Source organism: Streptomyces sp. NPDC031064 (genome assembly GCF_055570965.1).
Genome location: NZ_JBVIGF010000006.1, coordinates 434,861 through 491,560 on the forward strand (window position 1 = coordinate 434,861; position 56,700 = coordinate 491,560).

A 56,700-nucleotide genomic window follows, 5' to 3' on the forward strand; every position below is an offset into this window, starting at 1 on the left:
ATGGACCAGTACGACTTGGGCGCGAAGAACGGCGAACCGCCCTGCACCATGACGCGGCTGTCGGGGGTCAGGACCCGGCCCAGCAGGTGGTAGAACTCCACGCTGTAGAGCTTGGCCAGAGCGGCGGTGTCGGGGTCCGGGAAGTCGATGAGGACCGTGTCGTAGCGCTGGGTGGCGTCCCGCAGCCAGGTGAAGGCGTCGGCGTGGACGACGGTGACCCGGGGGTCGGACAGCGCGTGGTCGTTGAGGTCGAGCAGCGGGGCGAAGGTGCGGGCCAGCCGGGTCATCGCCGGGTCGAGGTCGACCAGGGTCACCTTGTCGACGTCGTCGTAGCGCAGCACCTCCCGGAGGGCCAGCGCGTCGCCGCCGCCCAGGACCAGCACGGAGGAGCGCTTCCCCGACAGGGCGGGGTGAACGAGCGCCTCGTGGTAGCGGTACTCGTCGACGGAGGAGAACTGGAGGTCGCCGTTGAGGAACAGCCGGGTGTCGGGCTGCCCGGTGAAGGCGGTGGAGCGGGTGACGACGATGTCCTGGTACGGGGTGGTCTCGGCGTGGACGATCGGGTCGCGGTAGAGCTGCTGACGGGCCGTGACCTCGATGTCGTCGGCCAGGACGTACACCGTTGCCAGTACGGCGAGGGCGGCGGCCGCGCCGGCCAGCAGCGCGTTCCGCACGACCGGGCGGGTCTCGCGGCGGAAGATCCACAGGATGACGACGACACCGGCCACGGCGTTGACCGCGCCCACCACCAGGGCGCCCTTGAGCTGGCCGAAGGCGGGCAGGAGCAGCAGCGGGAAGCACAGGCCGCCGACCAGCGCGCCGACGTAGTCCGCGGCGAACATGTCGGCCACGGCGCTGCCGGCCTCCTGCCGCCGGATCCGCTGAAGCAGGGTCATCAGCAGCGGGATCTCGGCTCCGACGAGGAGGCCGACGACGAACGAGACCACCACCATCGCCGGCATGTAGAGGCGCAGCCAGGCGAAGGCTACGTACAGGATGAGCACCGACAGGCCGCCGACGAGCGCGAGCAGGATCTCGACGAGGGCGAAGGAACCGACCGCGCGCCGTTGCAGGGGCTTGGCGGCCAGGGAACCGATGCCCATGGCGAAGACCATGACGGAGATGACCACGGAGGTCTGCATCACGGAGTTGCCGATGAGGTAACTGCCCAGCGCCGTCAGCGCCAGTTCGTAGACCAGGCCGCAGGCCGCGCAGACGAACACCGCGAGCAGCAGCAGGAAGCGTGTTCCGCGTGCGTACGTCCTCGGCGGCCGGGTCGCGGCGGCCACGGCGGTGCGGTCCTGGAGGGTGGTGCTCATGGTGGGTGGTTCAGGAGACCGCGGCGCCGACCATGAAGGCCGTGCCGAGGTACATGGCCGCCTGGACCCAGGCGGCGGGGTGGGGGCTGGTGCCGTTGTCGTCGAGCACGGCGTGGCCCAGGCGGCCCGGGGTCAGCAGGCCGACGATGACGGAGATCAGCGTCATCACGGCGACGCCGGCGAGACCGTACAGCAGAGTGCTGAAGAGGCCCTGGGAGAGGCCCTGCTCGGATTCGCTGGCCCGGATGGACTGCTCGATGACCAGGCCGATGGCGATGGTCTGGCCGGCGAGGAGGACGGCGGCGCCCCGGTTGCGCTCGGTCCACACCACGTGGACGAGCTTGCCGGGGGTGACGAGGTCGAGCGCGATGAAGCCGACCGCCATCACGACGAAGCCGACGAGGCCGTAGAGCAGGGCGATGCCTGCCGACTCGAAGATCTCTGCCACGGTGTGCCTTTCGGGGACGTCGTCGAGGAGTTCGGGAGGTTCGGGAGGGTTCGGAAGGAGGGGAACGAGGGGGCGGTCAGGGGGTGCGGGCCGGGTGGGTCACTTCCCGGAACCGGGGCCGCCGCCGCGGAAGGAGGCGCTGTCCGGGTCCGGCCACACCGAGCCGATGTGGGTACGCCAGCGGTGGTAGCCGCTGCGGTAGTCCGCGATCTCGATCAGGCTGCCGCGGCCGCTGCTGTGCGGGCTGATCGCGACGATGTCGTCGCGGTAGCGGAGGAACTCCTTGTCGCCGTCGACGAGGCGGTCGACGGCCGAGGTGTTGCCGTCGATCTCCTCGGCGACCTTCGACGCCGGGTCGGTCCGGTCGACGTAGCCCACGCCGCTGGAGGAGTACTCGCCGCGGATCCAGGCGGACGGGACGTCGTTGCCGTCGTCGTCCGGCTCGCTGGAACAGGCGGCGAGCGCCACCGTGGCGAGGAGCATCGCGCTGATGCGTCGAGCGGTCTTCATCGGGCCTCCAGCCGGGTGTGCGTCGCCACGATCTGGCGGCTCTGCGGGTAGGTGTGCCAGGTGCGCCAGCTCAGCCCGGCGCTCTCCCGTTCGACGGTCAGCGCGGTGACCGCCTCCGGGGAGCCGGGGAAGACCCCGTACAGCGCCCGGGGGTGGTCCTCGGACCGGTCGCGTATCCGCGCCACCCGTGCGCTGAACTCCTGGGCGTCGAAGCGCTCGACGTGGGCGCCGAAACGGTAGTGCCAGCCGTCGAAGTCCTGGGCCGCCGTGTCCGGCAGGCCGCCCTCGACGCCCGGCAGACAGGCGACGGTCTCCCGGACCGGACCGGCGAAGACCTGGTGGGAGGCGCCCAGGAGCCTGAGCTGCACATCGAGCCCGCCGACCGTCAGATCGCGGACGGCGAGCGCGTCGCGGGCGGGGCGTCCGAGCACGAACGACAGTTGGTCCGCGTCGGTGTCCAGGTACGGGGTCGTCAGCGCTATGCCGTTCATCCGGCGGCGCCCGGGCCTGTGACCGGCGACATGCCGAGCACGGCAAGCTCGAATCTCAACGATGATCCCCCGACTGCGAAAGTGCTTGGAGCGCGGCTGAGTATGGCACAAGCCGAAATCGCGCCACGTCCGGGGTGTCAGCCGTCCTGGGCCGGCCCGTGCCGCTCCCCGTCCCGGTCGGAACCGGGCCATACGTAGGGCAGGTCCGCCGGGACGTCGGTGAAGCGGTCCGCGTAGAAGCCCGGGTCCTTGCGCAGCAGGGCCGACCGGTGGCTGCGGTGGAAGTCGGCGTCGCCCAGCCAGGGCGGCAGCTCGCCGTCCTCGGCCAGTTCCTCCTGCCGGCGCACGGGCGCTGAGGGCCGTACGGCATGGAACCCGGCGAGCAGGGAGGCGGCGCAGGTGTCGCGGTGCCCTTTCGCGGTCCACACCCCGCAGACCTCCAGCCCGTAGCGGACCAGCGCCTCCTCGTACCCGGTCCACATCCGTACGGCCGGATGCCGCCGCCACGCGTAGCCCGGCACGGTCAGCCCACGCAGCACCTGGAGCGCCTCGACCCGCTGTTTGCCCAGGCGGCGCGGGTCGAGCGCCTCGGCGCTCTCCGCGAACCACGGGAACGGCAGGAACGTCTGCACGCGCACTTGTCTACCGTCTCCGGTGCGGCCCCGCACGTCCTGGGTTCCCGGGGTCCCGGGGTCCTGGGGTTCACCCCGCGCGGGAGACGATCGCGGCCATGGCGCGTTCGGCGAGGGCGGCGATGGTGAGGGAGGGGTTCGCGCCGCCGGCGTTGCCGGGGATCAGTGATCCGTCCAGGACGTAGAGACCCCTGACACCGTGGACCCGGCCTTCGAGGTCGGTGGTGCGGCCGATGACGCAGCCGCCCAGCGGGTGCCCGGTGAAGGGGTACGTGTTGACGGTGACGGGGAGCATGCCGGGGTTGGCCTCGATCACGCGGTCGCTGAGCTCCAGTGCCGACCTCGCCGCCGCCGCGGACTTCCCGGGCGACCAGTCGGCCAGCGGCACCCGGCGGCTGCGCGGGTCGTAGCGGAAGGTTCCGCGGTTGTCGGTGTCGACGGTCACGCTGAAGGTGACGGTGGCCGGGAGCGCGTGGTAGGCGGGCAGGACCCAGCTCTCCGCCAGCAGCGGCAGGTCGAACCCGTCGGGGAAGAAGGCGCCGGACGCGCTGGGTGAGCCCTGGGAGCCGCCGTGGAAGCGCGGCGGCTGGGAGCGTGCGGTGGCCTGGTCGCCGTTGTCGCCGAAGCCGGTGCCCAGTGACTCGGGCAGGTCGGCGAGGTCGCCGCGGTCGCGCGCCGCCACCAGGAGCCGGTTGGTGTTCAGCGTGCCGGCGGCGACGAACAGCAGGTCGCACGTGAACTCGGTGGTGCCGAGCACGGCCCCGCCCGTCGTGAGCCGCCGGACCTCCACCGAGAACCGCCCGTCGGGCCGCCGGCCGATGGACCGCACCTCGTGCAGGGCCCGGAGCTGTACGTTGCCGGTGGCGAGGGCGGCGGGGAGGTAGCTGCGGGTCAGCGACTTCTTGGCGCCGTTGCCGCAGCCGAAATCGGACTCGCCGACGGTCGCGGAGAGCGGGGCGGCGTGCGCCAGTTCCCGCCGGATCACGTCCCAGTCGAACGTCGAGCCCAGGGGGAAGGTCCGGGCACCCGCGTTGGCCAGGTGCTCGTCCCACAGCCGGGAGTGGGTGAACGGCATGGACCGGTAGACGTCCCCCGGCATCGCCGAAGCGCCCAGCGCGCGGCGGACCTTGGGGAACCAGGTGCGGGCGAACTCCTCGTAGCGCAGCCCGGACGGGTAGAGCCGTTCGAAGTACCGGCGCGGCGGGGCCACCGTGACGCCGGTGTAGACGATGGAGCCGCCGCCGACGCCCGCCCCGCAGGCGATGTCGAGGTCCCGCTCCTCGGACACCTCCATGACCCCGGGGGCGGGCCGGACCGGTGTGGGCAGCAGTGCCGGCCAGCGCGTCGTGCGGCGGAACCAGAACATCGTGTCGGTGACGCCGTTCATCGACCCGAAGACGTGCCGTCGTGGAGCAACGGGCCACTCGCGGCCGCGCTCCACCACCAGGGTGTCCACCCCGGCCCGCCCCAGCCGCAGCGCGGCGACCGAGCCGCCGAACCCCGAGCCGATCACCAGCGCCCGGAAGTGCGTGCGCGATGCGGCGGCGGCGAAGGCGCGGCTTCCGGCGCCGCCCAGCACGGCCGCCCCCAGGCCGGCCAGCGTCCCCCGGCCCGCGAGCCCCAGAACTTCCCGGCGGTGGATGGGCATGGACCACTCCCCCTGTGTGGGCGGGTATCTCGTCCCGGCCGCGGCCGCGACTTTCACTGCCGCAACGACCACCCGCCACCGCAGGACACGCCGCCGGTGCCGCTCCCGGTGAGGTGGGCGACGTGAGCGGGTACGCGGGCGGCGGGCGGCCGGGGCAGGGGTGCCCGTGCGGCGGTTACGTGTCGCAGCCGGTGAACTGTTCGGCGGTCCGGGCCGCGTAGACGCTGGCGCCGCCGTTGTCGTCGTTCTTCAGCGGCACGGTGATGGTGTCCTGGGCGGTCCAGGCGAAGCCCTGCGCGTCGAACGTCCAGGTGCCGGTGACCTTCGTGGCCAGTTCCGACAACGCCACCCAGCCGTAGTGCGCGGGAGGAACGGTCACCGTCAGGCTGTTGCCCAGGTCCTGGCCGAGGTTGAGGGTGACCGAGCCGGTCACCGTACTGCCGACCTGCGCCTGGAGGGCGGGCGCGGTGCCTGCCGACAGGGAGGAGGACAGGGTGAAGCCGATCGTGGAGGACCAACCGGTCCGGGTGGTGAGGGAGAACGTCCACGGCACGGGCGCGGAGGTGCCGTTGTACCAGACGGGTGACACGCACACCTTCGGCAGCGGCGCGGCGGGGGCCTGGACGCCCTTGGTCCAGAAGCAGGTGGCAACGTCCTTGGCGCAGCGGGCCGCGGCGTGGTCGACGGCCATGTTCCAGGCCGCCTCACGTGCCGCCGACGGCACGCTCCACTGCTGGGCCTTGGTGCCGTTGCAGCGGTAGGTCTGCGTCCACGCGTCGTTGTACTGGGCGTTCTGGACGACGTCGAGGCAGGTGTTGGTGGCCTTGTGGCGGATCATGAAGGTGCCGGTGCCGGTGACGGGCTGGAAGTACCAGTTCTCACTGGCCCGGCCGTCGCAGGGCTGCTGCCGGAGGGGCAGACCGGCGTCGATGCACTTGCCCGTCGTGTTGTTGACGATGGTGAAGGACGCGTCCGCGCCCGTGGCGGCGATGCGCCACGACTGGTGGTGGCCGGGTGCGGAGTTGGTGACGATGAAGACGCCGTTGCCCGTGTTGCCGTTCTGCACGTCCAGGTTGCGGCCGTTGCCCGCGGCGGTGAGCGTGATGTCGCCCAGCTCGGGCGGAGCGACGGCGGCTTGCGCGGGTGCGGACGCGGGGGCGGACCCGGGGGCGGGCGCGGACTCGGGTTGGGGTGCGGTGTGTTGCGCGGGTACGGCCCTGGCAGATGGCGCCATGCTGCCGAGGGCCATGCATAACGCCGCCACCAGGGCGGCGATCACCGTGGTCGAGACCGTGGTGTGTCTCGAAGGCGTGAGTGACATGTCTTCCTTTCCCGATCCGGGTGTGTTTTGCCGAGAGCGAGCATGGCACCCGCCCGGTGGGCACGGCTCTACACCCATGAGCCAATCCCGGCGCCTTTCCTGCCACCTCGGACATGGGGCCGCGTGCGCGTACGGGATAATGCCCGCATGCGGATCTCAGCCAGGGCGGACTATGCGGTGCGGGCCGCCCTGCTGCTCGCCGCCGGTGAACGGGGCGGGCCGCTGAAGGCCGAGGCCATCGCGGAGGCGCAGGAGATTCCGCACAAGTTCCTCGAAAGCATCCTGAACGACATGCGGCGGGCCGGTCTGGTCATCAGCCAGCGGGGCGCCAACGGCGGTTACCGGCTGGCCCGGCCGGCCGGTGAGATCAGCGTCGCCGACATCGTCCGCGCGGTGGACGGCCCCCTGGTCTCCGTACGGGGTGTGCGGCCGCCCGAGCTGTCCTACAACGGGCCCGCCGAGTCCCTGCTCCCGCTGTGGATCGCCCTGCGGGCGAACGTCCGGCGCATCCTCGAAGGCGTGTCGCTGGCGGACGTGGCGTCCGGCCGCCTCCCCGAAGGGGTGCACTCGCTGGTGGAGGACCCCGCCGCCTGGTCCAACCCCTGAGCGCGTCTCACCTTACGAGGCGATTCTGTCCGATTCCTGAACAGCCCCTTGCCGACGGGGCTTTCGGCACGCCACTATCCCTACTAAACCGATAGGGAAACTAGGGATCGATCTGCGAGGTGGCCGTGAAGACGTTAATCGTGTTGGCACTTGCCGGGCTCGGCGCCCAACTCGTGGACGGCAGCCTGGGCATGGCCTACGGCGTGACCTCCACCACCCTGATGCTGGCGGCCGGTCCGAACCCCGCCGCCGCCTCCGCCACGGTGCACCTCGCCGAGATCGGCACGACCCTCGCCTCGGGCGCCGCGCACTGGCGGTTCGGCAACGTGGACTGGCGCGTCGTCGCGAAGATCGGCATTCCGGGCGCGGCCGGGGCGTTCGCCGGGGCGACGGTCCTCTCCAGCCTCTCCACCGACGTCGCCAAGCCGGTCATGGCCCTGATCCTGCTGGGCCTCGGCCTCTACGTACTCGGCCGCTTCACCTTCCTCAGCCTGCCCACCGGCAACCTGGGCAAGCCGCTGCGCAAGCGGTTCCTCTCCCCGCTCGGCGTCGTCGCCGGATTCCTCGACGCCACCGGCGGCGGCGGCTGGGGCCCGGTCGGCACCCCCGCGATCCTGGCCGGTGGGCGCCTGGAGCCGCGTAAGGTCATCGGTTCCATCGACACCAGCGAGTTCCTGGTCGCCGTCGCCGCGAGCATCGGCTTCCTCGTCGGCCTCGGATCGCAGGGCATCGACTACTCCTGGGCCGTCGCCCTGCTGATCGGCGGCCTGATCGCCGCGCCCATCGCCGCTTGGCTGGTACGTCATGTGCCGCCGCGCGTCCTCGGGTCGGCGGTCGGCGGCGTGATCGTCCTCACCAACGTCCGCACGCTGCTGCGCGGCGAGTGGCTCGGCGCCGGCGACGCCGCCCAGTGGACGGTCCACGGCCTCGTCTGCCTGCTCTGGGCGGCGGCCCTGGCGTACTCCGTCAAGGAACACCGCCGCCGGTCGGCACAGCCCTCCCCGGCCGTGGCCGGCGTCCCCGCCCTGGCCAAGTGACGTCCGCCGCACCCGGGACGGTGACCGCTCCCGCCCAGGAATCCGGCACGCCGCTGCGCATCGCGCGGGACGTCGCGGAGGACCTCGCCGCGGACGCGATCGCCCGGGACCGCGCCGGCGGGCCGCCCGTCGACGAGGTGGCGCGGCTGCGCGAGGCCGGGCTCCTGGCGGCCCTCGTGCCGCCGGGCCGTACGCACGGTGTCGACTGGCGCACCGGCTGCGCCGTCGTGCACCAGATCGCCACGGCGGACAGCTCCGTGGGCGAGTTGCTCGCCCGCCACTACGTGCACACCTGGAGCGGCCGCTTCTACGCCACGGCCCACCGCGCCGCCGCACTCGAACGGGACACCGCGCGCGACCAGTTGCTCTGGGCCGGCGGCGTGCACACCGGCGCCCCGGACGGCGGCGGGGCGGACCTCACCCTGACCCCGCTCGACTCCGGGTACCTGCTCAACGGCCACCGGGCCGTGGACACGGCCGTGACCGTCGCCGACCGGTTCGTCGTGGACGCCCTGTGCCCCGTGACGGGTGACGTCCTGGTCGTACGGGTGCCGTCCGGCCGTCCCGGCGTGTCCGTCGATCCCGCCCGGGACCGGCTCGGCCAGCGGATCGCAGGTGCGGGTGGCGTGGCCTTCGACCGGGTGGCCGTCGCGCCCGCGCAGGTCATCGGTGCCCGGCCGTACGACGAGGAGTCGACCGCGCCCTTCACCGCGCTCGCCGCCCCCGCGCTGCGGCTCGCCCTGTGCCACGTCGGCCTGGGCATCGCCGAAGGCGCCCTCTCCGAGGCGCGCGACGCCTGCCCCGGTGGCCGGCTGCCCGCCACCGACCCGGACGTCCTCCTCGCGTTCGGGGAACTGGCGTCGGCGGCCCGGACCGCCGCCGCGGTGGTCGAACGGGCGACGGCGGCGATGGCCGGGGCCCTGGAGGCGGGGGCGCGCATCGACGCGGACGAGCCCGCCGACATCGCCGCCCTCGTCGCCACGGCCGAGACGGTCACGGCCGAGGCCGCCCTGCACATCACGACGCGGGTGCCGGCACTCGCCGACGCCCCCGGCCTCGACCGGTTCTGGCGCAACGCCCGCGTCCTGACGGCCGGCCGCTCCACGGCCCACCGGCTCCGCGACATCGGCGAGCACTACCTCAACGGCGCGTACCGGCCGGGCTGAGCACGCAGTCGCCGCAGTAACCGGCTCCGGGCACGCGGTAGTAGAGGCAGCAGCTACGGCGCCGGTACGTCAGGGGCACGGCGGTGAAGGCCCCGGCGCTCGCGAGCGGCTCGCGTGCCAGCAGGGCGGTGACCAGCGGGAGCGGTGGGCAGGGGGCGTCGGGGACGTGGGCGGTGAGCACCCGGACGGCGCCGATGAGCGCGGAGGCGGCGTTGCCCCGCAGCACGTGCGGGGACAGCGCGGAGTGCTCCCGCAGCGCGTCACCCAGCGGCAGCAGGTTGCGCACGACGACGGTCTCGTGCAGGGCCAGGGGCACGTCGTCGCCCGCCACCCCGGACACCTCCGGCAGCCACAGGTCGATCGGGCCGGACTCGGCCGGGCGCCACCACAGGCGGTCGGGCGCGAGGTCGGGCACGCGCCCGGTGAGCGCGGCGGTGGCCAGGGCGACCGACCACAGCCGGGCGGCCGTCCCGATGTGCAGGGTCGAGGCGGCGACCCGCCGCTGCCCGGCCCCGGACCGCCGCCCGGTGCCGAGCCGCCGGCCGACCGCCGCCACGTACGCGTCCAGCGCGCCGTCCCGGTCCGTGTACAGGTCGGTGAGCGGCCGGAAGCACGCGGCGTCGGGGCGCGGCCCACAAGCCACGGCGAAGTAGGGGCCGATGGCGCGGACGCGTGCGAGGACGTCAGGGGTGGGAGTGCCGTCCGGCGACGATCCGTCACACACGCGCGGGCACACGGGTGCCACCGTCCTCTCGGTCGTGAGGTCGAAGGCAGGATCGCAGAGGCACCGCACCGCACGCCAGGTCCGCCCGGTGGCACCGGCCACGTAGTATCGCCTGGTCATCACCGCGACGGGAGACAGGAAGCCGGTGCGATTCCGGCACGGTCCCGCCACTGTGACCGGGGAGTGGAACCCTTCGAGAAGGCCACTGCGCACCACGCGCGGGAAGGCCGGGGGAACGTCGATCCGGGAGTCAGGACACTGGCCTGTCGCGGGCCCGTTCCGAGGAGCGCGGACTCCCCAGGAGGCTTTACGTGTACGACGGCACGCCCCGTCCTCATTGGTTCCCCCGTCCCCTTTTGTTCCCCCGTCCCCGGTTGTCCCCCGCCGCCCGCCCGCGCCCCCGCGCCCGGCGCGCCGTGGTGCTGGCCGTCGCCCTGTCGGCGGCCCTGCTGGCCGGCTGCGGCGGCCCCGGACGGGCGGCCGACGACCGGAAGGCCACCGCGCCGTCCGGGCCGGGCTTCCCGGTCACCATCGACAATTGCGGCACCCGCACGACGTACGACAGGCCGCCCTCCCGGGTGGTCACCATCCACCAGCACCCGGCCGAACTGATGCTGGCGCTGGGGCTGAAGGACCGGATGGTCGGCACCGCCTTCCCCGACTCGGCCGTTCTGCCCAGGCTGCGGAAGGACTTCGAGGCCGTCCCGGAGCTGGCGGAGAGGGAACCGTCCTTCGAGAAGGTCCTGGAGGCCGAGCCGGACTTCGTCTACGGCGGCTACGGCAGCGCGTTCGCCGAGAACGAGGGCCGCTCCCGCAAGGCGTTCGCCGACGCGGGCATCGACACCTACCTCAACCGCGAGTACTGCGGGAAGAAGCGGGTGTCCATGCAGGACACCTACGACGAGATCCGCACCATCGGCTCGATCTTCGGCGTGCGGGACCGCGCCGACCGGCTCGTCGCCGACCTCCGGGGACGTATCGCCAGGACCACCGAGGCGGTGAAGGGCGCGCCCGCCGTGCCCGTGTTCGTGTACGACAGCGGCGACAAGTCGGCGTTCACGGCGGGCGGCAAGAGCCTGGGCACCGAGATCATCCGGCTGGCCGGCGGCCGGAACGTCTTCGACGACCTCGACCAGGTCTTCGGGGACGCCTCCTGGGAGCAGGTCGTGGCCCGCAAGCCCGAGGTGATCGCCATCTACGACTACGCGGGTGCCGGGAACGTGGAGCGGAAGAAGAAGTTCCTGCTCTCGCAGCCGGCCCTCGCGGACGTCCCGGCCGTGAAGAACAAGCGGTTCGTGGTGCTGCCGCTGACCGCGACCCTGGTCGGCGTACGGCCGCCGTACGCGGTCGAGGACCTGGCGCGCGCGCTGCACCCGGAGAGGTTCCGGTGACGGGCCCGGCGAAGGCCACGGCCGCTCCCGAGCCCACCGGCCGCCCGCGGCGGCGGAGCGCACCCGCTTTCGCCGTGACCCTGGCCGTCCTCGGCGTCCTGCTCCTGGCGTCGGTCACGGCAGGCATGGCCATCGGTTCGGTTCACGTACCGCCCGGCGAGGTGTGGGGCATCGTGACGCACGCGCTGGGCGCCGACCGGCCGGAGCCGGTGTGGTCCCGGGCGCGCGAGACGATCGTCCTGGACGTGCGGGCGCCACGGGTGCTCCTCGGGGCGGTGACGGGCGCCGGGCTCGCGGTGGTGGGCACCGCCATGCAGGCCCTGGTGCGCAACCCGCTCGCGGAGCCGTACCTGCTGGGTGTGTCGTCGGGCGCGTCGCTGGGCGCCGTCATGGTGATCGTCTTCGGGGTGAGCCTGTTCGGGCCGGTGTCGCTGTCGGTGGCCGCGTTCGCCGGGGCGCTGCTCACGCTGGTGCTCGTGTACAGCACGGCGCGGGCGGGCGGCCGTATCACCTCGGTGCGGCTGGTGTTGTCGGGCGTGGCCGTCGCGGCGGTGCTCACGGCCGTGATGGACCTGCTGCTGCTCACCTCCGACCGGGGCAACGAGGCGCGTGCCGTGCTCGCCTGGACGCTCGGCGGCCTGGGCGGCGTCCAGTGGGGCACGCTGTGGCTGCCGGCCGCCGCCCTGCTGGCCGGCATCAGCGCCCTGCTGGTACGGGCGCGCTCGCTGAACCTGCTGCTGGCGGGCGAGGAGGCGGCCACGACGATGGGGCTGGACGTGGCGCGGTTCCGGGCCCGGATGTTCGTCCTGCTGTCGCTGGTCACCGGCGTGCTGGTGGCGGCGGCCGGGCCGATCGGCTTCGTCGGCCTGATGCTGCCGCACATCGTGCGGCTGTTCGTCGGCGGGGACCACCGCCGGGTGCTGCCGACGGCCGCGCTGGCCGGGGCGGTGTTCCTCGTCTGGGCCGACATCGCCGCCCGTACGGTCGCCGCGCCGATGGAGATCCCCGTCGGCGTCCTGACGGCGCTGTGCGGCGGGCCGTTCTTCCTGTGGCTGATGCGCCGGGACGCCCGGCGGGACACCGGCGGAGGTGTGGGATGACCGCGACCGAGCTGACCGTCGAGGGGGTCACGCTCACCGCCGGAGCGCGCCGTCTCGTGCGGGACGTGTCCCTGACCGCCCGGCCCGGCGAGGTGATCGGCCTGGTGGGTCCCAACGGCAGCGGCAAGTCCAGCCTGCTGCGCGCCGTTTACCGCGTGCTGCGCCCCGATTCCGGGTGCGTACGGGTGGACGGGGCCGACGCCTGGTCGCTGCCGGTGCGGCGGCTGGCGCGCACGCTGGCCGCGGTGGTGCAGGAGACGGGCGCGGACTTCGACCTGACCGTGCGGGAGGTCGTCGCCATGGGCCGTACGCCGCACAAGCGGCTGCTCGACGGCGACACCGCCGAGGACGCCCGGCTCATCGCGACGGCGCTCGCCTCGGTGGACGCGGCCGGCCTCGCCGACCGGTCCTTCGGCCGCCTGTCGGGGGGCGAACGCCAGCGGGTGCTCATCGCCCGCGCCCTGGCCCAGCAGCCCGCGCTGCTGGTGCTCGACGAGCCGACCAACCACCTGGACGTCCGGCACCAGTTGGAGGTGCTCGGCCTTCTGCGGCGGCTTCCGGCGACGGTCCTGGTGGCGCTCCACGACCTGAACCTCGCCGCCTACTACTGCGACCGCCTCTACGTCCTGTGCGACGGAGAGGTCCACGCGTCCGGCCCGCCCGCCGAGGTGCTCACCGCGCGGCTGCTGGCCGAGGTGTACGGCGTGCGGGGCGAGGTGGCCGTCCACCCGCGCACCGGTGCGCCCCAGGTGACGTTCCTCCCCGAGGAGCGGGCCGAACGGGCCGGGACGGCGGTGGACCAGCCGGCTCCGTGACGGTGCGGTGCGGTGGTTGGCCCGGGCCGGGCTCCCCGGCGTCCCCCGGGGGCCCGGCCCGGCGTTGTCTCCGGTGACCCGAGCCGTGGCGTCACCGGCCGCAGCGGGGCGGAACGCGCCCCCTTCATGCGCCCGGCGCACTTCCACGTACCCCCGACGGGGCATCGCGGGCCGGTCCCGGCAGGGGCAAGATCACGAGCGGTGATCTTGCCCAGCAGCCGGCCTGGCCGGCTCGCCGCCATGCCCGGAGCCGGGTGGGTCACCCCCCACTGTTGAACGACGAACGGAGTTTCACCGTGGCATTGACGACCGAGACCGTCGCCGCCGAGCTGGACGCCGCGAGCAAGGTCGGGGACCCGGCCGCCGACGCGCTGGTGTCGGACCTCATCGACAACCGGGAGGTCGACGGGGTCAACGGCCTGTTCCGTACCATCAACACCCTCAAGCCCGGTCAGGACCGCTCACATCTGCCCGAGCGGCTGGCCGAGTTCCTGCACGAGGCGGAGGCGGAGCCGCCGGGCTGGAGCGAGGCGGACGTCAAGGCCGCGGAGGGGTTCTTCGGCCACCACCACGGCGAGGTCTCCATGCTCCAGGGCACCGTCGGCCTGATCGGCACCTACCTCTCCCCCACCGGGGCGTTCACCCTCCGGTCCACCGGCCGCCTGGGAGGCGTCGAGGGCCCGGGCCGGCGGCTGTCGCAGTCCTCGCGGCTGTTCATCGACATGGGCAAGCAGGGCGTCATGCGGGACGGGACGCTCGCCGCGACCGTCACCAAAGTGCGCCTGGTGCACGCCTCGGTGCGGCAACTGCACAAGAAGAGCGGGGAGTGGGACTACGCCAAGTGGGGGGAGCCGGTCTCGCAGAAGTACACCACCGGCGCGGCCTGCGTCTTCAGCAGCCAGATCCTCCAGGCCATGAAGAACCTGGGCATCGACGTGTCCAAGGACGACGCCCATGGCTTCATGTGCGCCTGGCACTACGTCAACCACTACCTCGGCACCCCCGACAAGTGGCTGCTGCCCAAGGACGCCAACCTGGTGGAGCAGTTGTGGAACAAGGAACGGGAGCGGGAGTGGAAGAAGACCGACGACGGCGTGTTCATGACCGAGCAGGCCATCAAGTTCTACCGGGAGCTCCTGCCGCCCGCGGTCAGTGACGCGTTCATCGCCGTGATCCGCGTCGGGCTCGGCGACAAGTACGCCGACATGGCGGGCGTCCCCAGGAGCCCGCTCGACCTGGCCGGCAAGCCCCTCGCCGAAGGCCACAGGATCGTCAGCGGTATCGGCGGCGGGCTCCTCGGCGGCGCCGCCAAGAAGACCGTCGGCGTGAACCCGTACAAGGAGGTCCTCGGCACCGCCTCCGAGTACTTCAACGAGATCGAGAAGTTCGCCCTGACCCACGACAAGGACGACCAGCCCCAGATGCACCAGGAACTCGGCGACAACCGCTGACCCACCCCGTCGGCCTCCCGGCCGGACGCCCCGGGCGACTCCCCCACGTCGCCCGGGGCGTCCGGCGGCCGGCGCCTAGCTCATGGCCATGGCCTTGCCGCCCGACAGCACCGGGACGGGGCCGTAGTTCCCGTCCCCGCCGCCGCACGACGGACCGGAGTCCGCGGTGCCGGACACGTTCGTCCCCGCCGCGAACCGCCCGTCCTGGCCGGGCACCACGGTCGAGAAGTGGTCGGTGGCCGAGGCCGAGTAGTACACGCACTGGTGCACGTTCAGGTAGCGGCCTGTGGTCAGGTCCAGCGCCCGGACGCCCGACAGCACCGGGACGAGACCGTAGTTCCCGTCCCCGCCGCCGCACGACGGACCGGAGTCCGCCGTGTTGGACACATTCGTCCCCGCCGCGAACCGCCCGTCCTGGCCGGGCACCACGGTCGAGAAGTGGTCGGTGGCCGAGGCCGAGTAGTACACGCACTGGTGCACGTTCAGGTAACGCCCCCCTTGGAGGTTGTGGGCCCTGACGCCCGACAGCACGGGGACGAGGCTGTAGTTCCCGTCCCCGGCGCCACAGGAGACGGTCGTGTCCTGGGACCCGGAGACGTTGGTGCCGGTGCCGAACCGCCCGTCGTGGCTCGACACCACCGTCGTCAGATGGTTACCGGCCGAGCCGGAGTAGTACACGCACTGGTGCACGTTCACATACCCGGTGGCCAACGGCCGGCCGGCCTGGGCGTGAACCGGCCCCGGCCCGAGCATCAACGCGGCCGCGCCCACGGCGGCGGCGACCCACGTGCTGGTGTATCCCTTGCGGCGCGCAAGACGCACGATCGCCCTCCCCTTCTCCGGCGGCTCCTTCGGGAAGCCGGGGCCAGGAGAGCACAACGCGGTGTCATGGAGAGGGAGTTGCCGGGTCCAATCCACCCCAAGGTGGGCAATCGGCGGGGAGACAGCGCCGGCGTCGCCGGCTCCGTACCGAGCCGCTCAGCCACGGCCCCCGCTCGCGTGGTGTGCGAGCGCGTGGTGCGGGTCGGGGGCGCCGGCGGCCGGCGCCGGGTCGGCGTGCACCAGTACGGCGGTCAGCTTCGGTACGGCGTGCAGGAGGGTGTGCTCGGCCGCCACGGTGACGTCATGTGCCTGACGTACCGTCAGGTCGCCGTCCACGACGACCGCCACCTCGCCGCGCAGGCGGTGCCCGATCCACCGCAGCCGCAGCTCGCCGACGCCCCGTACGCCATCGACGCCGCGCAGCGCACGCTCGGCGCGGTCGATCAGCGCCGGGTCGACCGCGTCCATGACCCGGCGGAAGACCTCCCGGGCCGCGTCGCGCAGCACCAGCAGGATCGCCAGCGTGATCAGCAGACCCACGACGGGGTCGGCCGGTCGCCACCCCAGGGCCGCGCCCCCGGCGCTCAGCAGCACCGCGAGGGAGGTGAACCCGTCGGTGCGCGCGTGCAGGCCGTCGGCGACGAGCGCGGCGGAGCCGATCGCGCGGCCGACGCGCATGCGGTAGCGCGCCACCCACTCGTTGCCGATGAACCCGATGACGGCCGCGAGGGCGACCGCGGGAATGTGGCTCATGTCGCGCGGATGGAGCAGCCGGTCGACCGCGCTCCACGCCGCGAAGCCCGCCGAGGCGGCGATGGTCAGGACGATGACGATCCCGGCGAGGTCCTCCGCCCGCCCGTACCCGTAGGTGAAGCGGCGCGTCGCCGCCCGGCGGCCCAGGACGAAGGCGACACCGAGCGGCACGGCGGTCAAGGCGTCGGCGGCGTTGTGCACGGTGTCGCCCAGCAGGGCGACAGAGCCGGACAGTACGACGACCACGGCCTGCGCGAGGGCGGTCGCCCCCAGAACGGCGAGCGAGACCCAGAGCGCCCGCATGCCGCGTACGGAGGACTCCAGCGCCGTGTCGACCTTGTCGGCGGACTCGTGCGAATGCGGTGCGAGCAGGTGCCCGAGCCGGTGGCGCCAGTGGCCGTGACCGTGCCCGTGCCCGTGCCCGTGCGCGTGCGCATGGCCGTGATCATGGTGGTGGTCGCTCACGCTCGATCCCCTTCCGGCTGGAGGTGGACACCGCACGGCCCACGGAACCATTATGTGCGTATGAGCGCACGCATGCACCTATCACCTGCGCACGATGCGCACCCGCGAGACCCTGGCGAGGAACACTTCACCCTTGCCGCCGAGGTCCTGGCCCTGCTCGGCGACCGCACACGCCTCACGCTGCTGCACGCCCTGTCCGGCGGCGAGGCGGACGTGAGCACCCTGACCGAGACATGCGGCGCCGCGCGCCCCGCCGTCAGCCAGCACCTGGCCCGGCTGCGACTCGCCGGACTGGTCACCACACGCAAGGACGGCCGCCGGGTGATCTACGCCCTGCCCGACGGCCACCTGCGCCGCCTCGTCGCCGAAGCGCTCAACCTCGCCGATCACCGCCTGAGCGACCGCCCGGTGCACGAATGAGGCCCTCACGCACCCGTCGCGGCACGTCAGAGGGAGAAGACCGCCACGTCGTAGCGTTCGAGGACCGGCAGCGGGGGGCTCGGCTCGGTCCGGGCCGCGGCGGCCAGGCGTTGGAGGCCCTCGTCGAACTCGGCGGTGGTGAGGTGGGTGAACTTGGACTGCGGGCGGGCGGTGAGCCGGGTGTGGAAGTCGTGCAGGCTCATGGTCACCGGCTGGGCGAGGGAGGTGACCCCCTCCAGGGTGAAGCCGGCGGTCAGGAAGTCGTCGACGACCTCCTGCCGGCCCGGGAAGCGCCGCTCGTCGATGCCGCGCAACCGCGGCCAGTAGTCGTAGACCAGGGCGTCGAGCCGTTCCCTGAAGGTGGTCCGGACGATCACCTTCCCGCCCACGCGGAGCACGCGGGCCAGTTCGCGTGCTGCCGCGGTCCGGTCGGGGAGGTGGTGGATCACCCGGGAGAGCAGGGCCAGGTCGAAGGCGTCCGCGGGGGCGGGCAGGGCGTCCGCGGTACCGGAGACGTACCGCACCGAGGGGTGCGGATGGTGGCGACGGGCTTCGGCCAGCATCGCTTCGGAGGCGTCCACGGCGAGGACGTCGGCCCCTTCGATCCAGCGCGCCATCGCGGCGGAGAACATGCCCGTACCAGCTCCGACTTCGAGGATCGAGGGTGACGGGCGGCGCACGTGGGAGGCGAACAACTCCACCCAGGCCCGCAGTGACGGCTCGGGCATCTCGTTGCCGTGCTCGTAGGCACCGGCCAGGCGTTCGTCGTCGTAGACACGGCTCATGCGGACCGATCCTGGGGCACGGGCGGCGTTCCCACAACCTCGCGATCGGCTCGTCGCTCCAGAGGCCGGCCTCCAAGTCACCGTCCTGCCCTCGACCAGTGCCTCCGCGGGGCGCGGGCCGCCTACAGGCCGTACGTCCTGCCGATGATGTCCCGCTGGATCTCGCTCGTCCCGCCGTACACCGTGGACACGACGGTCGAGCGCAGCAGGGCCTCCATGCCGTACTCCGTGGCGTACCCGTAGCCGCCCATCATCTGCATGCCCTCCAGGGTCACGTGCTTGGCGAGCTCGGTGCACTTGAGCTTGGCCATGGACGCCTCGCGGGCGAACACCCGGTCGGGCTCGGCGTCGATGGCGGCCGCGACGTCGTCCAGCAGCAGCCGGGCGCACTCCAGTTCGGTGGCCATGTCCGCGATGCGGTGCTTGAGCGCCTGGAAGGAGCCGATCGGCCGGCCGAACTGCTCCCGCTGCCGTACGTGGGCGAGGGTGTTGTCGAACGCGCGCCGGGCGACGCCCAGCATCAGCGCGGCGAGGATCATCCGCTCCAGGTTCAGCCCGGCCATCAACTGCGTCCACGCCTGCCCGGGCGTGCCGACGACGGCCGCGTCCGGCACGAAACAGTCGGTGAAGTACAGGTCGTTGACCTCCCGGCCGCCCATCGTGTCGATGCCCCTGATCTCCAGCCCCGCGGCGTCGGTGGGCACCATGAACTGGGTGAGGCCCCGGTGCTTCGACTCCTCCCGCGACGTACGGGCGATGAGCAGGACGTGGTCGGCGAAGTGCGCGTTGGAGCACCAGGTCTTCTGGCCGTTGATCACATAGCCGCCGTCGGCGCGCTCCGCGCGGCAGGTCAGCGCCCCGACGTCCGACCCGGCACCGGGCTCGGACATCGAGATGGCCTCGACCCGGCCCTTGACCACGCCTTCGAGTACGACGCGCTTCTGCTCCTCGGTGCCGAACCTCTCGTACGCCGCCGCAGCGATGACCGTGGTCCCGAACCCGCTGATCGGCGCGAGGCCGTAGGAGGTCTCCTCCAGGAACAGGCACAGGTCCGTCATGCCCTGGCCCGCGCCGCCGTACTGCTCGGGGAGCGCGATGCCGAGCCAGCCCAGGCCGGCCATCTTCTCGTAGAGCCTCTGGTTGTGCGGCTCCTGACCCCTCGCGGTGAGCTTGTCCCGCTGCTCCTTGGTGCCGCACTCGCGGCGGCAGAAGTCGGCTATCGCCCTGACCAGGTCGCGGCGTTCGTCGTTGAGGACTCGGGGCATGGGGTGCGTTCCTCCTTGAAGCGGTGTCGGCAACGCCCGTCACCGGTCGTCCCGTACGGCGGGGAAGACCGTGTTGACGAGGTGGAGCACGGTGCGCGTCAGCATCACGTGCAGGTCGCCGCGGCTGAGCGTCCCGCGCACCAGCCACTCCCGGGAGGCCGCCTTGAGCATGCCGCCGTGGGCGCGGATCATCGCCCGCAGCTTCTCCCGCCCCTCGGTGACGTCGTCCATCATCGCGGCCTCGAGGACGCGGTCGGTCGCGATCTCGTCGGCCTCCAGCATGATCCGGTCGATCTCCGGGCCGTTGCCGAGGGCTTCCAGGCCGATCGCGGACAGCCACATCTCCCGGTTGCGTTCGACGACTTCGAGCCACCGGTCGACGCAGATGGACAGCCGCTCCTCGGGCGTGGTCGGGGGCAGCCGCTCGGACACGGAGGCGGGCACGACCATCATCTGCCGCACCACCTCCAGGTAGAGCTGCCGCTTGCCGCCGAAGTAGTGGTTGATCAGTGCCCGTGCGGCACCGGCCTCGGCCGCGATGTCCGACGTGGACACCGTGGAGTAGCCGTGTGCCCCGAAGAGTCTGCGGGCGGCGCTGAGGATCTCGGCGCGCCGGGCGTCCGGTTCCATCCGGCGTCGCTGGGCCGCCCGGCGCTGACCGCTCATGCCGTCATTCCTCTCGTCGTTCCGGTGCCGATGACGGGCCCGGGGGTGCGTCCAGGGGTGCGTCCGGGTGTGCGCCTTCGGCGTGCACCTGCGGGTACATCGACTCGATCGTCGCGGCGTGCAGCTTCTCGACGGCCTTGCGCCGCAGGCTCAGTTTCGGTGTCAGCTCCCCGGACTCGGCGGTCCAGGGACCGGCGAGGACGCGGTACTTCTTCACCTGTTCGGCGCGGGAGAGCACCGCGTTCGCCTCCGCGACCGCCTTGTCGAGCGCGGCGAGCACCTCGGGGTGGCGCGACAGCGCGCCGGGGTCGGTGGTGGCGATCCCGTTGGCCTTCGCCCACATCGGGGCGGTCTCCTCGTCCAGCACCAGCAGCGCGGTGACGTACCGGCGGCGGTCGCCGATCGCGACGGCGTGGGCGATGAGCGGGTGTGCCCGGAGCAGGGACTCGATCCTCGTCGGGGCGATGTTCTTGCCCCCGTCGGTGATGATGATGTCCTTCTTGCGGTCCGTGATGGTGACGATGCCCCGCTGGTCGATGGTGCCGATGTCGCCGGTGGGCAGCCAGCCGTCCGGGTCGGTCGCGGGCTCGATGCCGCCGTCGGCCCGGAGGTAGCCGGGGAAGACGACGGGGCCGCGTACGAACAGCTCGCCGTCGGCGGCGGCCCTGACCTCGACGCCGGGGCCCGGGCGTCCGACCGCGCCCAGGGCGAACACCTCGGGGGTGCTGACCGTGGCCGCCCCGGTGGTCTCGCTCAGGCCCCACACCTCGTACACGGGCAGTGCCAGGCTCGCCAGGAACTCCAGGACCGCGGTGGGGATCGGCGCCGCTCCGCTGAAGGCCCGGTGGCAGTCGTCGAGCCCGACGGCGGCCCGGATGGGCCGCAGTACCTGTTCGTCGAGCCGCTCCAGCGGTGCGGCGAGGTCCTTCGGTACGTCCTTGCCGGCGGAGCGCAGGCGGAACACTTCGAGCGCGATGCCGCGGGCCTGCGCCACCGCCGCGGCCTGCTCCCCGGGGAAGGTGCCGAGCTTCGCCCGCAGCCCGGCGGCGAGCTTCTCCCACACCCGGGGGACGCCGAAGAACCCGTGCGGTCGCACCGCGAGGAGCGTGGGCAGGAGCCGCGCGGGGTCCGGGCAGATGGTGACGTGCCCGGCGTTGCAGATGGGCATGTAGATGCCGAGCACCCGCTCGGCGATGTGGGCCATCGGCAGGTACGCCACCGAGCGCGGGTGCTCCGGGACGGCGACGAGGTGATCCTGCATCAGGGCCTCGTGGATGACGTTGCGGTGGGAGAGCACCACGCCCTTGGGGTCGCCGGTGGTGCCCGAGGTGTACACCACGGTCAGCGGCTGGTCGGGGGTGGCCGCGTCGGTGAGCGCCTCGAACGCGGTGTCGTCGGGCGGTACCGCGCCGCACAGGGCGGCGTAGCCGACGAAGCGCGGGTCCCCGGCCGGGGCGGCGTCCGGGTCGAGGACGACGACGGCGCGGAGGTGCGGCAGTTCGTCCAGGACGGGCTGCCAGCGGCGCATCTGCTCCTCGCCCTCCAGGACGAGGACGGTGGCCGCGCTGTGCCGGGCGACGAAGCCGATCTGCTCGGTGCTCAGTGTGTCGTACGTGCTGCACGGCAGCGCGCCGAGGTGGATCGCGGCCAGGTCGGCGACCCAGTGCTCGGCGCGCTTGGACATCGCGATGAGCATCCGGTCGCCCCGGCCGAGCCCGAGTGCGGCGAGGCCGCGGGCGAGGGCGGCGACGTCGGCGCGCAGCCGCGACCAGGACAGTGTCCGCGCGTCCGGCCCGATGCCGGTGGTGAGCGCGGGACGGTCGGCGAACTGCTGGGCGTTGCGGCGCAGCAGCCCGGTGATGGTCAGCCCCTCGGCCGGCTGGTACGGCTGCTCTGCTCTGGCCACGGCGGGCTCCCTCCCTCGCGAACCGCTTTCGCGAACCGTTCGGCGGACCGGACTCGTCGAGCGGTCCCCACCGTGGACCGTTGTTGTCGGGGTGTCAATGGGTCGCGTTCAAGGGGCCCGCCCAGATGCCGATGCGGGGTTATCTCCCTTGCCAGGCAAGGGTGATGGCGAGGCGTCCACACTATTGACAGACCGCCAATAGCCGCCGCGGCCGGGAGGGGAGGCGCGCCGGCGGTGACGTCGGCTTCATGAGCGGGGCGCGGCCGGAGGACACCGCCGCGCTGAGCGAGGTGTGCACGGTCCTGACGTCCCGGATACGCCGGCTGGAGACGCCGGGCAGGCCGGTGGTCGCCGCGATGAACGGCACGGCGCTCGGCGGCGGGTACGAGATCGCGCCGGCCGGCCGGTACGGGGAGCGGTGCGAGCCGCCCGTTTCGCTGGTGGCCAGGGCCCGGAAGGGCGACGGCTACGCGTGACCGGGGGGCGGCGGCCCGAGCATCGGGACGAGGAACCGCCGGGCCACCGCGCGCATCCGCTCCTCGTCGTCGACGTCGATGACCTGGCTGGGGATGACCAGGAAGGACGCGGAGACCCGGACCATCATCTCGGCCACGACGTCCACGTCCACGTCGGCGGAGACCGTGCCCGCGTGCTGCTCCCGGCGGAGCCTGCCCGCGACGAACTGCCGTACGGCGGCCAGCGTCCGGCCCCCGTCGCCGGTCATGGACAGCACGACGGCGTCCGGTTCGACGGCCATCAGCCCACCGATGAGGGGGTTGTGCCGGATGGCCCTGAGCGAGCTCACGAATCCCAGGACGACCCGGTCGGCGACGGTCTCGGCGTCCTGGACGTCGAGGATGAACCGGTCGAAGTACCGCCGGAACTCGCGCCGTACGACGTGCTCGACCAGCACGTCCTTGGAGGCGAACCGGCGGTAGACGGTGATCCGGGAAACACCCGCGAGCCGCGCCACATCCGCCATGGTGGACCGCTTGATGCCCATGCGGCAGAACTGCTCGTACGCGGCGTCGAGCAGGCGCGTGGTCGTCCCGTCGTCCGGTTCCTCGTCGTCCTGGCCGGTGCCGCCGGCGGCCTCGTTGAAGGCGAGTTCCAGCAACGACGGGGAGTTCGCGGCGCCCATGAGCGACGGCAGCGCAGGTTCCACGTTCGCCTCCCTGTTCCTGTGCAGCCTATGGCGTTCACGCCCCGGCTGTGCTCCTCTGGACGGAGATACACAGATACCTACTTTGTTTCACCGTACCAAGCGGAGTCGACAGGACGACAAAACTCCAGAAGGCAGGAGGAGTTCGCAGCGATGGACGAACTCAGCAGGCGCAAGGTGCTGGTCACGGGCGGAGCGCTGGGAGCCCTCGGGGCGCTGAGCGCGGCGGCCCCGGCCCGGGCACGGTCGCTGTGGAGCTGGTCGCCGAGCGGATCGGTGGCCGGCTCGGGAGCGGGGAGGGACCCGGAGTGGGTGTGGGACGAGGAGGCCGACCCGCTCCTCGCCGCCGTCATCGACCGGGGTGACGTACCGAAGGTCAACCAACTGCTGCGGACCTGGACCCGCAACGACCAACCGCTGCCGGACGGGCTGCCGCACGACCTGCGGGACTTCATGGAGAGGGCGCGCCGGCTGCCGCCCTGGGCGGACCGCCGCAAGCTCGACATCGCGGCCGATTTCAACGAGACGAGGGGCATCTACCTCAATCTCCTCAACGGCGTGGGCGGCGGCATGCTCAGCACCGCCATCCCCCGGGAGGCACGCGCCGTCTACTACTCCAAGGGCGGCGCCGACATGGAGGACCGGGTCGCCAAGACGAGCAGGCTGGGGTTCGCCATCGGGGACCTGAACGCGTACCGGCCCGACGGGAAGGTGGTCGTGGAGGCCGTCAAGACGCGGCTGGTGCACGCGGCCGTGCGGCACCTGCTGCCGAAGTCACCCGGCTGGTCCCGGACCAGCGGCGGCCAGACGATCCCGATCAGCCAGGCCGACATGCTGGTCACCTGGCACAGCCTGCCCACCTACACCATGCGGCGACTGATCGAGTGGAAGGTCCCGGTCACCCCCGCCGAGTCGGCGGCCTATCTGCACCTGTGGCAGGTGACGGCGCACATGCTGGGCATCGTGGACGAGTACATCCCCGCCTCCTGGGACGAGGCCAACGCCCAGTCGAAGCAGATCCTGGACCCGGTCCTGGGCCCCACCCCCGAGGGCGTCGAACTGACCGACATCCTGCTGGGCCAGCTCGCCGAGCAGACCAGCCCCGGCGGCATCGACCGCCCTCTCGTCAACGCGCTCGCCCGGTACCTGGTCGGCGACCAGGTCGCCGACTGGGACGGCATCCCCCGCGAGCCGTTCTGGGAGAAGGCCATCGCGACCGCCTGGCCGAAACTGGTGGCCTTCCGCGAGCGACTGATCCCGCTGCCGGTGGTGCCGCCGCTCGCCTGGACGATCGACGAGGCGGCCCGCCAGTACATCATGTTCTACCTCACCAAGGGCCGCGGCACGCAGATCGAGATCCCCGACACCAACCGTCCCTCTTGAAGCGAACGCCACCGGAGGAGTTCACACCATGGACGAACTCAGCAGGCGCAAGATGCTGATCACGGGCGGAGCGCTGGGAGCGCTCGGCGCTCTGGGCATGGCGGCGCCGGCCCGGGCACGGTCACTGTGGACCTGGTCGCCGAGCGGATCGGTGGCCGGCTCGGGAGCGGGGAGGGACCCGGAGTGGGTGTGGGACGAGGAGGCCGACCCGCTCCTCGCCGCCGTCATCGACCGGGGCGACGTACCGAAGGTCAACCAACTGCTGCGGACCTGGACCCGCAACGACCAACCGCTGCCGAGCGGTCTGCCGGGGGATCTGCGGGACTTCATGGAAGGGGCGCGCCGGCTGCCCTCCTGGGCGGACCAGCGCAAGCTCGACGCCGCGGCGCGGTTCACCAAGAAGAAGGGCATCTACACCGGTGCCCTGTACGGGCTGGGCAGCGGCCTGATGAGTACCGCCATCCCCAGGGAGGCGCGCGCCGTCTACTACTCCAAGGGCGGCGCCGACATGAAGGACCGGGTCGCCAAGACGGCCAAGCTCGGGTACGACGTCGGTGACCTGGACGCCTACCGGCCCCGGGGCTCGATGATCGTGACCGCGGTGAAGACCCGGCTGGTGCACGCGGCCGTGCGGCACCTGCTGCCGAAGTCTCCGGGCTGGTCGCAGACCGGCGGCGGGCAGACGATCCCGATCAGCCAGGCGGACATGATGGTCACCTGGCACAGCCTGCCGACGTTCGTCATGCGCAAGCTCGTCGACTGGAAGGTCCCGGTCTCCCGCACCGAGTCGGACGGCTTCCTGCACGTGTGGCAGGTGACCGCGCACATGCTCGGCGTCCTGGACGAGTACATCCCCGCCTCCTGGGACGAGGCCAACGCCCAGTCCGAACAGGTTCTGGACCCCGCACTGGGCCACACCGCCGAGGGCGCCGAGCTGGCCGACGTACTCCTCGACATCGTCGCCGAGCTCGACGCGGGGCTCACCCGGCCCCTGATCAACGCGTTCTCCAGGTACACGGTGGGTGACCGGATCGGTGACCTGATCGGGCTGGACCGGGAGCCGTTCTGGCAGCCGCTGATCGGCGCCGCCTGGCCGCTGCTGGTGGCGTTCCGCGAGGGCCTGATCCCCCTGCCGCTGGTCCCGGAGGCCGCCTGGACCGTGGAGGAGGCCATCCGCAGGTTCGTCCTGCTCTTCCTGTCGGAGGGACGGCCCATCGACCTGGAGATCCCCGACGCCAACCGCCCGTTCTGAACGATGCCGGGGCTCCGGGCGATTGAACCCTCGCCGTCCTGGTGAGGTTCCTGGCACGCGTACGCCCCGGATCGAACTGCCGAGAGGGAAGAATGACCGGTTCTGCATATCCGCCTCAGCCGGAGTCCGGTCGGCCCGAGCCCGGTCGGACCGAGCCCGGTCGGACCGGCTCCGGTAGGCGCCCCCTGGCGAGGCGGCGGTTCCTCGGGTACGTGCTGGCGGCTCCGACCCTGGTGACGGCCGCCGAGCTGGGGCCGGCCCCGAAGGCCGGGGCCGCCATCCCCTCCCCGGAGATCACGGAACTGGTCGACCTCAACGACGTGATGACCGCGGCGGCCCTGCCGACCTCGCACCTGATCACGGTCGAGGTCAACAGGGACGGCACCGTGTCGTTCGCGCTGCCGCGGGCCGAGGTCGGCCAGGGCATCACCACGTCCACGGCCATGCTCATCGCCGAGGAGATGGACCTGCCGTTGCGACAGGTGCGGGTCACGCTGGCCGACGCACGACCGGAGCTGGTGTTCAACCAGCTCACCGGCGGATCGAACACCACCATCTCCACCTACACCCCGATCAGGGTCGCCGCCGCCGTCGCCCGGGGCCGGCTGCTCCGGGCCGCGGCGACCGAACTCGGTACGGCCGTCACCGAGCTCACCTTGAAGGCCGGAGTAGTCACCGGCCCCACGGGCCGGAGCATCGGCATCGGCGCACTGTCCGAGAAGGCCGCGAGCATACGGACCCGACAGGTGTCCGTGGAGCTCAAACCGCGCGAGACGTTCACCGTCATCGGCCGCCCGCACAACCGCGTCGACGCGCTCGCCGCCGTCACCGGACGCAAGAAGTTCACCATGGACTACGACGTCCCCGGCGCCAAACCGACCATGGTGTGCCGTCCGCCGACCATCAACGGCAAGGCCGGGCCGGTGGCCAACCTCGACGAGGTCCGCGCCATGCCCGGCGTCACCGATGTCGCGGTGATCTCCACCGGGGTGGCGGTCCGGGCGGAGACGTTCGGCCAGTGCATCGACGCCGTACGCTCCCTCAGGGTGTCGTGGAAGCCCGGGACCGCCGAAGGCAAGTCCGACGAGTCCGTGCTCAGGGAGCTGCGGGCCGCCGAACCGCCCCTCGGGCCACCGCCGCTGACGCCGAGCGTGGAAGCCGGGTTCACCTTCCACTTCCGCAGCAACAGCGCGCTGGAACCCAACTGCGCGATAGCCGACGTGCGGCCCGGCCACGCCGAGATCTGGTCGTCCCTGAAGTCACCGATCGTCGCCCAGCAGACCATCGCCGCCAAGCTCGGGCTGCCGCCCCACGCGGTTACCGTCCACGTCACCGAGGGCGGGGGCTCCTTCGGGCGCAAGCTCTTCTTCGACGCCGCACTGGAGGCCGCCGAGATCTCCCAGCGGATCGGCAAGCCCGTCAAACTGATGTGGCACCGCGCCGACGACTCCCGCCAGGGGCGTACGCATCCCATGGCCACCTCGCGGGTGCGGGTGGCCTACGCCGGGGACACCGTCCTCAGCTACCAGCAGCGGCACACCAGCGTCTCCACCGACCTCGGTCACGGTCTGGGCGAGATCTTCACCGCCATGGCCGCGAAACTGCCGGTGGGCGACATCGGTTTCTCCCAGACGTTCTTCCAGCTCTCCCAGTCGATGCCGTACGACTTCGGCGTGAACAGCCGGCTCCTGAGCGAGACCGACAAGGGCTTCAACACGGGCAGCATGCGCAACGTCTACTCCCCCGACGTCACCTGCGCCCGGGAACTCATCGTCGACCGGCTGGCCGGGAGGATGGGCAAGGACCCCTTCCGGTTCCGCCGCGGGTTCCTCCGCGACGAACGCGCCAGGGCGGTGCTGGAGAAGGCCGCCGAGGCCGGGGGCTGGGGCCGGTCCATGCCGGCCGGTACGGCGCAGGGCATCGCGTTCCACTCCGAGTACCACGCCGTCAGCGCGGTGCTGGTGGAGATCGACTGCCGGCCCGGGACCGTCAACCGGCCCATCCGCGACGGCGTGGCCGGACCGCGCGTCACCAGGGCAGTCGTCGCCGTGGACGTCGGTCTCGCCGTCAACCCGCGCGGTCTTCAGGCGCAGATGATGGGCTGCCTCATGGACGGCATCGCCCTGACGCTCACCTCCAGTCTCCACCTGCGTGACGGGCACTTCCTCGAAGCGAGCTGGGACAACTACTTCTACACCCGGCAGTGGAACACACCGCCCGAGCTGGAGGTCATCGTCATGCCGGCCACCACCGGGAAACCCGGTGGCGCCGGGGAGCTGGGCGTCGCCGCGTCGATGGCCGCCGTCGCCTGCGCCTACGGCCGCGCCACGGGAACCATGCCGACCAGCTTCCCGATCAACCACGGCACGCTGTCCTTCACCCCCAAACCGACCGTTCCGCCCGTGCCCCAGTCCCCCACCGACGGCCTGGACCACGTCCGCTGAAAGCTTGGAGATCCCGTGCCGGAACACACTTTCCGCCTCAACGGCGAGCAGGTCACCGTGGACGTCGCCGACGACGTCCGGCTGTTGTGGGTGCTGCGCGACATCCTGGGCGTGACCGGACCGAAGTACGGCTGCGGCATCAACGTCTGCAAGGCGTGTACGAGCCACCTCAACGGCAGGGCCGTCAACCCCTGCGCGGTGCCGGTCAAGGACCTCCGGCCCACCGACGAGGTCACCACCATCGAAGGGCTTCCGGCCACGGTGGGCGAGGAGCTGCACCCGATGCAGCGGGCGTGGCTGGACCACGACGTGGCCCAGTGCGGCTACTGCCAGCCCGGTCAGATCATGGCCGCCGTGGCGCTGGTCCGCCGGGTCGCGGAGGAGGGCCGCGAGGTGACCGAGGACGACCTCGACGGCATCCGCAACATCTGCCGCTGCGGCACCTATCCCCGTATCCGCGAAGCGATCAAGGCGGGCGCCAAGGACATGTGAGCCCGGACGGACCCTAGCCCGCCCCCTCCGCCACCTCTCGAACGGCCGGCCGCTCGCGTCCCCAGGCGGCCAGCGGCTGGAGTGCGTCGTTGAGGCGCCTGCCGTCCTCGGTGAGCGAGTACTCGACGCGGGGCGGCACCTCGTCGTAGGAGACGCGGTGCACGACGCCGTCCGCCTCCATCTCGCGCAGGTGGGAGGCCAGCACCTTCTCGGTGATCCCCGGAAGCAGTCGGCGCAGCTCGCCGAAGCGGCGGTGGGGGTGCTCGTGGAGCGCCCAGAGGATCAGCACCTTCCACTTGCCGCCGATCACCTCCATCGCGGTGTCGATCCCGCAGACGTGTCCCTCCGGTGTGCCCGGCCGGTTCAGCGTCGTCATGCCCCCACCCTCCTGACGTGCTCGCTCACCCCGGGGTAACCACCCACTCCGAAGTGCGTACTTGATCACCTCCGGGCCTGCGACCAGCCTAATCGGCATGGCACACACCACTGTTGAGAAGACTGCCGTCACGCTGCTGGGCCTCGGCGCGATGGGCACCGCGCTGGCCCGTACCTGGCTCGCCGCGGGCCACCCGCTCACCGTCTGGAACCGCACCCCGGCCCGCGCGGCGGCGCTTACCGCCGAGGGCGCGAGGGTGGCGGACAGCGCCGCCGAGGCCGTCGCGGCGAGCACGCTGGTCGTCGTCTGCCTCCTGGACGACGCCTCGGTCGGCGAGGCGCTGGCCGGTACCGACCTCGCCGGCAAGGACGTGGTCAACCTGACCACCGGCACCCCCGCCCAGGCCCGCGCCCGCGCCACCTGGGCCCAGGAGCGCGGCGCCCGCTACCTGGACGGCGGGATCATGGCCGTCCCCCCGATGATCGGGGTCCCGGAGGCCGGCGGCTACGTCTTCTACAGCGGCTCCCGGGAGCTGTTCGAGCGGCACCGGGAGACGCTGGGCGTCCCGGCCGGTACCACCTATGTCGGCGAGGACGCGGGCTTCGCGGCCCTGCACGACGTGGCCCTGCTGAGCGCCATGTACGGGATGTTCGCCGGGGCGGCGCACGCCTTCGCCCTGATCCGCAAGGAGGACATCGACCCCGCGTCGCTGGCCCCGCTGCTCGCCGACTGGCTCGTCGCGATGGCCCCCGCGGTGCACCAGACCGCCGAGCAACTGCGCAGCGGCGACTACACCAAGGGCGTCGTATCCAACCTCGCCATGCAGGTGGCCGGCACGCCGACCTTCCTGAGCACCGCCGAACAGCAGGGCGTCAGCCCGGAACTGCTCAGCCCGTACTTCGCGCTGATGCGCCGCCGCTTGGCCGAGGGCAGCGGCGAGGAGGACCTGACGGGCGTGATCGACCTGCTGGTGCGCTGACCGGCCGTTCACCGCCCGGGAGCCCGCGGGTCGCGGCCTCCTCGTACGGCGGTGGCCGGCGCTGTCACGGCACGTCCGAGCCGGAGGGCGTCCGCCACGCGAACCAGTCGGGGAACGCGGCCACCATGCCGGGGTCCCCGTCGAGCCGGATGCGGCCGGCGCGGGTGGCGGCCCGGAGGGTGGTGGTCGCGGCGACCACCCGGTGCATCTCGGCCGGATCACCGGTGACCCACAGGTCGACGTCGTACCCCGGGTGGTGACGGCAGGCGCTGACATCCCCGCGCGCGAGCACCAACCAGGCGCGCTCCCCCGGCTCGCCATGTGGGGCGAACTCCACCACCACCCGCCGCCCGGGCAGGCTTTCCGGGCGCACGTACTGGCGCAGCCGCCACACCAGCCTGCCGATGTCGAGCTGTTCGGGCTCCGGATCGCCGAAGCACCAGCGTCGCGCCCAGTCGCCGAGCTGCCACACGAGCGGTTCGAGGTGTGCCCCGGCCTCGGTGAGCCGGTACGCGGGACGGTCGTCGTCGTCGAGCGTGCGGGTGAGGAGCCCGCGCGACTCCATGCGGCGCAGCCGCGCGGAGAGCAGGGTGCGGCTGATGCCCGGCAGGCCGCGGTGGATGTCGTTGAACCGGCATGAGCCGAGCAGCAGTTCGCGCAGGACGAGCAGCGTCCACCGGTCACCGACGGCTTCGACCCCGGCCGTCACCGGGCAGTACTCGATCCCCCGCCGCACGGCTGACCCCCAGTCCAGTTCTTGTACCGCCGAAAGCCTTTTGAGCATAGGACCTTGGTGTCGGCCAGCCGACGAGAGAGAGCGCCACCGTGTCCGAGACCTCCCTGCCCGAGACCTCCCTGCCCTCCGCACCCTCCGTACCCTCCGCGAGCTCCATGAGCTCCGCGCCCCGCACGGCCTCCACCTGGGCGGCCGGCGACTATCCCGCCATGGCGCGGCGCCTGGTTCCCGTGGCCGACCGCGTCATCGCCGCCGCCGGGGTCGCACCGGGGACGACCCTGCTGGACGTCGGCTGCGGCACCGGCAACGCCGCGCTGGCGGCGGCGCGCCTCGGCGCGGTCGCCACCGGCGCGGACCCCACGCCCGAACTCCTCGCCGTCGCGGCCCGGCGGGCCCGTGAGGAAGGGCTCCCGGTCGCCTGGCAGGAGGCGTCCGCCGACCGGCTCAGCGGCGTTCACGACCGGGTGGTGTCCGTCTTCGGCGCCATGTACGCGCCGGACCCACGCCGTGCCGCGGCCTCCCTGGTGGAACACTGCGCACCGGGCGGGCGGATCGTGTCGGCCGCCTGGACGCCGGACGGTTTCATGGCGGCGGCCAGTCGTGCCATGGGCCGGTACCTGCCCCCGCCTCCCCCGGGCGCCGAGCCTCCCACCCACTGGGGCGACGCGGACAAGGTGCGCGAGTGGTTCACCGCGCCGGGGGCCGGCGGGGTGACCGGGATCGCCACGTCCACCGATCACGTACGGCTCGAATTCGCCTCGCCCATCGAGGCGGCCGAGTTCTGGGTCCGCACGGCCGGTCACCTCCAGACCGAACGGGGCCGGCTGGAGGCATCCGGCGCGTGGCAGGCCCTGCACCACGACCTGGCAGCGCTCTTCGCCGAGTGGAACAGGACTCCGGGGTCGGGTGTGCGGGTCGAGTCGTCATACCTGCTGGCCGTGGTCACCCGCTCGGTGTGATTCCGCCGGGCCCAGTTCGAACGACAGGTGCGGGGAGAGCGAGCGGAGGAAGTCCGGCGCGTCGAAGATCTCGCCCGCTGTGGCGACCCCCGTGTCCTTGACCTGTCCGTCCAGGATCCGGGTGACCGCTTCGACGGCGAGGGGGGCGCTGATCGCGTAGATGTCCTGGCCGCGCGCCACGGCACGGCGCTGCTCGGCGCCGGAGCGGACGACGACGTCGACGAGGAAGGTCTGGGCGGAGCGCCCCCGCTCGTCGACCGGCACGGGCGGCGTGGCGTCCGGAGCCAGTACGTCCCTGACGGCCTCGACCGTCATGCAGGAGTGGATGGCCGAGGTCTTCAGGTGGCGCGGGATGGTCACACTGTCCGCGGTGGTGAACTCCCCCAGTACGGCTCGCTCGCCGACCGGTGCGGGGAAGGACCACCGGCCGGTGGGCGCCTGGTCGGTACGGAGCTCCAGGCGGCCGTCCGCGAAGACGAGGCGCCGGCTGCCGCGCCGGGCGCGGGAGACCTGGCTGGACTTCCGGGTGCCGGCCGTGGGGTGCCAACTGTTCAGCGCATAGGCGAGGAACACCTCGTCGGCGTGCGTCCAGGCGCCCATCGCGGCGGTGGCCAGCAGGTCGCCCAAACCGCCGTAGAACGCCACGGACGGGACGACGAGGAGCCCGGCTTCGCGGGCCCGCTCGTCGAAGTGGGCGAATGTGTCGGCCACCGCTTCGACCTCCGCCGCGACATCGACGTAGGGGATCCGTGCCCGCAGCGCCGCCTCCACGACCGGCGCGGTCGTCGCGGCGAAGGGACCGGCGCAGTTGATCACGGCTGCGGCGCCGGACAGCGCGCGATCGAGCGACACCGGGTCGTCCACCGACGCCATCCGCACCTCCGGGCCGGGGAACGACGCCGCGAGCGAGCGGAGTCGGCCGCTGTCACGCCCGGCGAGTACCGGGGTCAGGCCCCGCTCCAGCAACGCCGCCACCACGAAGCGCCCGGTGTGCCCATAGGCACCGAAGACCGCCACCGAACGAGTCGAGCCCATCGCCATCCCCTTGTCGTACGTGAATGATCCGCCGGGGCCATCGTTCTCGCACCGGGCACCGGCCGTGAGTGGCGGCAATGACACCGCCCGTACACTTTCGGACATGAGGACCGTCGCACTGGCCGTCACGGCCGGCGTACCGCACTTCGAACTCGCCACCGCGTGCGACGTGTTCGGTGTCGACCGCTCCGACCTCGTCGATCCCTGGTACGAGTTCACCGTCTGCGGCCCGGCCGCCGTGCCGGTCGGGGACCGGTTCCGTCTCGAACCGGACCACGGACTCGACCACCTGGTGAGCGCCGACACGGTGATCGTCCCCGCGTGCGCCGATCCCGACGGGGACCCGCCCGCCGAGCTGGTCGACGCCGTGCGCGCCGCCTACGAGGCGGGCGCCCGGGTGGCGTCCCTGTGCACGGGCGCGTTCCTGCTGGCCGCGGCCGGGCTGCTGGACGGGCAGCGCGCCACCACGCACTGGATGCACGCCGCGCGACTGGCCGCCAGGTATCCCCGGGTACAGGTCGACGCGGACGTCCTCTACGTCGACAACGGCCGCGTCCTCACTTCGGCCGGAAAGGCCGCCGCCATGGACCTGTGCCTGCACCTGGTCCGCCTGGACCACGGCTCGGCCGTCGCCAACCAGGTGGCGCGCCGCCTGGTCGTGCCGCCGCACCGGGCCGGCGGCCAGGCCCAGTTCGTCGCCACCCCGCTGCCCGAGCCCCGCGACCATTCCCTCGCCGACCTGCTGTCCTGGGCCATGCGGCGCCTGGACCAGCCGCTCACCGTGGAGCAGTTGGCCCGCCGGGCGAACATGAGCTCCCGCAACCTGGCCCGTCACTTCACCGCCGTCACCGGCACCACGCCCCTGCGCTGGCTGCTGACCCAGCGCATCCAGCGGGCCCAGGAGCTGCTGGAAACCACCGACGACACCATCGACGCGATCGCCGCCGCCACCGGCATGGGCACCGCCACGACCCTGCGCCGCCACTTCAACCGCACGGTGGGCGTCCCTCCGGACACCTACCGGCGCACATTCCGCAGCGCCCGCCCGGACGACGCCGCCGGCTGACGCACCCCACCGCGTCCGCAGACCGGCGCCCCGCCCACCACATCGCCCGAGCTTAGGTTAGGCTGACCTAACCGTAGAGTCGTTCGGGGAGGGAGACCGCCGTGGGGCACGGCTGGGAGGGCGTGGTCCTCAGGTTGATGCGGGGCAAGGACTTCACGTTCACCGTGCGGTCCACCGAGGAGGTCGCCGACCGGTACCGCAGGCTGCGCCTCGCCGACGGCGGCATGCTCGCCGCGACCGGGACGCACCCCACCATGTGGGTGCGGCTCTGGTTCGACAACGCGGGCAAGCCGCACCAGCGCGCGTACACGGTGGTGGACCCGGACCCCGCCGACGGAACGTTCAGCCTGGAGTTCGCGCTGCACGCAGGCCGCGCGAGCGACTGGGCGCGCACCGCGCGGCCGGGCGACACGATCGAGGCGACCGTCCAGGGGACGGGCTTCTCCGTGCCCGAGCCGCTGCCGTCACGTCTGCTGGTGGTGGGCGACCCGGCGTCGCTGCCCGCCATCAACTCGCTGCTGGACTCCATGCCGCTGACGCCCGCCACGGTCTGGTTCGAGCTGCCGCACCCCTCGGACACTGACCTGCCGCTGCGGTGCGACGCCGCACACCACGAGGTGCGCTTCGTCCCGCGCCAAGGCAACGGCACCCGGCTGATCGAGACGGTCCGCTCCGCCCTCCCCGGCCTCCTGGACGACGGCTCCTACCTCTGGATCGCCTGCGACACCGCCACCACCCGGGCCCTCGCCTCGTACGCGCGCAAGCAACTCGGCGTTCCCAAAGAGCGGTTGCACGCCCTGGGCTACTGGCGCGCAGCCTGATCAGAATTAGGTTAGGCTAAGCTAACTTCAACGTCCGTCTGGGGAGGAGACCACCCATGGGCTTGCCGGTCATCGGGGCCTATCCCATGCCCGACCGCTCCTCGATCCCTCCCTCCTCCGTCCCCTGGACCATCGACCCGGCACGGGCCGCGCTGTTGGTCCACGACATGCAGAACCACTTCGTCCGGGCCTTCCCGGCGGGCCGCTCGCCGGTGGTGGAGCTCGTCGACAACATCGCCGCCCTCCGTGAACTCGCGCGCACCCTCGGCATGCCGGTGGTCTTCAGCGCCGAACCCGCCGGGCAGGAGCCCGGCCGGCGCGGGCTGCTGGCCGACGTCTGGGGTCCCGGGATAGGCGACGAGCCGGACGCAGCCGCGATCGTCGAGCCCCTCACCCCACGGCCCGGTGAACATCTGCTGGCCAATGTGCGGCAGAACGCCTTTCTCCGCAGCCACCTCGGCAGACTGCTGAGGTCCGAGAACCGGGACCAGCTCATCGTCTGTGGCGTGTACGCGCACCTCGGCGTCCTGCTGACCGCCGCGGACGCCTTCATGCACGACATACAGCCTTTCGTCGTCGCCGACGCGGTGGCCGACCTCTCCGCCGAGGAACACACCATGGCACTGCGGTGGGCCGCGCGCAGCGGCGTGGTGTGCACCACCGACGGGCTGCTTCGCGACCTGCTGATCGGCAGGTCGACACACCAGGCGTGACGGCACATCGACACATCAGGCCGAGCAGGCAAGCACGAAGAGAGACGACGAACATGACGGTACGGGCCGCGGTGGCCGGAGCGAGCGGCTATGCCGGCGGGGAGATCCTCCGCCTGCTGGTGGCGCACCCCGAGGTGGAGATCGGTGCACTCGCCGCGCACAGCAGCGCGGGCCGCACGCTCGGTCAGGTGCAGCCGCACCTGACCGCCCTCGCGGACCGGGTCCTCGTGGAGACCTCGGCGGCGGCTTTGCGCGGGCACGACGTGGTGTTCCTGGCCCTGCCGCACGGGCAGTCGGCGGCGCTCGCCGAGTGGTTGGCGCCGCAGACCCTGATCGTGGACTGCGGCGCGGACTTCCGGCTGCGCGACGCGGCGGACTGGGAGCGCTTCTACGGCTCGGCCCACGCCGGGACCTGGCCCTACGGGCTTCCCGAACTGCCCGGCGCGCGTGCGGAGCTCAAGGGCGCGACCCGGGTGGCCGTACCCGGCTGCTACCCGACCGCGGTGACCCTGGCGCTGTACCCGGCCTTCGCCGCCGGGCTGGTGGAGCCGGAGGCGGTGATCGTCGCGGCGAGCGGCGCCTCGGGGGCGGGACGTGCGGCCAAGCCGCACCTGCTCGGCTCCGAGGTGATGGGCGCGATGAGCCCGTACGGAGTCGGCGGCGGCCACCGGCACACGCCGGAGGTGGCGCAGAACCTGTCGATGGTGGCGGGTGAGCGGGTGACGGTGTCCTTCACGCCCACCCTGGCGCCGATGGCCCGTGGCATCCTCGCCACCTGCTCGGCGCGTGTGCGTCCGGGAGCCACCGGTCCGCACGAGGTGCGGGCGGCGTACGAAGCGGCTTACGCCGACGAGCCGTTCGTCCGGCTGCTGCCGCCCGGCCAGTGGCCGTCGACCGCCGCCGTACTCGGCTCGAACACCGCGCAGGTGCAGGTGACGGTGGACGAGCACGCCGGCCGCCTGATCGCCGTGAGCGCGATCGACAACCTGACGAAGGGCACCGCGGGTGGCGCGGTGCAGAGCATGAACGTCGCCCTGGGCTTGCCGGAAGGGCTGGGCCTGCCCACGAATGGAGTGGCTCCGTGAGCTGGGGGAACCTCCCAGCGGTAGCTGGGGGAACACGCGCGGCCGCCGGTCCGCACATGATGACGATGCCCGCGTCTCCGAGCCGCGCGGGCAAGGAAGCGAACGGAGAAGCACGGTGAGCGTGACCGCTGCACAGGGATTCCTCGCGAGCGGTGTGGCCGCCGGGATCAAGGAGTCCGGTGACCCCGACCTCGCCCTGGTGGTGAACCGTGGCCCGTCGCGCGCGGCGGCCGGGGTGTTCACCTCCAACCGGGTCCAGGCGGCACCGGTCCGCTGGTCCCGGCGTGCGCTGGCCGACGGGCGGATCTCCGCCGTCGTCCTCAACTCGGGCGGCGCCAACGCCTGCACGGGCCAGGCGGGCGCCGTCGATGCCCGGCTGATGGCCGAGCGTACGGCGCGGGAGCTGGGAGTGGACCCGTACGAGACCGCGGTGTGCTCCACCGGGCTCATCGGTGTGCTGCTGCCGATGGACAAGGTCACGGCGGGCATCGGCGCGGCCGCGGCCCGGTTGTCGCCCGAGGGGGGCGAGGACGCGGCCGTCGCGATCAAGACGACGGACTCGGTGCACAAGACGGCGGTGGCCTCCGGCCCCGGCGGCTGGACGGTGGGCGGCATGGCGAAGGGCGCGGGCATGCTCGCGCCCGGACTGGCCACCATGCTGGTGGTGCTGACGACGGACGCGGACGTGAGCGCGCCCGCCCTCGACGCCACGCTGCGGGAGGCGGTCCGTACGACCTTCGACCGGGTGGACTCGGACGGCTGCATGTCCACGAACGACACCGTGCTGCTGCTCGCGTCGGGGGCTTCGGGGGTGGCCCCGGACGCGGCCGACTTCGCCGAGGCGGTGCACACGGTGTGCCGTGACCTGGCGCGGCAGTTGACCGCGGACGCGGAGGGCGCCTCGAAGGAGATCGAGGTGGAGGTCGTCGGTGCGGCGTCGGATGGGGACGCCGTGACGGTGGGCCGCTCCGTGGCCAGGAACAACCTGCTCAAGTGCGCGCTGCACGGGGAGGACCCGAACTGGGGCAGGGTGCTGTCGGCGATCGGTACGACGGACGCCGTGTTCGACCCCGACCGCCTGGACGTGGCCATCAACGACGTCTGGGTGTGCCGGGACGGCGCGGCGGGCGCGTCGCGCGACAAGGTGGACCTGTCGGGACGCCGGATCAGGATCACGATCGACCTGCGCTCCGGTGACGCGTCGGCGGTGATCTGGACCAATGACCTGACCGCCGAGTACGTCCACGAGAACAGCGCGTACAGCTCATGAGCGCGGAGATGTCGCGGCTGGCGGAGTTCCGGGGCCGCACGGTCGTGGTCAAGTTCGGCGGCAACGCCATGGTCGACGAGGACCTGAAGCGGGCGTTCGCGCGGGATGTGGTGGAGCTGTGGCGGGCCGGGCTGCACCCGGTCGTGGTGCACGGCGGCGGACCGCAGATCAGCGCGTTGCTCGACCGGCTGGACCTGGAGGTCCGCTTCGAGGCGGGACTGCGGGTGACCACTCCGGAGGTCATGGACGTGGTCCGGATGGTGCTGACGGGTCAGGTGCAGCGGGAGCTGGTGGGGCTCATCAACCGTCACGGGCCGTTCGCGGTGGGGATGACGGGCGAGGACGCGCACACCATGACGGCCGTGCGGCGGATGGCCTGGGTGGACGGCGAACCGGTGGACATCGGGCTGGTCGGCGACATCGTCGAGGTGAACCCGGACACCGTGCGGGCCCTGCTGGAGCAGGGGCGCATCCCGGTGGTGTCCCCCGTGGCGCGGGGCGCCGACGGGCAGGTCTACAACATCAACGCCGATCTGGCGGCGTCCGCGCTGGCGGTGGCCCTCGACGCGGAGAAGCTGGTGATGCTGACCGACGTCGAGGGGCTGTACGCGAACTGGCCGCACAGCCCCGAGGTGATCGAGCACCTGACCGCCGGTGAGCTGGAGAAGCTGCTGCCGGAACTGGCGAGCGGGATGCTCCCCAAGATGGAGGGGTGCCTGCGGGCGGTCCAGGCGGGTGTGCGCATGGCGCACGTCCTGGACGGCCGGGTGCCGCACTCCGTCGTACGGGGCGTCTTCGCCGACAAGCACTCCGGCACCGCCGTGGTGCCGGACCCCGAGGAGGACCACGCATGACCGCCGACCGCGGCGAGGGGCTCACCGACCGCTGGCGTGCCGTGATGACGGACAACTACGGCACTCCCCCGCTGGCTCTCGTCAAGGGCGAGGGCAGCACCGTGTGGGACGAGACCGGGCGCGCGTACCTCGACTTCACCGGCGGGATCGCCGTGAACACACTGGGGCACGCCCACCCGGCCGTGGTGTCGGCGGTGAGCGCACAGGTCGCCCGGCTCGGTCATGTCTCCAACCTGTACGTCGCCGAGCCTCCCGTCGCCCTGGCGGAGCGGCTGGTGCGGCTGCTGGGCAGGCGAGGGCGCGTGTTCTTCGCGAACTCGGGGGCGGAGGCGATCGAGGCCGCGTTCAAGATCGCCCGCCGGACGGGACGGCCCCGTCTGGTGGCGGCCCAGGGCGGCTTCCACGGCCGGACGATGGGGGCGCTCGCCCTGACCGGGCAGCCCGCGAAGCGTGAGCCGTTCCTGCCGCTGCCCGGCGAGGTCACCCATGTGCCCTTCGGTGACGCGGCGGCGCTGCGGGCGGCGGTCACGGAGGAGACCGCGGCCGTCTTCATCGAGCCCGTGCAGGGCGAGGCCGGTGTGATCCCGGCGCCCGAGGGGTACTTGCGGGCGGCCCGCGAGATCACCCGGTCCACCGGCACGCTGCTGGTGCTGGACGAGGTGCAGACCGGCATCGGCCGCACGGGGCGCTGGTTCGCCCACCAGGCGGTGGAGGGCGTCGACCCCGATGTGGTGACCCTCGCCAAGGGGCTGGGAGGGGGCCTGCCGATCGGCGCCACGGTGGCGTTCGGCGCGGCGGCCGACCTGCTGACGCCCGGGCAGCACGGCTCCACCTTCGGCGGCAACCCGGTCGCCTGCGCCGCCGGTATCGCCGTACTGGACACCATCGAGGCGGAGGGGCTGCTCGCCCATGTGACGCGGGTGGGTGAGCGGTTGCGGCGCGGCATCGAGGAGCTGCGGCATCCGATGGTGCGGGAGGTGCGGGGCGCCGGCCTGTTGCTCGGTGTGGTCCTCGCCGAACCGGTCGCCCCGGGCGTCCAGAAGGCGGCGCAGGACGCGGGCTTCCTCGTCAACGCCGCGGGCCCCACGACCGTACGCCTGGCGCCGGCGCTGACGGTCGGCGAGGCGGAGGTGGACGCCCTGCTGGAGGCGTTGCCGGGCATTCTCGTCACCTGAGGGGTACGTCCACGGCAAGGGGCCGGCCCGGAAGTCGTTTCCGGGCCGGCCCCTTGCCGTGACGGTGGCCGTGCCGGTTCACAGCACGCGGGCGAGTACCCACGAATTGCGGCGCGGGTCGAGGGAGTTCGCCCAGGCGGCGGGTGCGAGACGCGCGTCGGCGGGTGCGAAGCCGTGCCGCAGGAAGAGGTCGCCACTACCGGTCGTCGCGGTGAACAGCGCGTACAGCGACTGGGCGGTCGCCCTGGCCAGCGCCGCGCGCATGAGCAGTTGGCCCACGCCCCGGCCCTGCCGGTGCGGTGCGACGCAGAAGTTGTACAGGACGCCCGTGGGCCCCCGGCCGCCGGCCGCGTCGGCGCGGTGGACGCGCAGGCCCAGGCAGCCGTCGAGGGTGCCGTCGGGGCCGTCCACGACAAGGAAGTCGGACGCGTCGGCGGCGTAGAGGGAGCGGGGCCGCTCCCGCAGGGCGCCGGAGCGGACGAACGGCCGTGACAGGGCCTCCAGAGCGGCGGCGTCCCCGGCGTGCGCCGATCGTACGGAGAGCGGGGCGTGCGGGGCGGTGCGGGCCGGCAGGGTGCCGAGGCGCGGGGTGGCCGTGATCAAGGGGGTCCCTTCCTTCGGTCCCACCGCGTCGCGGGAAGGGTGCCGGCCCTCGCGGCACCTGGGACATCAGACGCCACTAAGGTTAGCCTTACCTAATGGACTTGCCAAACGCGCGCCGGCGCCCACCGTGGGCCTACGCGCAGGGCCCGCCCGGGTAGTCGTCGCTCTCGGGCACTCCCGCCGCGCGCATGCGGCGCACGATCTCGTGCAGGGTGGCCTCGTCGTCCACGTACACGGGGCAGTTGATGTCCCGGTCGAAGACAGTGGGGCCCTCGGCGGTGTTCCAGATGACCCAGCGGTACGGGAGCGACGGCGCCCGCCACAGGTCGGCGTGGTCCTCGATGGCGTCGCTCTCCACACTGATCAGGCTCATCGTGCCGACTCCTCGGTCTCCCGGCCGTCGACGAACGTCGACACCACTTCGATGTCACCGATGCGTGACGTGCCGACCCGGCGCGGGTCGTCGCCCAGCACCACCAGGTCGGCGCGCCTGCCCGGGGCGAGCGTGCCCGCGCTGTCGTCCCAGTGGCAGGCGAAGGCGCCGGCGACGGTGTACGCGCGCAGCGCCTCGTCGACGGTGACGCCCTCGTCCGGGCCGATCACCCGGCCCGACTCGGAGGCCCGCTCCACCATGAACTGGACGGCCCGCAGCGGGGAGCCGTCCGTGACGGGACGGTCGGAGCTGCCCACCAGGGTGACGCCGTGGTCCAGGAAGCCCCTCCCCCGGTACAGCCAGGGGGCCCGGTCCTCGCCCATGATCGCGGCGTAGTCGTCGCCGAAGTAGCGCAGGAAGTTGGGCTGGACCACCGCCGCCACACCGAGCCGTGCGAAGCGGGGGAGCTGGTCGGGCCGGATCAGGCCGGCGTGCTCGACACGGTGCCGGGCCCCGGGGCGCGGCCGGACGCGCTGCGCCCGCTCCAGGGCGTCCAGGGCGAGGTCGGCGGCGCGGTCGCCGATGGCGTGGACGGCGAGCTGCCAGCCGGCGAGGTGGCCGGCCACGATGGTGTCCGCGATGCGCTCCGGGTCGTCCTGGAACTGCCCGGTGTGCTCCATGCCGTGGTAGGGGCGGGTGAGCGCGGCGGTACGGGCCATCATGCCGCCGTCGGTGTAGATCTTGAGCGCGCCCATGGAGAGCCAGTCGTCGCCGAACCCGGTACGCAGGCCGAGGTCGAGCGCGCGCGGTATGCCGTCGGAGTCGTGCGCGGCGACGGGGCCCAGCGTGTCACCGGCGGCCATGAGCTGCACACGGAGGGGCAACCGGCCCTGGTCGCGGAGGAGTTGGTAGGCGCCGAGTTCGACGGGGCTGTGGCCCAGCAGGCCGCCCCCGATGCCCGCTTCGGCGCAGGCGGTGACGCCTTCCCTGAGGCATTCCCGGCCGGCCCGCTCGATGGCGTCCGCGAGTTCGGCCTGGGAGTACGGCAGCCGCAGCCGCCGGGCGGCGGTCATGGAGCTCTCGGCGAGGAAGCCGTTGTCGTGGGGGACCTCGGCGGGCAGCAGGTCCAGGACGGCGCTGTTGACCACGCAGCCGTGTCCGGAGTCGTGCATCAGGAACACCTTGTGCCCGTGGCTGACCTTGTCCAGTTCGGCGGCGGTCAGGTGGCGCCCCAGGCCCCGCTGGTCGTACCCGGCGACGTCCACCCAGGCGCCGGGCGAGCTCTTGCGGGCGACGGCCTCCTCGATGACGGCCAGCACGTCCTCCACCCGTGTGCAGGGGGCGACGCTGGGTGTGCTCGCCTTCAGGCCGGTCCAGGCCAGGTGCACATGGCTGTCGATGAACCCGGGGAGCACGGTGGCGCCCTGGAGGTCGATCACCTCGCGCGCGGGCAGGGAGGTCACCGCGTCGTCCAGGCCCACGATCCGGCCGCGCCAGATGCCCAGGTCGTGGGCGACGGGGTGGCCGGGGTCCATGGTGACGATGTTGGCGTTCGTCAGCCGTGTGCAGAGCATGGGCGGTCCGTCCCTAGGGGGTTTCCGCGAGGGCCGCGTCGCCGGCCATGGCGGGGCGCTTGCGGGCGGTGGGAACCATCAGCGGAGTGCCGGTCTCGGGGTCGTCGATGATCCGGCAGGGCAGCCCGAACACGTCCTCGACCAGTTCGGCGGTCATCACCGTCGCCGGGTCGCCCTCGGCGGCGATGACGCCGCCGGGCTTCAGCACCACCAGGTGGGTGGCGTACCGGCACGCCTGGTTGAGGTCGTGCAGGACCGCGACGATGGTGTGCCCCTTGCGCTCGTGCAGGTCGGCGCAGAGGTTCAGCACCTCGATCTGGTGCGCGATGTCGAGGTAGGTGGTCGGCTCGTCCAGCAGCAGGATGGGCGTCTCCTGGGCCAGCACCATGGCCAGCCAGACGCGTTGCCGCTGGCCGCCGGAGAGGTCGTCGACGGGCCGGTCCGCCAGTTCCAGTACGCCGGTCTGCCGCATCGCCTCGACGACGGCGGCCTCGTCCTCGGCGGACCACTGCTTCAGCATCCGCTGGTGCGGATAACGGCCGCGGGCCACCAGGTCCCCCACGGTGATGCCACCGGGCGCGGTCGACGACTGCGGGAGCAGACCGAGCCTGCGGGCGACCTCGCGGGAGCGGTACGAGGAGATGGCGGCCCCGTCGAGGTACACCTCGCCGGTCTTGGGCCGCAGCATCCGGGCCAGCGCCTTGAGCAGGGTGGACTTGCCGCAGGCGTTGGGGCCGATGATCACCGTGAAGGAGTGGTCCGGGATGACGACTCCGAGGGAGGTGGCCACGGTCCGCTGCTCGTAACAGAGTGTCAGGTCCTCGGCGCGCAGCCGGGCGGTCGGGGGGATCGTCGCTGTCATGCGCGGCTCTTTCGCGATTCCGTGACCAGCAGCCAGATGAGGTACAACCCACCGATGGTGCCGGTCGCCGTGCCCACCGGAAGGAGAGCGGGTGAGAAGGTGCGCTGCACCGCGAGGTCGCTCCCGGCCAGCAGCAGGGCGCCCATGAGGGCGGCCGGGACCAGACCGGGGCCGGACGACCTGATCAGCTTGCGGGCGAGCTGCGGGGCGGCCAGCGCGATGAACCAGATCGGGCCGGTCACCGCGGTGGCGAACGAGGCCAGTGCGACGCTGATGAAGAGCAGCGCCATCCGGGTGCGCGGCACGTTGACGCCGAGCGCCATCGCCGTGTCGTCGCCCATCTCCACCATGGCGAGCCGGCGGGCGAAGCCGAAGGCGAGCGGGAGCAGCACCGCGACGGCGACGCCGACGGCTGCGGCGTGGTCCCAGCCCCGGCTGTTCAGGCTGCCGATCAGCCACGCCTGGGCCTCCAGCGCCTCCTGCCAGCTCGCCCGGGTGATGAGGTAGGAGTTGACCGCGAGCAGCAGGGCACTCACGCCGATGCCCATGACGACGAGCCGGAACCCGTGCATTCCGGTGCCGAACACCAGCAGGTAGACCAGGGCGGCGGTGGCCAGTCCGCCGATCAGGGCCCCGATCGCGATCTGGGTCATGCTGCCGTGGAGCACGACGATGACGAGGAGCGCTCCGGTCGCCGACCCGTTGGTGAAGCCGATGATGTCGGGGCTGCCGAGCGGGTTGCGGGTCAGGCTCTGGAGGATGGCCCCGCTGACCGCCAGCGCCGCGCCGACGCACAGCGCGGTCACGAGCCGTGGCATGCGGAGGGTGTTGACGATGAAGTCCGCGCCGCCCGACCCGTTGCCGGCCAGCGCCTGGAGCACCTCCGTGACGGACAGCTCGAAGTCCCCGGTGGTCAGGGTGATGCCCATGACCGCGACGAGCGTGACCAGCAGGGCCACCGTCACGGCCAAGGCGCGGCCCTGGACCCGCAGGGACAGCCGCCCCGCCCGGGTACGGACGACGAGGCCGCTCACCACGCGGGGCTTGGGGCCGCTCGCCGCGCGGGTCTCGGTGTCGTCCACGGAATCGTTCACCTTGTCGGTCGCCTGGGTCGCGGAGGTCCTGGCCTCCCGTACGGTGCTCACAGCATCGCCAGCTTCCGGCGGCGGCACAGCGCGATGAACAGCGGTGCGCCGATGAACGCGGTGACGATGCCGACCTGGATCTCGCCGGGCGCGCCGAGCACCCGGCCGAGGGTGTCCGCGCCGACCAGCAGGATCGGCGCGATCAGCATGGAGTACGCCATCACCCAGCGCTGGTCGGGCCCCACGATGAACCGGGCCATGTGCGGCACGACGAGGCCGACGAATGTGATCGGTCCCGCGGCGGCGGTGGCGGCGCCGCACAGCAGCATCACGGAAACGGCGCCGAGCACCCGCGTCCGGCCGACGTTGACGCCCAGGGCGCGGCCCATCTGGTCACCCATGGCGAGGGCGTTCAGCGACGGGGCGAGTGCCAGGGCGATCACCAGGCCGACGACGACGAAGGGGAGGACGACGTACACGACGTCGTAGTTACGGCCGGCGAGGGCGCCCACAGTCCAGAACCGGAACTGGTCGAAGGCCCTCGGATTGAGCAGCATCACCGCGGAGTTGAAGGCGTAGAGCACGGCCGTGACCGCCGCTCCCGCGACGACCAGCCGGTCGGGGGTCGCCAGCGTCCGCCCCGAGGAGCCCAGCAGGTAGACCACGAAGGACGCGATGGCCGCGCCGAGGAAGGCGAACCACACATAGCCCAGGGCCGAGCCCACGCCGAGGAACGCCATGGCCACCACCACACCGGTCGAGGCGCCCAGGCTCACGCCGAGCAGGCCGGGATCGGCGAGGGGGTTGCGGGTCAGCGCCTGCATGAGGGCGCCCGAGAGGCCCAGCCCCAGGCCGACCAGGAGGCCCAGCAGGGTCCGGGGTATCCGGTAGTCGTGGATGATGACCGAGGCTTCCGACCCGTCGGGCTGCCACAGCACGCTCCACGTCGAGGTGAACGGGATGTCCTTGGTGCCCACCCACACGCTGAGCAACGCGATCAGGAGCAGCGCGCCAAGACCCACGAGGAGTCCCACGCCCCGCAGTGCCGCCACCGCGGTGCGGCGCGTCGGAGGCGCGGCTGGATCGTCTGCACCCCTCTCGGATGCCGTCCGGGCCTCGACCGACAACAAGAATTACCCCCCGGCGGCAGATCGCGCAGCGCGCATAAATGTTATGTACATACAAGAAAGGCTGACTTAGGCGAGCCTAACCGAACCCGCGACACAGGGTCAACGGCCGTGCGTTTTCCGCGAGTCCGGGAGCCGGCGGGAGAGCTGCTCACTGGGCGGACGGGGAGCTTGGCGTCGCCCCTGATTAGAGTAGCCTTACCTAACTATCCAACCATCTTCGCGGAGGTACCGCATGCTCGAAGGAGGACCGACGGGGGGCCACGTCCTCCGGAGGGCGATCGGGAGCCAGCGTCGCCGCATCGCCGGGGCATCGCTCCTCGGGATGACGCACCAGGTGTGCGAGGCGATGGTTCCCGTCGTCATCGGCGTCATCATCGACGAAGCGGTGGCGACCGGTTCCTCCGGCGCGCTCCTGCGCTGGCTGCTGGTGCTCGCCGCGCTCTTCTTCGTCCTGTCGAACTGCTACCGGACCTCGGCCCGGATCACCGACGGGGCCGGCGAACACGCCGCGCACCGGATGCGCCTCGAACTCGGCACCCGGGTGCTCCACCCGCGCGGCGGAGCGGACACGGGCCGGCTGCCCGGCGCGCTGACCTCCATCGCCACCGGGGACGCCAAGCGGGTCGGCGCGGTCGCGGCCGCGCTGCCGTACGCCGTGTCGGCGGTCGCCGGACTGGCGATCAGCGCGGTGACCCTCCTGCGGATCTCGGTACCGCTGGGCCTCCTCATCCTGCTCGGCGTGCCGCCCCTGCTGTGGCTCGGCCACCGGATCAGCCGGCCCCTGGAACGGCGCAGCGAGATCGAGCAGGAGCACGCCGCGCACGCCTCCGGCGTCGCCGCCGACCTCGTCGCGGGCCTGCGCGTCCTCAAGGGCATCGGCGCCGAACCGGCCGCGGTGTCCCGCTACCGGCGGACCAGCCAGGACTCGCTGGCGGCGGCGCTGCGTGCCGCCCGCAGCCGCGCCTGGCACGCCGGCGCGGTGCTCTGTCTGACCGGCATCTTCATCGCCGTCATCGGACTGGTCGGCGCGCACCTGGCGATCCGCGGCTCCATCAGCGTCGGCGACCTGGTGGCGGCCGTGGGGCTCGCGCAGTTCCTCCTCGGCCCCTTCCAGCTCCTCACCTACGTGAGCGCCGAGTTCGCCCAGGGCCGCGCCTCGGCCGGCCGGATCGCGGAGGTCCTCGCCTCGCCGCCCGCCGTGCCGGAAGGTTCCGCCACGCCGGCCCACCCCGTTGCCGGGCGGCTCGGGCTGCGCGGGGTCACGCACGGCGCGCTGCACGGCGTCGACCTCGACATCGAGCCCGGCGACTTCGTCGGCGTCGTCACCAAGGACCCGGCGGCGGCGACCGATCTGCTGCTGTGCCTGGGCCGGGAACTGGACCCCGCGGAGGGCGAGATCCAGCTCGACGGCGTATCCCTCACCTCCCTCGACCCCGACGCCGTGCGTGGCGCGATCCTGGTCGCCCACCACGACGCCGACCTGTTCGAAAGCAGCCTGCTGGACAACGTCCTGGCCGGGACGGACGGCGACACGGTGGACATCGAGCCGGCACTGGCCGCCTCCGCGGCGGACGACGTGGCGCGTGCCCTGCCCGAGGGCGTGGACACCGTGCTCGCCGAACGCGGCCGGTCCCTGTCCGGCGGACAGCGCCAGCGCGTCGCGCTGGCCCGGGCCCTCGCGGGCGATCCCCCGGTCCTGGTCGTCCACGACCCGACCACCGCCGTCGACACGGTCACCGAGTCACGGATCGCCGCCCGCCTGCGGGAGCTGCGCCGGGGCCGCACCACGATCCTGGTGACGACCAGCCCCGCCCTGCTCGCCGTGACGGACCGCGTCGTGGTCCTCGACGGCGGCACCGTGAGCGCGGACGGCCGCCATCCGGACCTCGTCGCCGCCGACGAGGCGTACCGCTCGGTGGTGCTGGCGTGACGGCCGTGACCGACGAACCAGTGAACGACAACGGCGCGAACGACGAAGGCGCGCAACGCAAGCGCGCGAACGACACAGGACGGGAACCGATGAGCGGAACCAGCACACGGGGCGCCGGCCCGGAACGCGAGCTCCTGCCGATCGCCACCGGCGCCGAGACCCTCGCCGTCGTGCGCGCGCTGCTGCGCCGCCACCGGCTCCTGGCGGTCTCCGCCGTGACCGTGCTCCTCATCGGCACCGGCATCGGCATGCTGACCGCACCGCTGCTCGGCCGCATCGTCGACCTGGTGGTCGACCGGCGCGGTCCCGGCTCGCTGACGCTGCCGATGGTCCTGCTCATCGCCGTGGCCATCGGCAGGGGCGTGGGCACCGCGATCGGCAGCTCCCTCGTCGCCCGGCTCGGCGAGAGCATCCTCGCGAGCCTCCGCGAGCGGTTCATCGAGCGGGCGCTGCGGCTGCCGCTGGAGCGCGTCGAGAAGGCCGGTTCGGGCGACCTGACCTCCCGGGTGACCGGTGATGTCACGCTGATCACCAAGGCGGTGCGGGAGGCGCTGCCCGAGTTCAGCAGCGCCCTGCTCACCATCGGCCTGACCCTGACCGGCCTCGCCGTGCTGGACTGGCGCTTCCTGGCCGCCGTCCTGCTGGCCGTGCCGGTCCACGTCCTCACCGTGAAGTGGTACATCCCGCGCTCAACGCCCGTGTACGCCGCGCACCGGGTGGCGACCGGTGCCCTCCAGCACCAGCTCCTCGACAGCGTCGGCGGCGTACGGACCGTGCGCGCGTTCCGGCTGAACGACAGGCACGCGGGACTGCTGGAGCAGCGGTCGCGGGAGGCCGTCGGGCTCGCCCTGAAGGGCATCCGGCTCTACTCGGGGTTCTTCTCGCGGCTCAACATCGCCGAGTTCGTCGGCCTGACGGCGGTCCTGGTCACCGGATTCCTGCTGGTCGACAACGGTTCGGTGAGCATCGGCACGGCGACGGCGGCGGCGCTGTACTTCCACAGCCTGTTCAACCCCGTCAACGCCGCGCTCTTCCTGATCGACGAGGCCCAGTCCGCCGGCGCGAGCCTCGCCCGCCTGGTCGGCGTCTCCCGCCTGCCGGCCGAGCGGGAGCCCGACGGGTCGGCCGCGCCGGTGGACGGTTCGGTCAAGGTGTCCGCGCTGAGCCACGCGTACGTCTCCGGGCACCAGGTGCTGAGCGACGTCGATCTGGAGGTGCGCTCCGGGGAGCGGGTGGCGCTCGTCGGCGCCAGCGGGGCCGGCAAGACGACGCTGGCGAAGCTCATCGCGGGCGTCCACCAGCCGTCCGGCGGCTCGATATCCCTGGGCGGCGTCGACAGCCGGGAGCTCGGCCCCGACGGCATCCGGCGGGCGGTGACGCTGATCAGCCAGGAAGTCCACGTGTTCGCCGGGCCGTTGGCCGAGGACCTGCGGCTGGCCCGGCCGGACGCCACCGACGAGGAGCTGCGCGCCGCGCTCGCCCGGGTCGACGCCCTCGGCTGGGCGGAGGCGCTGCCCGACGGCCTCGGCACGGTGGTCGGCGAGGGCGGGCACCGGCTCACGGTGACCCAGGCCCAGCAGTTGGCCCTGGCCCGGCTCGTCCTCGCCGACCCCCCGGTCGCGATCCTCGACGAGGCCACCGCGGACGCCGGCAGCGCGGGCGCCCGCACCCTGGAGACGGCCGCGCTGCGGGCCCTCGAGGGCCGTACGGGCCTGATGGTCGCCCACCGCCTCCCCCAGGCCGCCACCGCCGACCGCGTCGTCGTCCTCGACCAGGGCCGTGTCGTCGAGACCGGCACCCACGAGGAACTGGTGGCCGCGGGCGGGCGCTACGCCGCCCTGTGGTCCGCCTGGTCCGACAGCCGTCGCCAACCGGACGGCGCCGCGTCCTGAGACCCGTCACCAACGCGTGAGGCCCCTGGGGGATCCCCCAGGGGCCTCACGCGTTCCGCCGGTCCCGGCCGCCCGTGCGGCCCCCGCGCGGCCGGGTCACGCCCGGCCGTGGCAGCCCCCGTACCGGGACCCGCTCGCCGCCGGCGCGGCCCAGCCGGGGAGGCCCGGGCCGGGCATCGGCCACCCTCCGGGGCGGCCCACACGGCCCCCGACGGGCCGCCCCGCCGGGGCGGGGTCACGCACTACGGTGCGGTCGCGCCGTTTCCGAGGTGGGCGTTGAGCCGCCACCCCCGTGAACGCACAGCGCCGCCCCCGGTGAGCGAGGGGCTCACCGGGGGCGGCGACTGGTGCGTCGGAGTCGTCAGGCCTGCTGGGCGATCAGGCTCGCGGGGCGGAGGTCGGTCCAGTTGGCCTCCACGTAGGAGAGGCACGCCTCCCTGGTGTCCGCGCCGAACACGGTCCGCCAGCCCGCCGGGACTTCGGCGAAGGAGGGCCACAGCGAGTGCTGGTTCTCGTCGTTGGCCAGGACCAGGAAGGTGCCCTGCGGGTCTTCGAACGGGTTGGTCGTCATGCGTTGTCACTCCTCATGGACATTACGGTGAACAGCTCCGAGAGCGGCTGTTCCGGGTCGGCTGCCGCCTTGCGCAGCAGCACCTGAAGTTCGTCGGCGAGTTGGCGTGCCTTGGCCTCGCCGAGCAGGTCGGTGGCGTGGATGAGCTCGCAGTGGACGGGTCCGTCACCGCGCGGCTCGTAGAAGCTCAAGGCCAGTTCCGCCCGCGTCGATCCGGTCGGTACGGCGTGGAAGGATCCCATGCCGCCCTCCAGCTCGCTGAAGTCGGCCTGCTCATGGTGGATCACCATGACCTGCGGCCCCTCCGCGGGCAGGCCGGTCGCCCGGACGACCTCGTCGAACGGGACGTCCTGGCGGTCCAGCGCGCTGAGCGTCGTCTCCCGTACCCGGGTCAGAAGCTCGGCGAACGTCGGGTCGCCGGCGGTGTCGGTGCGCAGCACCACGGTGTTGGCGAAGCAGCCGACCAGGTCGGCCAGTTGGTCGTCACCGCGGCCCGCGACCATGGTGCCGATCGGCAGGTCGGTGCCGGCGCCATGGGCGGTGAGCAGGGCCGACAGGGCCGAGTGCAGCACCATGAACATGCTGGTACCGGTCGCCTGGGCGAGCTTGTCCACGTCGGCGTGGAGCCGCTCGTCGAGGACGAACCCGACGTAGTCACCGGCGTGGCCGGGCAGCCCGGCCCCGGTGGGACGCGGCCGGTCCGTCGGCAGCGCCAGTGCGCGCGGGATGTCCTTCAGCGTCTGCTGCCAGTACGCGAGCTGCCGCCCGCCCAGGCTGTCGGGGTCGGCGAGGTCGCCGAGGACCTCGTGCGCCCAGTGCGTGTAGTCGGCGTACGTCACCGGCAGCGGCTCCCACTCGGGCGCCCGGCCCTCCGTACGGGCCGCGTACGCCGTGGTGAGGTCGCGGAACAGGGGCACCACGGACCACTCGTCCACCGCGAGGTAGTGCATGGTCAGCAGCACCGCCTGGGTGCCGTCCGCCCCGGTGAGCAGCCGGGCCCGCAGGGGCGGCTCCTCGGACAGGTCCGGGGCCTCGGCGGCGAGTTCGGCGAGCCGGGCTTCCAGGTCGGCGCACCGCTCCACCTCCAGCGCCGGGAACCCGGCGTCCTGCCGGCACACCCGGCCGTCCCGCTCGGTGAAGACCGTGCGCAGCGGCTCGTGCCGTGCCACCACGTCACCCAGCGCGGCCGACAGCGCGTCGGCGTCGAGCCCGCCGGGCGCGCGCAGCACGAGCGCGTGGTCGAAGGCCGCGTGCCGGCGGTAGGAGGACCACTGCCAGCGCTGTACGGGGGCGACCGGCGGCGCGGCGCCGTCCTGGCGGTGCTCGACCGGGCGCAGCGCGGGCCGGGCGGCCGCCGCTCCGTCCAGCTTGGCCGCGATACCGGCGACCGTCTGGGCGTCGAAGACGTCCCGGATGGTCAGCTCGGCACCGAACTCGGAGCGGATGCGGCCGAGGAGCCGCATCGAGGCCATCGAGTGGCCGCCCAGGGCGAAGAAGTTGTCGTGGATGCCGACCTTCTCCAGCTTCAGGATCTCGCCGAACAACTCCGCCAGGCGGGCCTGCGTCTCGGTGGCCGGGCGGGCGTCGCCGGTCATCCCGGACCAGTCGGGCGCGGGCAGCGCCTTGCGGTCCAGCTTGCCGTTGGGGGTCAGCGGCAGCGGGCCGTCCAGCGGCACGACCAGGGCGGGCACCATGTACTCGGGCAGCAGCCCGGCGACGTGCGTGCGCAGCGCCTGCGGGTCCAGTTCCCCGGCTTCGGGTACGGCGTAGCCGACCAGCCGGACGATGTCGCCGTCCCGGTCCGGCACCACGGCGGCCTGGCTGACCGCGGGGTGACCGGCGAGGGCCGCCTCGATCTCGCCCAGCTCGATGCGGAAGCCGCGGATCTTCACCTGGGTGTCGACCCGGCCGAGGAAGTCGAGGTTGCCGTCCCGGCGCCAGCGGGCGCGGTCACCGGTGCGGTACATGCGGCTGCCGGGCGGGCCGAACGGGTCGGCGACGAACCGCTCCGAGGTGAGCCCGGCCTTGCCGAGGTAACCGCGGGCGAGTCCGCGTCCGGACACGTACAGCTCGCCGACCACGCCGGGCGGGACGGGGCAGAGGCGCTCGTCCAGTACGTAGCAGAGCGTGTTGGGGTCGGGGCGGCCGATCGGGACGCGGCCGCCGGGCCGTCCGCCGTGCTCCCAGGCGGGCCACAGCGTGGAGTTGACCGTCGCCTCGGTGAGCCCGTACGCGCAGATCAGGTTGGCCGTGGCGCCGAACCGCTCGAACAGGTCCGGCGGCACCGTCTCCGTACCGACGAGGATCGTGGAGCCCTCGGGCAGTTGGCAGCCCGGCGGCAGCGCCGACACCAGGGAGGGCGGCAGGATCATGTGGGTGACCCGCTGGTCCGCGAGGAAGTCGGTGAGCGCCGGTCCGGCGACCCGCGCCTCGTCGGGTATGAGGACGAGCCGCCCGCCGTGGCACAGCGCCATCGACAGTTCGAAGACGAAGACGTCGAAGCCGATCGAGGCGAACTGGAGCACCCGGCTGTCGGATTCCAGGCCCATGCGGTCGACGGCGGTGGCGACCAGGCTGGAGATGCCCTCGTGCGGCACGACCACGCCCTTGGGGCGGCCGGTCGAACCGGAGGTGTAGATCACGTAGGCGGCCTGGTCCAGGCTCACCGGCGCTCCGTCCACCTCGGACTCGGGCAGCCGGTCCAGTTCGGCGGCGACGTCCGGGGCGTCGAGCAGCACCACGGGGACGCCCGCGACGTCCGGGATCTTCCCGGCGACCGGCTCGGTGCCGACGACGAGCGCGGCCCCGGAGTCCTCGATCATGTAGGTGAGCCGGTCGGCGGGGTGGACCAGGTCCAGCGGCAGGAACGCGGCGCCCAGCTTGTGGGCGGCGAGCACCGTGGCGACCATGTCGACCGACCGGGGCACGGCCACGCCGACCACGCTCTCGGCGCCCACCCCGCGCGCGGCCAGCAGCCGGGCGATCCGGTGGGCCCTGGCGTCGAGCTGGGCGTACGTCACCGACCTGGACCGCTCCACGACGGCCACCGCGTCGGGCCGCTCGGCGACCCGCCGGGCGAACAGGGCGGGCAGCGTGGCCTCGTCCACCTCCCGGGCGGTGGCGTTGAAGCCCTGCAGGACCAACTGCCGCTCGTCGGCGGCGAGGACGTCCACCCGGGACACCGGCCGCTCGGGGTCGGCCGCCACCGCCGCGACCAACTGCCGCAGGCGGTCGCCGAGGCGCTCGGCGGTCTCCTGGTCGAACAGCTCGGTGGCGAACTCCAGCCGGCAGCCGAGCGTGCCCTCGTCCCCGTCGGCGGTGTTCACGTGCTCGGTGAAGCTGAACACGAGGTCGAACTTGGCCGAGCTGATGCGGAACGGCACGTGCTCGACGCCGAGGCCGGGCAGCTCCAGCTCGTCGCCGGTGCGGTTGTGGTAGCCGACCATCACCTGGAACAGCGGGTTGCGGGCCAGCGAGCGCGTCGGGTTGAGCTTCTCCACGACGGACTCGAACGGCACGTCCGCGTTCGAGAACGCGGCCAGGTCGGTGTCGCGGACCCGGGCCAGCAGCTCGGTGAAGCTGGGGTCGCCGGTGAGGTCGGTGCGCAGCACGAGCGTGTTGACGAAGAAGCCGACCAGCTCGTCGAGCGCCTCCTCGCCGCGCCCGGCGATGGGCGAGCCGAGCGGGATGTCGGTGCCGGCGCCCATGCGGTGGAGCAGTGCGGCGACGGCCGCGTGCACCACCATGAACATGCTGGCGCCGCTCTCCCGGGCCAGGCGCTTCAGGCCCTGGTAGGACGTGGCGTCGAACTCGATGTCGAGTTCGGCTCCGGTGAAGGCCGGCCGGGCGGGCCGGGCCCGGTCCGTCGGCAGCTCGATCTCCTCGGGCGCGCCCTGGAGCGTCGTACGCCAGTACTCCAACTGCCGGGCGGCCAGGCTCTGCGCGTCGGCCGGGTCGCCGAGCAGGCGCTGCTGCCACAGCGCGTAGTCGGCGTACTGGACGGGCAGCGGCTCCCACCCGGGCGCCGAGCCGGACGTGCGGGCGGCGTAGGCGGTGGCCAGGTCGCGGAGGAACGGCCGGTCCGACCACTCGTCGGTGGTGATGTGGTGGAGCAGCAGGATGACGACGTGGTCCTCGGGTGCCACCTCCACGATCGTGGCGCGCAGCGGCAGTTCGGTGGCGAGGTCGAACGGGCGGTTGACGGCGGCGTCGACGACGGCGTCCAGCTCGTCCTCGGCGGCGCGGAGGCACTCCACCTCGGGCCGCGCCTGCTCGGCGGGGAGGACCCGCTGGAACGCCTGGCCCTCGCGTTCGGTGAAGACCGTGCGCAGCGCTTCGTGGCGGGCCGCCACATCGGCCAGCGCCGCCCGCCACGCGTCCACGTCGAGGGTGCCGCGCAGCCGCATCACGAGCGGGAAGTTGTACGCGGCCGAGGTGCACTCGATCTGCTGGATGACCCACAGCCGCTGCTGGGCGTGGGACAGCGGCAGCTCGTCGGGCCGCTCGCCGGCGGTCAGCGCCGGACGCTCGGCGGCGTGCGTGCCCGCCGCGCGCTCCACCAGTTCGGCGACGGTCGGGGCCTCGAAGAGGTCCCGGATCGCCAGCTCGGCCCTGAGCGCGGTGCGGGCCCGGCTGATCAGCCTGGTGGCGAGCAGGGAGTGGCCGCCCAGCTCGAAGAAGTCGCTGTCGATGCCGACGCTGCCCTCGGCGAGGCCGAGCACTTCGGCGAAGAGCGCACAGAGCGTCTCCTCCTGCGGCGAGCGGGGCGCGCGGCTGCTGCTCGGCCCGGCGAAGTCGGGCGCGGGCAGGGCCTTGACGTCGAGCTTGCCGTTGACGGTCAGCGGCAGGGTGTCCACGGCCACCAGCGCGGCCGGGACCATGTAGTCCGGCAGGCCGGCCTTCAGGTGCTCGCGCAGGCTCTGGACCAGCGTCTCGCCCCGCTCGGCGCCCTCTTCGGGTACGACGTAGCCGACGAGGCGCTTGGTCCCGGCCGTCTCCGCCACGACGACGGCGGCGGCGTGCGCGACGTCCGGGTGCGCGGCCAGGGCCGTGGAGATCTCGCCCAGCTCGATCCGGTAGCCGCGGATCTTCACCTGGTCGTCGGTGCGGCCGAGGAAGTCGATGAGGCCGTCCGGGCGCTGGCGTACGAGGTCTCCGGTGCGGTACATCCGCTCGCCGGGGGCGCCGAAGGGGTCGGCGACGAACCGCTCGGCGGTCAGGCCGGGCCGGTCGTGGTAGCCCCGGGCGAGGCCGGTTCCGGCGATGTACAGCTCACCGGGGCAGCCGGGCGGGACCGGGCGCAGCATCGCGTCGAGGACGTAGGCCCGGGTGTTGCGGATGGGCATGCCGACCGTGGGGGTGGCGCTGTCGGCGGTGGAGCCGCCGAGGGTGTTGATCGTGTACTCGGTCGGTCCGTACAGGTTGTAGCCGTAGGTGCCCTCGGTGCGGCGCAGGCGCGTCCACACGGTGTCGGACACGGCCTCGCCGCCGAGCAGGACCAGGCAGGGCCGGTGCTTGCCGGCGCTTTCGTCCTGGTCGAGCAGGCCCTCCTCGATCAGCAGTTGGGCGTACGTGGGCGTCACGTTGACCACGTCGACGCGGTGCCGGTCGCAGTAGGCGACCAGTGCCTCGGCGTCGCGGCGCAGTTCCTCGTCGCAGACGTGGACCTCGTGGCCCTCGACGAGCCAGAGCAGCTCCTCCCACGACATGTCGAAGGCGAAGGAGACGGTGTGCGCGATGCGCAGGCGCCGTCCGCCGGCCGAGGCGATGGCCGGGTCGAAGATCTCCTTCTGGTGGTTGAGCTGCATGTTCGTCAGGCCCCGGTACGGGGTGACGACGCCCTTGGGCTTGCCGGTGGAGCCGGAGGTGTAGATGACGTACGCCGGGTGCTCCAGCCGGCCGGCCACGTCGTGTGCGAAGGCGGGGCGCTCGGTGTCGGTGATCTCACCGTCCGGGAGGGTGGCGAGTTCCCCGGTGACGGCCGGGTCGTCCAGCAGGAGTTCGGGGGCGAGCGGGCCGGAGGGGCCCCGCAGCGTCGGGGCGACGGCGGTCGTGGACAGCAGGCACAGGGGCCCGGTGTCCTCGACCATCAGGCGCAGCCGGTCGGCGGGGTGGTCCAGGTCGAGCGGCAGGTAGGCGGCGCCGGTGCGCAGCACCGCGAACAGCGCGACGACCATCTCGATGGAGCGCGGCAGCGCGAGGGCGACGACCTTCTCGGGTCCGGCGCCACGGGCCAGCAGCAGCCGGGCGAGCCGGTTGATCTGCCCGTCCAGCTCCGCGTAGGTGAGGGCGCGCTCGCCGAAGACCAGGGCCACCGCGTCGGGGGTACGGGCGACCTGCGCGGCGAGCATGTCGGCGACGGTCTCGTCGGGGACCGGGTTGTCGCTGGACGCCCACTGGGCCAGCAGCGCGGAGCGCTCGCCGGGCAGCAGCAGGTCCAGGGCGCCGACCTGGGTCGTCAGGTCGCCGATCAGCCGCTCGACGAGGGTGCCGAAGCGGTCGAGGGTGGCCTCGGCCTGCTCGTCGCCGACCAGGTCGGGGCGGTACTCCAGCTTGACCTGGACGGTCTCGGCCGGGTTGACGATCAGCGTCATCGGGTAGTGGGTGGCGTCCACGCTGCCCACGCCGGTGATGCCGTGGCGCTCGGTCAGCGTCCGGAAGCCGCCCTCGTCGGCGAAGTTCTGCAGGACGTACAGGGTGTCGAAGAGCGTGGGGTGGCCACCGGCGCGCTGGAGCTCGGCGAGGCCCAGGTACTCGTGGTCCATGAGCGCGACGCGCTCCGCCTGGATGCGGCGCAGCAGGTCGCCGACGGGCTCGGCGGGGTCGAGGGCGATCCGCTGGGGCACGGTGTTGAGGAACATGCCGATCGTCGTGTCGACGCCCGGCACGTCCGCGGGGCGTCCGGCGACCGTGGCGCCGAACACCACGTCGTCGCGTCCGACCGTCGAGGACAGCACGAGCGCCCACGCGGCGGAGAGGACGGCGTTGATGGTGAGGCCGTGCTCCCGAGCGGACGTGCGCAGCCGGTCGCTGAGCGCGCGGCCGAGGCTGAGGGTGCGGCGCCGCGGGATGGTCGGCTCGTCGCCGCGCTCCCGGGCGACGAGGGTGGGCTCGTCGAGCCCGGCGAGGGCTCGCCGC

At 72.7% G+C, this 56,700-nt stretch carries 50 protein-coding genes and 1 riboswitch (2 of these 51 only partly in view); of the genes, 24 read left to right on the forward strand and 26 right to left on the reverse strand.

What is annotated here, in order from left to right; genetic code table 11:
* The 7 genes from ACZ46W_RS23635 to ACZ46W_RS23665 all read right to left on the reverse strand — a co-directional run.
* Nucleotides 1–1,319, reverse strand: the 5' portion of a protein-coding gene (locus tag ACZ46W_RS23635; RefSeq protein ID WP_468340742.1) for a polyamine aminopropyltransferase. The gene continues 283 nt to the left of window position 1, outside the view; only the first 1,319 of its 1,602 coding nucleotides appear in the window; its start codon is at nt 1,317–1,319; the stop codon falls past the left edge of the window.
* Nucleotides 1,320–1,329: 10 nt separating this feature from the next.
* Nucleotides 1,330–1,767 (reverse strand): DUF350 domain-containing protein, encoded by a 438-nt coding sequence (locus tag ACZ46W_RS23640; RefSeq protein ID WP_468340745.1) that lies wholly within the window; start codon nt 1,765–1,767, stop codon nt 1,330–1,332.
* A gap of 99 nt (nt 1,768–1,866) precedes the next feature.
* Complete coding sequence (locus ACZ46W_RS23645; RefSeq protein ID WP_468340748.1) at nt 1,867–2,277, reverse strand: DUF4247 domain-containing protein; 411 nt, start codon at nt 2,275–2,277, stop codon at nt 1,867–1,869.
* Nucleotides 2,274–2,768 carry a DUF2617 family protein gene (locus ACZ46W_RS23650; RefSeq protein WP_468340751.1) on the reverse strand — a complete coding sequence of 165 codons (495 nt, stop codon included), beginning with the start codon at nt 2,766–2,768 and terminating at the stop codon, nt 2,274–2,276. The genes ACZ46W_RS23645 and ACZ46W_RS23650 overlap by 4 nt, the downstream gene beginning before the upstream one ends.
* Nucleotides 2,769–2,905: 137 nt before the next feature.
* Entirely contained in the window at nt 2,906–3,400 is a 495-nt protein-coding gene (locus ACZ46W_RS23655) for an MSMEG_6728 family protein (protein ID WP_468341167.1), read from the reverse strand.
* A 70-nt stretch (nt 3,401–3,470) separates the two neighbouring features.
* Nucleotides 3,471–5,048 (reverse strand): GMC oxidoreductase, encoded by a 1,578-nt coding sequence (locus ACZ46W_RS23660; RefSeq protein WP_468340753.1) that lies wholly within the window; start codon nt 5,046–5,048, stop codon nt 3,471–3,473.
* Between the two features lie 175 nt (nt 5,049–5,223).
* Complete coding sequence (locus ACZ46W_RS23665; RefSeq protein WP_468340756.1) at nt 5,224–6,369, reverse strand: RICIN domain-containing protein; 1,146 nt, start codon at nt 6,367–6,369, stop codon at nt 5,224–5,226.
* A gap of 147 nt (nt 6,370–6,516) precedes the next feature.
* Between ACZ46W_RS23665 and ACZ46W_RS23670 the strand changes: the two genes are divergently transcribed.
* From ACZ46W_RS23670 to ACZ46W_RS23680, 3 genes are all read left to right on the forward strand, one after another.
* Entirely contained in the window at nt 6,517–6,975 is a 459-nt protein-coding gene (locus ACZ46W_RS23670; protein WP_468340758.1) for an RrF2 family transcriptional regulator, read from the forward strand.
* Nucleotides 6,976–7,100: 125 nt separating this feature from the next.
* Nucleotides 7,101–8,012, forward strand: a complete 912-nt coding sequence (locus ACZ46W_RS23675; RefSeq protein WP_468340760.1) for a sulfite exporter TauE/SafE family protein — start codon at nt 7,101–7,103, stop codon at nt 8,010–8,012.
* Nucleotides 8,009–9,178, forward strand: coding sequence for an acyl-CoA dehydrogenase family protein (locus tag ACZ46W_RS23680; RefSeq protein WP_468340763.1), 1,170 nt, complete (start codon nt 8,009–8,011; stop codon nt 9,176–9,178). Before ACZ46W_RS23675 ends, ACZ46W_RS23680 begins: the two co-directional genes overlap by 4 nt.
* On the opposite strand, the gene ACZ46W_RS23685 is transcribed toward ACZ46W_RS23680, so the two are convergent.
* Complete coding sequence (locus ACZ46W_RS23685) at nt 9,153–10,022, reverse strand: (2Fe-2S)-binding protein (RefSeq protein ID WP_468340766.1); 870 nt, start codon at nt 10,020–10,022, stop codon at nt 9,153–9,155. The genes ACZ46W_RS23680 and ACZ46W_RS23685 overlap by 26 nt on opposite strands.
* A riboswitch (cobalamin riboswitch) is annotated at nt 9,999–10,183 on the forward strand. (Overlaps the previous gene by 24 nt.)
* A 30-nt stretch (nt 10,184–10,213) precedes the next feature.
* Between ACZ46W_RS23685 and ACZ46W_RS23690 the strand changes: the two genes are divergently transcribed.
* The 4 genes from ACZ46W_RS23690 to ACZ46W_RS23705 all read left to right on the forward strand — a co-directional run bounded on the left by ACZ46W_RS23690 (nt 10,214) and on the right by ACZ46W_RS23705 (nt 14,659).
* A complete protein-coding gene (locus tag ACZ46W_RS23690; protein ID WP_468340769.1) occupies nt 10,214–11,293 on the forward strand; it encodes an ABC transporter substrate-binding protein in 1,080 nt (359 codons plus the stop codon).
* Nucleotides 11,290–12,393 (forward strand): FecCD family ABC transporter permease, encoded by a 1,104-nt coding sequence (locus ACZ46W_RS23695; RefSeq protein WP_468340772.1) that lies wholly within the window; start codon nt 11,290–11,292, stop codon nt 12,391–12,393. The genes ACZ46W_RS23690 and ACZ46W_RS23695 overlap by 4 nt, the downstream gene beginning before the upstream one ends.
* Nucleotides 12,390–13,208 (forward strand): ABC transporter ATP-binding protein, encoded by an 819-nt coding sequence (locus tag ACZ46W_RS23700; protein ID WP_468340775.1) that lies wholly within the window; start codon nt 12,390–12,392, stop codon nt 13,206–13,208. The genes ACZ46W_RS23695 and ACZ46W_RS23700 overlap by 4 nt, the downstream gene beginning before the upstream one ends.
* Nucleotides 13,209–13,504: 296 nt before the next feature.
* Nucleotides 13,505–14,659 carry an oxygenase MpaB family protein gene (locus ACZ46W_RS23705; protein WP_468340777.1) on the forward strand — a complete coding sequence of 385 codons (1,155 nt, stop codon included), beginning with the start codon at nt 13,505–13,507 and terminating at the stop codon, nt 14,657–14,659.
* Nucleotides 14,660–14,734: 75 nt separating this feature from the next.
* Here the strand turns inward: ACZ46W_RS23705 and ACZ46W_RS23710 are convergent, their stop codons facing one another.
* A complete protein-coding gene (locus ACZ46W_RS23710; RefSeq protein ID WP_468340780.1) occupies nt 14,735–15,481 on the reverse strand; it encodes a hypothetical protein in 747 nt (248 codons plus the stop codon).
* 156 nt (nt 15,482–15,637) lie between these two features.
* Entirely contained in the window at nt 15,638–16,750 is a 1,113-nt protein-coding gene (locus tag ACZ46W_RS23715; RefSeq protein ID WP_468340782.1) for a cation diffusion facilitator family transporter, read from the reverse strand.
* Nucleotides 16,751–16,759: 9 nt separating this feature from the next.
* Here ACZ46W_RS23715 and ACZ46W_RS23720 point away from each other — a divergent pair, with 9 nt between their 5' ends.
* A complete protein-coding gene (locus ACZ46W_RS23720; RefSeq protein WP_468340785.1) occupies nt 16,760–17,119 on the forward strand; it encodes an ArsR/SmtB family transcription factor in 360 nt (119 codons plus the stop codon).
* 26 nt (nt 17,120–17,145) lie between these two features.
* Here ACZ46W_RS23720 and ACZ46W_RS23725 read toward each other — a convergent pair whose 3' ends face one another.
* The 4 genes from ACZ46W_RS23725 to ACZ46W_RS23740 all read right to left on the reverse strand — a co-directional run bounded on the left by ACZ46W_RS23725 (nt 17,146) and on the right by ACZ46W_RS23740 (nt 21,741).
* A complete protein-coding gene (locus ACZ46W_RS23725) occupies nt 17,146–17,904 on the reverse strand; it encodes a class I SAM-dependent methyltransferase (RefSeq protein WP_468340788.1) in 759 nt (252 codons plus the stop codon).
* Between the two features lie 122 nt (nt 17,905–18,026).
* On the reverse strand, nt 18,027–19,169 hold the full coding sequence (locus tag ACZ46W_RS23730) for an acyl-CoA dehydrogenase family protein (RefSeq protein WP_468340791.1): 1,143 nt from the start codon (nt 19,167–19,169) through the stop codon (nt 18,027–18,029).
* A gap of 39 nt (nt 19,170–19,208) precedes the next feature.
* The gene (locus ACZ46W_RS23735) at nt 19,209–19,835 is read right to left on the reverse strand and encodes a TetR/AcrR family transcriptional regulator (RefSeq protein ID WP_468340793.1); all 627 of its coding nucleotides are present in this window, start codon (nt 19,833–19,835) and stop codon (nt 19,209–19,211) included.
* Between the two features lie 4 nt (nt 19,836–19,839).
* Nucleotides 19,840–21,741, reverse strand: coding sequence for an AMP-dependent synthetase/ligase (locus tag ACZ46W_RS23740; protein ID WP_468340796.1), 1,902 nt, complete (start codon nt 21,739–21,741; stop codon nt 19,840–19,842).
* A gap of 248 nt (nt 21,742–21,989) precedes the next feature.
* Here ACZ46W_RS23740 and ACZ46W_RS23745 point away from each other — a divergent pair, with 248 nt between their 5' ends.
* A complete protein-coding gene (locus tag ACZ46W_RS23745; protein WP_468340799.1) occupies nt 21,990–22,217 on the forward strand; it encodes a hypothetical protein in 228 nt (75 codons plus the stop codon).
* Here ACZ46W_RS23745 and ACZ46W_RS23750 read toward each other — a convergent pair.
* Nucleotides 22,208–22,906, reverse strand: coding sequence for a TetR/AcrR family transcriptional regulator (locus ACZ46W_RS23750; protein ID WP_468340804.1), 699 nt, complete (start codon nt 22,904–22,906; stop codon nt 22,208–22,210). The genes ACZ46W_RS23745 and ACZ46W_RS23750 overlap by 10 nt on opposite strands.
* A gap of 150 nt (nt 22,907–23,056) precedes the next feature.
* Between ACZ46W_RS23750 and ACZ46W_RS23755 the strand changes: the two genes are divergently transcribed.
* The 4 genes from ACZ46W_RS23755 (at nt 23,057) to ACZ46W_RS23770 (ending at nt 28,474) form a co-directional block, all read left to right on the forward strand.
* Nucleotides 23,057–24,286, forward strand: coding sequence for an oxygenase MpaB family protein (locus ACZ46W_RS23755; RefSeq protein ID WP_468340807.1), 1,230 nt, complete (start codon nt 23,057–23,059; stop codon nt 24,284–24,286).
* Between the two features lie 28 nt (nt 24,287–24,314).
* Nucleotides 24,315–25,538 carry an oxygenase MpaB family protein gene (locus ACZ46W_RS23760; RefSeq protein ID WP_468340810.1) on the forward strand — a complete coding sequence of 408 codons (1,224 nt, stop codon included), beginning with the start codon at nt 24,315–24,317 and terminating at the stop codon, nt 25,536–25,538.
* Nucleotides 25,539–25,630: 92 nt separating this feature from the next.
* Nucleotides 25,631–27,982 carry a molybdopterin cofactor-binding domain-containing protein gene (locus ACZ46W_RS23765; protein WP_468340813.1) on the forward strand — a complete coding sequence of 784 codons (2,352 nt, stop codon included), beginning with the start codon at nt 25,631–25,633 and terminating at the stop codon, nt 27,980–27,982.
* A gap of 15 nt (nt 27,983–27,997) precedes the next feature.
* Nucleotides 27,998–28,474: a (2Fe-2S)-binding protein gene (locus ACZ46W_RS23770; protein ID WP_468340816.1), complete on the forward strand. Its 477-nt coding sequence runs from the start codon at nt 27,998–28,000 to the stop codon at nt 28,472–28,474.
* 13 nt (nt 28,475–28,487) lie between these two features.
* Here ACZ46W_RS23770 and ACZ46W_RS23775 read toward each other — a convergent pair whose 3' ends face one another.
* Nucleotides 28,488–28,850 (reverse strand): winged helix-turn-helix transcriptional regulator, encoded by a 363-nt coding sequence (locus ACZ46W_RS23775; RefSeq protein WP_468340819.1) that lies wholly within the window; start codon nt 28,848–28,850, stop codon nt 28,488–28,490.
* Nucleotides 28,851–28,947: 97 nt separating this feature from the next.
* Between ACZ46W_RS23775 and ACZ46W_RS23780 the strand changes: the two genes are divergently transcribed.
* Nucleotides 28,948–29,829 (forward strand): NAD(P)-dependent oxidoreductase, encoded by an 882-nt coding sequence (locus ACZ46W_RS23780; protein WP_468340822.1) that lies wholly within the window; start codon nt 28,948–28,950, stop codon nt 29,827–29,829.
* A 64-nt stretch (nt 29,830–29,893) separates the two neighbouring features.
* Here ACZ46W_RS23780 and ACZ46W_RS23785 read toward each other — a convergent pair whose 3' ends face one another.
* Entirely contained in the window at nt 29,894–30,613 is a 720-nt protein-coding gene (locus ACZ46W_RS23785; protein WP_468340825.1) for a winged helix-turn-helix transcriptional regulator, read from the reverse strand.
* 41 nt (nt 30,614–30,654) lie between these two features.
* Between ACZ46W_RS23785 and ACZ46W_RS23790 the strand changes: the two genes are divergently transcribed.
* Nucleotides 30,655–31,524, forward strand: a complete 870-nt coding sequence (locus ACZ46W_RS23790; protein ID WP_468340828.1) for a class I SAM-dependent methyltransferase — start codon at nt 30,655–30,657, stop codon at nt 31,522–31,524.
* Here ACZ46W_RS23790 and ACZ46W_RS23795 read toward each other — a convergent pair.
* Nucleotides 31,489–32,559: a saccharopine dehydrogenase family protein gene (locus tag ACZ46W_RS23795; protein WP_468340831.1), complete on the reverse strand. Its 1,071-nt coding sequence runs from the start codon at nt 32,557–32,559 to the stop codon at nt 31,489–31,491. The genes ACZ46W_RS23790 and ACZ46W_RS23795 overlap by 36 nt on opposite strands.
* Before the next feature lie 103 nt (nt 32,560–32,662).
* On the opposite strand from ACZ46W_RS23795, the gene ACZ46W_RS23800 reads away from it, so the two are divergent.
* From ACZ46W_RS23800 to ACZ46W_RS23830, 7 genes are all read left to right on the forward strand, one after another.
* A complete protein-coding gene (locus ACZ46W_RS23800; RefSeq protein ID WP_468340834.1) occupies nt 32,663–33,625 on the forward strand; it encodes a GlxA family transcriptional regulator in 963 nt (320 codons plus the stop codon).
* A gap of 101 nt (nt 33,626–33,726) precedes the next feature.
* The gene (locus tag ACZ46W_RS23805; protein ID WP_468340837.1) at nt 33,727–34,446 is read left to right on the forward strand and encodes a siderophore-interacting protein; all 720 of its coding nucleotides are present in this window, start codon (nt 33,727–33,729) and stop codon (nt 34,444–34,446) included.
* Nucleotides 34,447–34,502: 56 nt separating this feature from the next.
* Nucleotides 34,503–35,159 carry an isochorismatase family protein gene (locus ACZ46W_RS23810; protein ID WP_468340839.1) on the forward strand — a complete coding sequence of 219 codons (657 nt, stop codon included), beginning with the start codon at nt 34,503–34,505 and terminating at the stop codon, nt 35,157–35,159.
* Nucleotides 35,160–35,212: 53 nt separating this feature from the next.
* Nucleotides 35,213–36,244 carry an N-acetyl-gamma-glutamyl-phosphate reductase gene (gene argC, locus ACZ46W_RS23815; protein ID WP_468340842.1) on the forward strand — a complete coding sequence of 344 codons (1,032 nt, stop codon included), beginning with the start codon at nt 35,213–35,215 and terminating at the stop codon, nt 36,242–36,244.
* Nucleotides 36,245–36,359: 115 nt separating this feature from the next.
* Entirely contained in the window at nt 36,360–37,514 is a 1,155-nt protein-coding gene (gene argJ / locus ACZ46W_RS23820) for a bifunctional glutamate N-acetyltransferase/amino-acid acetyltransferase ArgJ (protein WP_468340845.1), read from the forward strand.
* A complete protein-coding gene (argB, locus tag ACZ46W_RS23825) occupies nt 37,511–38,368 on the forward strand; it encodes an acetylglutamate kinase (protein ID WP_468340848.1) in 858 nt (285 codons plus the stop codon). The genes argJ and argB overlap by 4 nt, the downstream gene beginning before the upstream one ends.
* Nucleotides 38,365–39,543 carry an acetylornithine transaminase gene (locus ACZ46W_RS23830; protein WP_468340850.1) on the forward strand — a complete coding sequence of 393 codons (1,179 nt, stop codon included), beginning with the start codon at nt 38,365–38,367 and terminating at the stop codon, nt 39,541–39,543. The genes argB and ACZ46W_RS23830 overlap by 4 nt, the downstream gene beginning before the upstream one ends.
* 78 nt (nt 39,544–39,621) lie before the next feature.
* Here ACZ46W_RS23830 and ACZ46W_RS23835 read toward each other — a convergent pair whose 3' ends face one another.
* The 6 genes from ACZ46W_RS23835 to ACZ46W_RS23860 form a co-directional block, all read right to left on the reverse strand.
* Nucleotides 39,622–40,146, reverse strand: coding sequence for a GNAT family N-acetyltransferase (locus ACZ46W_RS23835; protein ID WP_468340853.1), 525 nt, complete (start codon nt 40,144–40,146; stop codon nt 39,622–39,624).
* A 133-nt stretch (nt 40,147–40,279) separates the two neighbouring features.
* On the reverse strand, nt 40,280–40,519 hold the full coding sequence (locus tag ACZ46W_RS23840; protein ID WP_468340856.1) for a hypothetical protein: 240 nt from the start codon (nt 40,517–40,519) through the stop codon (nt 40,280–40,282).
* Nucleotides 40,516–42,093 carry an amidohydrolase gene (locus ACZ46W_RS23845; protein ID WP_468340859.1) on the reverse strand — a complete coding sequence of 526 codons (1,578 nt, stop codon included), beginning with the start codon at nt 42,091–42,093 and terminating at the stop codon, nt 40,516–40,518. The genes ACZ46W_RS23840 and ACZ46W_RS23845 overlap by 4 nt, the downstream gene beginning before the upstream one ends.
* 13 nt (nt 42,094–42,106) lie before the next feature.
* On the reverse strand, nt 42,107–42,955 hold the full coding sequence (locus ACZ46W_RS23850) for an ABC transporter ATP-binding protein (RefSeq protein WP_468340862.1): 849 nt from the start codon (nt 42,953–42,955) through the stop codon (nt 42,107–42,109).
* Nucleotides 42,952–43,920 (reverse strand): FecCD family ABC transporter permease, encoded by a 969-nt coding sequence (locus tag ACZ46W_RS23855; protein ID WP_468341170.1) that lies wholly within the window; start codon nt 43,918–43,920, stop codon nt 42,952–42,954. Before ACZ46W_RS23855 ends, ACZ46W_RS23850 begins: the two co-directional genes overlap by 4 nt.
* Before the next feature lie 176 nt (nt 43,921–44,096).
* A complete protein-coding gene (locus ACZ46W_RS23860; protein ID WP_468340865.1) occupies nt 44,097–45,167 on the reverse strand; it encodes a FecCD family ABC transporter permease in 1,071 nt (356 codons plus the stop codon).
* A 235-nt stretch (nt 45,168–45,402) separates the two neighbouring features.
* On the opposite strand from ACZ46W_RS23860, the gene ACZ46W_RS23865 reads away from it, so the two are divergent.
* Nucleotides 45,403–47,100, forward strand: a complete 1,698-nt coding sequence (locus ACZ46W_RS23865) for an ABC transporter ATP-binding protein (protein WP_468340868.1) — start codon at nt 45,403–45,405, stop codon at nt 47,098–47,100.
* An 89-nt stretch (nt 47,101–47,189) separates the two neighbouring features.
* Nucleotides 47,190–48,992 (forward strand): ABC transporter ATP-binding protein, encoded by a 1,803-nt coding sequence (locus ACZ46W_RS23870; RefSeq protein WP_468341173.1) that lies wholly within the window; start codon nt 47,190–47,192, stop codon nt 48,990–48,992.
* Nucleotides 48,993–49,353: 361 nt separating this feature from the next.
* Here the strand turns inward: ACZ46W_RS23870 and ACZ46W_RS23875 are convergent, their stop codons facing one another.
* Both ACZ46W_RS23875 and ACZ46W_RS23880 read right to left on the reverse strand, forming a co-directional pair.
* Nucleotides 49,354–49,563 (reverse strand): MbtH family protein, encoded by a 210-nt coding sequence (locus ACZ46W_RS23875; protein ID WP_468340871.1) that lies wholly within the window; start codon nt 49,561–49,563, stop codon nt 49,354–49,356.
* Nucleotides 49,560–56,700: the 3' end of an amino acid adenylation domain-containing protein gene (locus tag ACZ46W_RS23880; RefSeq protein WP_468340874.1), read on the reverse strand. It continues 8,387 nt past the right edge of the window; the window shows 7,141 of its 15,528 coding nt (coding positions 8,388–15,528); the start codon falls outside the window, past its right edge; it ends in the stop codon at nt 49,560–49,562. The genes ACZ46W_RS23875 and ACZ46W_RS23880 overlap by 4 nt, the downstream gene beginning before the upstream one ends.

Bases quoted from the DNA above. Each gene is read 5' to 3' on its own strand.
- ACZ46W_RS23720 (WP_468340785.1), top strand. From the start codon at position 16,760: ATGAGCGCACGCATGCACCTATCACCTGCGCACGATGCGCACCCGCGA.
- ACZ46W_RS23800 (WP_468340834.1), top strand. From the start codon at position 32,663: ATGAGGACCGTCGCACTGGCCGTCACGGCCGGCGTACCGCACTTCGAA.
- ACZ46W_RS23785 (WP_468340825.1), bottom strand. From the start codon at position 30,613: ATGCTCAAAAGGCTTTCGGCGGTACAAGAACTGGACTGGGGGTCAGCC.
- ACZ46W_RS23765 (WP_468340813.1), top strand. From the start codon at position 25,631: ATGACCGGTTCTGCATATCCGCCTCAGCCGGAGTCCGGTCGGCCCGAG.
- ACZ46W_RS23645 (WP_468340748.1), bottom strand. From the start codon at position 2,277: ATGAAGACCGCTCGACGCATCAGCGCGATGCTCCTCGCCACGGTGGCG.
- ACZ46W_RS23735 (WP_468340793.1), bottom strand. From the start codon at position 19,835: ATGAGCGGTCAGCGCCGGGCGGCCCAGCGACGCCGGATGGAACCGGAC.
- ACZ46W_RS23725 (WP_468340788.1), bottom strand. From the start codon at position 17,904: ATGAGCCGTGTCTACGACGACGAACGCCTGGCCGGTGCCTACGAGCAC.
- ACZ46W_RS23780 (WP_468340822.1), top strand. From the start codon at position 28,948: ATGGCACACACCACTGTTGAGAAGACTGCCGTCACGCTGCTGGGCCTC.
- ACZ46W_RS23685 (WP_468340766.1), bottom strand. From the start codon at position 10,022: ATGACCAGGCGATACTACGTGGCCGGTGCCACCGGGCGGACCTGGCGT.
- ACZ46W_RS23795 (WP_468340831.1), bottom strand. From the start codon at position 32,559: ATGGGCTCGACTCGTTCGGTGGCGGTCTTCGGTGCCTATGGGCACACC.
- ACZ46W_RS23755 (WP_468340807.1), top strand. From the start codon at position 23,057: ATGGACGAACTCAGCAGGCGCAAGGTGCTGGTCACGGGCGGAGCGCTG.
- ACZ46W_RS23870 (WP_468341173.1), top strand. From the start codon at position 47,190: ATGAGCGGAACCAGCACACGGGGCGCCGGCCCGGAACGCGAGCTCCTG.
- ACZ46W_RS23650 (WP_468340751.1), bottom strand. From the start codon at position 2,768: ATGAACGGCATAGCGCTGACGACCCCGTACCTGGACACCGACGCGGAC.
- ACZ46W_RS23730 (WP_468340791.1), bottom strand. From the start codon at position 19,169: ATGCCCCGAGTCCTCAACGACGAACGCCGCGACCTGGTCAGGGCGATA.
- argB (WP_468340848.1), top strand. From the start codon at position 37,511: ATGAGCGCGGAGATGTCGCGGCTGGCGGAGTTCCGGGGCCGCACGGTC.
- ACZ46W_RS23775 (WP_468340819.1), bottom strand. From the start codon at position 28,850: ATGACGACGCTGAACCGGCCGGGCACACCGGAGGGACACGTCTGCGGG.
- ACZ46W_RS23875 (WP_468340871.1), bottom strand. From the start codon at position 49,563: ATGACGACCAACCCGTTCGAAGACCCGCAGGGCACCTTCCTGGTCCTG.
- ACZ46W_RS23850 (WP_468340862.1), bottom strand. From the start codon at position 42,955: ATGACAGCGACGATCCCCCCGACCGCCCGGCTGCGCGCCGAGGACCTG.
- ACZ46W_RS23760 (WP_468340810.1), top strand. From the start codon at position 24,315: ATGGACGAACTCAGCAGGCGCAAGATGCTGATCACGGGCGGAGCGCTG.
- ACZ46W_RS23665 (WP_468340756.1), bottom strand. From the start codon at position 6,369: ATGTCACTCACGCCTTCGAGACACACCACGGTCTCGACCACGGTGATC.
- ACZ46W_RS23810 (WP_468340839.1), top strand. From the start codon at position 34,503: ATGGGCTTGCCGGTCATCGGGGCCTATCCCATGCCCGACCGCTCCTCG.
- ACZ46W_RS23660 (WP_468340753.1), bottom strand. From the start codon at position 5,048: ATGCCCATCCACCGCCGGGAAGTTCTGGGGCTCGCGGGCCGGGGGACG.
- ACZ46W_RS23840 (WP_468340856.1), bottom strand. From the start codon at position 40,519: ATGAGCCTGATCAGTGTGGAGAGCGACGCCATCGAGGACCACGCCGAC.
- ACZ46W_RS23865 (WP_468340868.1), top strand. From the start codon at position 45,403: ATGCTCGAAGGAGGACCGACGGGGGGCCACGTCCTCCGGAGGGCGATC.
- ACZ46W_RS23670 (WP_468340758.1), top strand. From the start codon at position 6,517: ATGCGGATCTCAGCCAGGGCGGACTATGCGGTGCGGGCCGCCCTGCTG.
- ACZ46W_RS23700 (WP_468340775.1), top strand. From the start codon at position 12,390: ATGACCGCGACCGAGCTGACCGTCGAGGGGGTCACGCTCACCGCCGGA.
- ACZ46W_RS23745 (WP_468340799.1), top strand. From the start codon at position 21,990: ATGAGCGGGGCGCGGCCGGAGGACACCGCCGCGCTGAGCGAGGTGTGC.
- ACZ46W_RS23830 (WP_468340850.1), top strand. From the start codon at position 38,365: ATGACCGCCGACCGCGGCGAGGGGCTCACCGACCGCTGGCGTGCCGTG.
- argC (WP_468340842.1), top strand. From the start codon at position 35,213: ATGACGGTACGGGCCGCGGTGGCCGGAGCGAGCGGCTATGCCGGCGGG.
- ACZ46W_RS23845 (WP_468340859.1), bottom strand. From the start codon at position 42,093: ATGCTCTGCACACGGCTGACGAACGCCAACATCGTCACCATGGACCCC.
- ACZ46W_RS23715 (WP_468340782.1), bottom strand. From the start codon at position 16,750: ATGGTTCCGTGGGCCGTGCGGTGTCCACCTCCAGCCGGAAGGGGATCG.